The organism is Nocardia wallacei (genome assembly GCF_014466955.1).
GTDB lineage: Bacteria > Actinomycetota > Actinomycetes > Mycobacteriales > Mycobacteriaceae > Nocardia > Nocardia wallacei.
Window position 1 is genome coordinate 7,782,527 of record NZ_AP023396.1, and the last position, 49,902, is coordinate 7,832,428.

Below are 49,902 nucleotides of genomic sequence, written 5' to 3' on the forward strand. Positions count from 1 at the left end.
CTGGAGGGCATCGCCGACTACATCGCCGAGGTGGCCCGCAAGCAGGTGCAGCCGATCGTGGACGAGGTGATGTACCGGGAGAATCCGGAACTGTGGCGCGCGGTGCCGCGCTCGGCCCGGCAGATCCTCTACCAGCGGGTGGAGCGGGAGCTGCCGGCGCTGACCCGGCGCGGTTTCGATCGGCTGGGCGACAATGTCGATCAGCTCATCGACATCAAGAGCTTCGTGATCCGCTACCTGCAGACCAATCCGTTCATCCTCAAGGACCTGACCACCACGATCGCGGCGCCCGAACTGCGCTTCATGGTGCGCATCGGGCTGCTGGGCGCGCCGTTCGGCCTGTTGCTGGCGTTGTATCTGCAGGTGCACCACGACATTCCGGTGCTCGGCTGGCTCCCGGCGTGGCTGGTCATCCTGGCGGCGGCCGCGGCGATCGGCGTGGTCGTCAATGTCTTCGCGATCAAGATGGTGTTCGAGCCGGGCGATCCGCAGCCGCGCTACCGATATCTGTGGAAGCAGGCGCTGCTGGCCAAGCGGCAGCCGCAGGCCGCGGCCGACCTCGCCCACATCCTGGCCTATCAGGTGCTGACGCTGCCCAATCTGGCGAACGAACTGCTCGACGGGCCCAACGGCGACAAGACTCGTCAGCTCATCGAGCATCTGATCGCCGACGAGATCTACCGCCAGCTCGGCCCGACCACGTCGGTGGTGCGGGCGGCGTTCGGCCGCCGCCAGTTCGACAATCTGAAGGTCGGTGCGGCCGGTGCGGCGGTCGGCCTGGCGCCGAGCCTGGTGGAGGACGAGGCGTTCGCGCTCGAGCAGGCCGAGAAGATCGACGAGTTCGCCGCCCGCAAGCTGCAGGAACTCACGCCGGGGGAATTCATGGGGATGTTCTACGCGTCGGTGGAGCAGGATGCCTGGCTGCTGTATCTGCACGGCGCGCTGCTCGGTCTGGCGGTCGGCGGCGTGCACCTGGTGCTGTTCGGCTGGTGAGGCAATAACAAGCACGCGCGCTTGCATTTTTCGAGCCGCGTTGCGATGCTGAGTCGCGTGAACCTCGAGGCCCTGCTCGCCGATTTCGACGCCGAGTGCGCGGACCTCGACGCCTTGGTCGCGCCGCTGCCGCAGGCGCGGTGGGCCGACCCGACGCCCGCGCCCGGCTGGACCATCGCCCACCAGATCGCACATCTGACCTGGACCGACGAGGTCGCGACGATCTCGGCGACCGATGCCGACGCCTTCGCCGAGCTGGTCCGCGCCGCCGAGCCGAAGGCCCTCACCTTCGTCGACGAGGCCGCCGAGGAGGCCGCCGCGACACCGCCGCCGGCCCTGCTCGAGCGCTGGCGGCACGGCCGGGTCGCGCTCACCGCCGCGCTGCGGGCCGTGCCGGCCGGAACCAAACTGCCCTGGTTCGGACCGCCGATGAGCACGGCGTCGATGATCAGCGCCAGGCTCATGGAGACCTGGGCGCACGGTCAGGACGTGGCCGACGCGCTGGGTGTGCGCCGCACCGCGACCGCGCGGCTGCGCAATATCGCCCATATCGGCGTGCGCACCAGGAACTTCGCCTATCTCGTGCACGGGCGGAGCGCGCCCACCGGGGAATTCCGCGTCGATCTGGCCGGACCGGACGGGGAGATGTGGAGCTGGGGCCCGGCCGACGCCGCGCAGCGGGTTTCCGGGACCGCGCTGGACTTCTGCCTGCTGGTGACGCAACGCCGCCACCGCGACGATCTGACGCTGACGACGGTCGGGGCCGAGGCCGCCAAATGGCTGACCATCGCGCAGGCATTCGCGGGGCCCGCCGGAACCGGCCGTGCCGCAGGGCAATTCGCGTAAGACGGTCGCGGAGCGGTTGCGGCACGCTGGGAGCTGACGGGCGCCGGCTTTGGGTGCGCCGTGCCTGTGCCGACCGGACGCCATTGGCCGGAGGTAAAGAGTTGGCAGTCGAAGCAGGCGCTCCGCCAGCTAGATGACTGTTTACCCAGGCGTTCTCGACCGGAAACACTTGCCACACAAAGTAGTCGGATTTCTGCCGATATCGGGTTTTTGCCCTTCCTTGGCGGAGATTGCCGAGTCGACCGGCGGGAATGCCGTCTCGGCGGACGCAGGTGCGGCGATCGCGTTGTGATCTTGACCGCACCCGCCCGATGAGGTAGCGCGCGGCGCAGTAGCCTGGACACGCGTACGACTTTCAACGGTGTGGGTCGACGCCCGTAGTGGGGAACCAGGGGAACGGAAAGGACGCACCGTGATGTCGCAACACCCAGCGACGCAACGTCGCAGGCAACCGGCCCAGATCTTCCAGCACACCGCCATCGTCTTCGCCGGCATGGCCTCCATCGGATTGACCGTGGCCGCCGGAACCTACATCGTCAACCAGATCGCCGAGTCCACCCGGCCGCCCGCCGTGCCCGCCCGGAGCCCGCGGCCACGCCGCCCGCCGCAACACCGGAATCCGCTCCGGCCCGCGAATTCCCGCGTGGCACAGCCGTTTCCGGCCTCGTCGGACTGGTGGCCGAGAGCCGACCGCTCCCGGCGCCGCCGATCGCCCAGGCGCCCGCGCCGGAGGCGGATCGGGTGCTCGCGCGTACCGTGGCGCCCGCCGTGCCCGCGCAGGCGCCGGCGCGACGGCCCGGGATGGGCGGGCAGTTGCCGCTGCCCGGCGACACCTACGTCGGCGCGAATGTCGCCACCGGCCAACCGGATTCGGTCTCGATGACAGTGGACACGAATGTATTCACGGTCTTCGCCGACCGCCTCGGCAAACGCCCGGAGGGTGCCACGAACGAAATCACCCGGCTGCGTACCGATCTCGACACCAAGAGCGGTGAAGTGACGTTCGCCGTGTCGGATCCGCGGCTGGGCCAGCACGACCTGCGGTGGCAGCGGCACGCCCGTCCGGCCACCGTGCCGGAGAGTCCCGCGGAGACCGCCTGACGCACGCGCCGCCGCCCCGGCCCGGTCCTGTGTGAGACTGCTGGCGTGTACGACTACTGCGTGATCGGCGGCGGCATCGTCGGGGTGGCGACCGCGCACCGGATTCTCGAGCGGCGGCCGGGCGCGAGCCTGCTGCTGGTGGAGAAGGCCGCGGCGCTCGCCGCGCACCAGACCGGGCACAACAGCGGGGTGATCCATTCCGGGATCTATTACCAGCCGGACAGTCTCAAGGCGCGCTACTGCCGCCGGGGCGCCCGATGGACCAAGGAATTCGCCGCGGCGCACGGCATTTCGCACCGGGTGTGTGGAAAGTTGCTGGTGGCCACCGACGCCGCCGAACACGAGCGCATGCTGGCGCTGTACGAGCGGTCGGTCGCCAACGGCGTCGAAGTGGAACGGATCGACGCGGCCGAACTGGTCCGGCGGGAGCCGCACGTCACCGGGGTCGGCGCGCTGTTCGTACCCGGCACCGGCATCGTCGATTTCACCCGCGTGACCGAGGTGCTGGCCGAGCAGGTGCGCGCCGCGGGCGGCGAGATCGTGCTCGGCGCCGAGATCACCGCGATCGATGAGAACACCGACGCGGTAACGGTTTCCGGCCCGTCCGGCACCTGGCGGGCCCGGCGGCTGGTGGTGTGCGCGGGGCTACAGGCCGACCGCATGGCGCGACTGGCCGGACTGCGGATCGGCCTGCGGATCGTGCCGTTCCGCGGCGAGTACTACCAGCTGCCGCCGGAACGCTCGGACCTGGTACGCACGCTCGTCTATCCGATTCCGGACCCGGAGCTGCCGTTCCTCGGGGTGCACCTGAGCCCGACCGTCGACGGCGCGCTGACCGTGGGCCCGAACGCGGTGCTGGGGCTGGCCCGCGAGGGCTATCGCAAGGGCAGCGTCGATCTGCGGGATGTCCGAGAAGTGCTGGGCTACCGCGGTTTTCATCGCGTCGCGGCCGCCAATGTGCGCACCGGGCTGCGAGAACTGCGCAATTCGCTGTTCCGGCGCGGCTATCTGGCCCAGTGCCGCAAGTACTGCCCGGAACTGACGATCGCCGATCTGCTGCCGCGCGAAGCGGGCATTCGCGCCCAGGCGGTGCTGCCGGACGGCACACTGGCACACGACTTCCTGATCGAGCGCACCCCGCGCTCGGTACACGTGCTCAACGCGCCGTCGCCGGCGGCCACGTCGGCGCTGCCCATCGCCGATCACATCGCCGACCGATTGGACTGATTCCGCCCCGTTTGCCGATAACGCTCAATAAAGAGGAGTTCTGTAGTACTTTTGTCGCAGCCGTGGAACAGGGAGCAGCCTATGGGCCACATCAGGTACGCGAGCGATGTCGGTGCGCCGGTGGAGGTCGCGTTCACGTACACGGACAACCATGTGTGCGTGCCGGACTGGATGTTCGGTGTCGCGGCCTTCGAGCCGGTCGGCGAGACCGGCCACGGGCCCGGGGCGCTGTTCACCGCCACCGTCCGCCTGGGTGTGTGGCGTTCCGCGGTCGAGTGTGTGATCACCGAGTATCGCCACAACGCGGTCATCGGATACACGCTGCGCAGGCGCCGGCCGGGGAAGGTGGCGCCTGCGCTGGGCACCCTGACGCTGCGTTTCGATCCGCTCGGCTACGGACGCTCCGTACTGACCTCGGAGGCCGACTACCGTCCGGCCCGCGGCGTGCCCGGCCGCCTGGGCGCGCGGCTGATCGATGCCACGGTCCGTACGGCGGTGCGGCGCAGCGAATCGCAATTACGCAGGGAGATAGAGCAATTCCACGATACCGATCTTGTCGGTCGGATTGCGTAGGGTACCGGTCATGATCATCGTGAGCACGGACGGATCCTGCCTGCGCAATCCGGGCGGCGCCATCGGCTGGGCCTGGGTCGATCATCAGGGCACCACGGCCAGCGGCGGCGCGGCCAGTGGTACCAACCAGGTGGCCGAGCTACGTGCGGTACTGGAGGCGATAGTCGCGCACCCCGGCCCCGAGCCGCTGCTCATCGAGAGCGATTCGCTGTACGCGATCAAATGCGCGTCCGAATGGATCTCGGGCTGGCGGCTCAACGGCTGGCGCACCTCCACCGGTGGCGCGGTCAAGAATGTCGAGCTGGTGCGGCACATCGACCACCACATCGCTTCCCGGCCGGGCCCGGTGCGGTTTCGCTGGGTCCGCGGGCACGTCGGCAACTACTTCAACGAGCAGGCCGACAAGCTCGCGGGCGAGGCGGCGCGAGCGGCCGCGGCGACGCCGGACGCGGCCGAGTCCGGCATCTCCGACCTGCCCCCGCTGGTGCCTGCCGGGGCGGTCGCGGCGCCACCCGCTCCGGAACCGGTAGCCGAGCCGAAGCCGTCGGTCCCGGCGGAGTCGCTCACGCTGTTCTGATCCGGTCGCGGGAGCGGCGGCTCGGCCACGGCTGTCGCCACGATTCGCGTCGGCGAATAGCGAAGGGCCCCACCGAAACTCCCGGTGGGGCCCTTGCGATGACCGGTCTAGCCGCCCGGCTGCGGGGCGGGCGCGGGCTGCCCGCCGGTGCCCGGCGCCGGCTGGTCACCGCCCGGCGTAGGGACCGGGCCCATGTCGTTCATCATCGGCGACTGGAAGCTGGAGGCCAGCCACTTGTCGCCCTTCTTCTCCATCGTCGCCACCACACCGATGGTGATGTGCTGCGGCTGCGGGGAGGCCGCCTTGGACTGGTTCTGCGTGATCAGCATGATCACGGTGGCCTTGTCCTCGTCGCCGCTCTCCCACGCGCAGTGGATCTCGTCGATCCCCGAGCGCGCCTGCGCCTGGGTGGTGATGTCCTTCAGGGCGGAGGAGGCGGCCTCGAACTGGGTCGCCCAGTCGCCGGTGGACCGGTCCTTGACCCGCTTGACGTAGTCGTCGAAGTTCTTCGCGTCGTAGGTGCCGACCTGGCGGCCGAAATCGCAGGCGGCCGCGGTCGATTCGTCCCGCGCGTCCAGCTGTGCGCCCCGATCGCTCGCCTGCAACGCGAACACCACCACCGCGGTGATCGCGGCCACCAGCAGTACGCCCGCGGCGAAGGCCGCGACGATCGGCAGCCAGCTGGGTCGGCCACCGCCACCGGACGGCGCGGCCGCGGTGGCACCCGCGGCCCTCGGCTGGCTCAACTTGACCGTCGGCTCGTCCGCGGCGGCTGACTTGCTCGCCGCAGCCTTGTCCTCGGCGGGTTTGCTCGCCGCCTTGTCCGCGGCGGACGCGCTCGTTCCAGCCTTGTCCGCGGCGGACGCGCTCGTTCCAGCCTTGTCCGCGGCGGACGCGCTCGTTCCAGCCGTGCCCTCGGTGGACTCGCTCGCTCCAGCCGTGCCCTCGGTGGACTCGCTCGCTCCAGCCGTGCCCTCGGTCTTCGCACCGGCGTCGGAATCGAACTCGGCCGTCACGTCCGCGTCGGTGCTGTCTTGCGGCCGAGCAGCGTCGGCCGTCGCCTCGGCGTCGGTATTCGTGTCGTCCTTGGCAGCGTCTTCATCGGACATGAACTGATGCGTCACTTTCCCGGCGTGCTGGGCACACCGCGTAGCCGGATCGGCCCGAACACGTCCGGGCCGACGGATTCTGTCAGCGAGTATGCCCGCACCGGCGGTGTCGCCGCCGGGCCGGGTGCACTCACCGCACCGGGGGCAGGGTCCTCTCGTTCGGATCGGCACCCGCCGGCATCTGGGCGCCGTTGTTGGGCACATCGGGCCGCGGCGCGTTCGCCGAACCGCGGATCTGCTGGTCCGGCGGCGGGTTGGTGCAGTAGTTGTACTTCGGCAACGAGCCGTCCTGAATCACGTAGGGAGCGGTCGGCTTGTTGTTGTACTCGCAGAACGGGCGCGGCCAGATATCCAGAATGGTGTAGAACTCGTTGTCGTGCGCCGGGACGCCGATCGCCGACGCACCGGTGACCAGCGAGGGGAACAGCGCCCGCAGCGCCGGGACCCGCAGCTGTGCCGCCTTGGTGATGGCGGCGAAGTTGGTCGCCAGGCTGGTGATCGGGTCCGCGGTCTTGTCCAGCACCGCCCCCAGCTGCTGCATCTGCTCGGGCGCGGTGTCGAGCACCTTGCGCAATTCGTCGTTGGCGCCGTTGAACTGGTTGAACAACGTCTGCGAATTGGCGGTCAGGGTGCTCAGGTCCGGCTGCGCGTTGGACGTGGTGGACGCGATCGTGCGCAGGTTCGCCAGCAGGTTCGTGGTCTGCGGCAGCAGATTGTCCAGACCGGCGGTGACCAGGCTGAGCGCGTCGATCATGCTGCGCATCTGGTCGGGCCCGCCGGACAGGGCGACGTCCAGTTCGTTCAGGATCGCGGTGAAACGATCCGGGTCGATCTGGTCGAAGAACGCGCTGGCGTTGTCGAGCACCGACCACACCGGGGTCGGGGTGGTGACCTTCTCCGGGTCGTACTTGATCCTCGCGCCGTCGGCCAGGAACGGACCCTGGTCGGTCTCCGGGCGGAAGTCGATGTACTGCTCACCGGCGCCGGACAGGGCCTGCACCGCCACGCGGGTGTCGACCGGGATGCGGTAGCGGCTGTCGATCTCGGCCTCGGCGGAGATCGATCCGCCGTGGTCGGCCAGCTTGATGTCGTTCACCTTGCCGACGCGGTAGCCGCGCAGGGTCACGTCGTTGCCCGGCTGCAGTCCACCCGAGCGATCCAGCGCCACGGTGACCACGTAGGTCTGCCGCACCGGATTCACCCGCATCACGCTGATCAGCAGGTACGTCGCCCCCACCAGGAATACGAGGACCAGGCCCACGCTCGACAGCAGCAGTTTGTGCCGCTTCAGCCAGCTCACCGGTGGCCTCCCACTCGTCCCTGGACGATCTGCAATACCTGAATGAGGCTGCCCACCATGTCCTGTGCGTCGCGCAGGTCGTAGAACTTGCTGTGCGCCGGGTCGGTGATCAGGCCGATGTCGAGCTGGGTGAGGGTCGCGGCGACGGCGAGGACGTTGCCCTTGAACGACGCGTCCACCGCCGGGCGGATGTCGTGCATGGCGTCCAGCAGCGGACCGAAGTCGGTGCGGGTCTGCGCCAGCGCGCTCATCAGGTTGTGCACGTTGTCGAGCAGGCTCGACAGCTGCTCGGTGGAGGTGTTCGCGTAGTCGCCCAGCGCCGCGCTGGTGGTCGAGACCTTGGTCAGCAGGTCACCGATCTGCTTGTTGTTCTCGGCGATGGTGCCGATCATCGACGGCAGCGTGTCGGCGACCTGGCCCAGCTCGTTGTGCCGCGCCTCGATGGTGTCGGCCAGCGCGCCGAATCCGTTGAGGGTGGAGTCGATGCGCTCGCTGTTGCTGTGCAAGGTCGTTGTCACGCTGGTCATCTGGCGCAGCAGGTTGGCCAGCTGATCGGAACGTCCGCCGACCACCGAGTCCAGTTCCGAGGTGAGCTTGGTCAGCGCCGCGATCCCGCCGCCGTTGAACAGCATCGAGACCGACAGCAGCAGCTCCTCCACGGTGGCCCCGGCCGAGGTCTGCTCCAGGGTGAACGTGTCACCGTCGCGCAGCATCGCCGTGCCGGGTTCGGCCTTGGGCTTGGACACCGCGACGAAGACGTCACCGAGCGGGGTGGCCTGGCGCAGCTCGGCGGTCGACCCCTTGGGGAGCTCGATATCCTTGCGCAGCGTCAGGTCGACGACGGCCTGGAAGTTCTTGGTCTCGATGCGGGTGACCACCCCGACGTCCGAACCGCCGATCTTGACCTTGGCCTGGTCGGGCAGGTTCAGCGCGTTGGTGAACACCGCGTGCAGGGTGTAGGTGTCGCCCTGCAGGCCCGGCTTGGGCAGCGGCACCTTCTCCACCGTCAGGCCGCAGCCCGCCGTGGCCAGCACACCGACCGAGGCGGCCAGCGCCACCACCGCGTGTCGCGCCCGTCGGGACAGGTGAGGAATCATTTCGTCATTCCCATCAGTGCCGCGGTCAATCCGAGGTCGGGACCGAGATCTTCGACCTTCCCGGTCCGGCAGCCGTCCGCGCGCATCTGGATGCGCTCGCAGAACACGCTGATGATCTCGCCGGAGAGGGCGGTGCCGAGCACGCCGCGCAGCCGGATGAAACCGCGCTGGCGGTCCATCGTCCGGTCGATGTTCTGCAGCAGCAGCGGCGCGACGTCGACGACCTCGGTGACACCGGCGGCGTTGGCGCGCAGCTGATCGGTGACCGCGGTCAGCCCGGACAGGCTGGAGGCCAGCTGGTCCTGGTACTGGGTGAACGCGCCGCTGGTGTTGTTGAGGAAGTCGTTCATCTGGGTGAGCGTGGCCTGCAGGCCGGGGGACTGCTCGGCGAGCAGCGAGGTCATCTGGGTGACCTGGTTGCTGAAGTCGCGCACCGACTGATCGTTCTCCGCCAGCATGGTCGTCAGCTCGTTGAGCTTGACGATGATGCTCGCGACCGCGTCCTTGTTGTCGACGCCGACCTTCAACGCGCCGGACAGGGCGTTGAGGGTGTCGCGGATCTTCGAGCCCTGGCCGTTGACCATGTCGTAGAGCAGGGTGCCCGACAGCGGGCCCTCCGCCGCGCCCGGCGCGGGCTTGAGCGCGTCGGCGAACTGGTCGATGGTTTTGATCATCGTGTCCAGCTCGACCGGCGTGCGGGTCTGCTCGACGGTCAGGTGCGACTTGTCGGGCAGGGTCGGCCCGCCGGTGTAGCGCGGAGTGAGCTCGATGTGGCGGTCGGTGACGATGGACGGCGAAATCAGCGCGGCCGTCACGTCTTTCGGCAGTTTCACATCGCTGTTGACGACCATGTGGACCTCGACGAACTGCCCCTTGGGCACGATCTTGTCCACCTTGCCGACCTCGAGGCCGAGCACCGTGATCGGGTTGCCCTCGAACATGCCCGCGATATTGCGGAAGTCCGCGGTGATGTGCTGTGTCGTGCCGACCGCGTCCTGGACGTCGGTCGGCACGACCGAACAACTGCCGAGCGCCAGCGCCGCCACACCGAGCACCGCCACCTTCGCGGCCCGCATCACTGTCATCCCTGGCACCCCTCGTGAATTCGCGCGAAGCACAACCAGTTGTCCGGGAACAGCCACGGCAGGCCGACCTCGCCGTAGGGGCCGTTACCGAGCGCGTTGTTCAGCCCGCGGATGCCCACCGGCATGATCTGCAGCAAGCGGTCCAGGTTGTCCTTGTTCTTCTGCAGGCCCTCGGCCATGGTGTTCAGCTGTTCGATGGTCGGGCCGAGCTGATTGTCGTTCTCGGCGCCGATCTCCTGCAGCTGCTTGGTCAGCGACGCGATGTTGTCGAGCAGCTGGCGCAGCAGGGTCTGCCGTTCCATCACCCGGCTCGCGATCGCCTGGCCCTGGGTGATCACCAGCAGCACGCTGTTGCGGTTGTCGCCGAGGATCTTGGTGACCCGGTCGAGGTCCTTCAGCAGCTGGTCGACCTGGTCGCGGCGATCGTTGATGGTCTTGGCCAGCGCGCCGACGCTGTCGAGCGCCTGCGCGGTCAGGTGCGGCTGCCCGTTGATCTGGTCGCCGATCACCTGGAACGACTCGGCCAGTTTCTTGGTGTCGAGCGCCTCGAACTTCGGCGTGCCGATCTGCACCACGTCGGCCAGGTCGTAGGGAACCTGGGTGTTGTTCTTTGGGATTCGCTTGCCCTTCAGCCCGGAACCGTCGCCCGGATCCAGGTTGATGTAGCGCGCGCCGAGCAGCGTGGCCATCTTGATCGAGGCCTTGGCGTCGGGGCCCAGCTTCACGTCGTTGTTCACCTGCAGGGTGAGCAGCACGTGATCGCCCTCGAGTTCGGCGCCGGACACAGTGCCCACCGGCACGCCGGACACGTTGACCTTGTCGCCGACCCGCACACCGGCGGTCTGGGCGAACTCCGCCTTGATGTCCTGGGTGCCGACGCCGAGCTTGCGGTAACCGCTGGAGGCGATCAGCAGCACCACGATGAGTACCGCGCCGAGCACGCCCAGCCAGAAGTAGCGATTGCTGTTGAATCGGTTCTTGAGCTTGGTCATCATGGCCGGCACACCGCCGAGTGCGAGTGGCCGCCGATCTGGGTGAGCAGACCGCGGGGCAGCAGGATGTTGTAGAGCGAGACGTCCAGGCTGCAGATGTAGGCCGACGCGTAGGCGCCGTTCTGCGTGAACTTACCGAGATCGGCGAGGATGTTCGGCATGTCCACGGCGGCCTGGTCGAGCTTGGCGCCGTTGTCGATCAACAGGGTCAGCGCGTCGGTGGTGGAGCGCTGCGCCTGCGCCAGCTTCGGCTGGATCTGTCCGACCATGTTCACCAATCCCGTTGTGGCGTCGGCGATCTGCACCGTCGACTGCTGCAGGGACTGCCCCTGGTCGTACAGCCCGCCGATGAGCGCGCGGGTCTGGGTCACCAATGTCTCCAATTCGTCGCCCCGCTTGGCCAGGCCCTGCATGGTCGCCGACAGGTTCGTGATGACGTCGGCGAGGATGGCGTCGCGCCGCTGGAAGTCGCCCGCCAGCGCGGCCGCCTGGGTGAGGAAGGTGCTCAGCGACACCCCGTCACCCTGCAGGGCCTGGATGAACGTGGTGGACAGGTTGTTGACCTGCTCCGGCTGCAATACCTGGAACAGCGGCTGGAAACCGTTGAGCAGCCCGGAGATGTCGAAGGACGGCTCGGTCTGGTCCAGCGGGATCGAGCCCTTGTCCCGCAGCGGCGCGGCGTCGCCCTTGGTACCGGGGGCGAGCGCCACGTAGCGCTGCCCGATCAGGTTCTGGTACCGCACCAGGGCCTTGGTGTTGCCGAACAGCGTCTGGTCGTCCTGCACCACGAAGGTGACCTTGGCCCGGTGCTGACCGTCGAGCTCGATCTTCTCGACCTTGCCGACCCGCACCCCGGCCATCCGGACATCGTCGTTGACCCGCAGTCCGAGCACGTCGCTGAAGGTCGCGGAGTAGGTCTTGGTGGAGCCGGAGACGTTGCGCGCCAACGTGTTCCAGACCAGGACCGTCACCAGGACCGACACGATCGCGAAGATCCCGAAGCCGATCAGCGGTTTGCGAATGCTCATCGGGCTGCACCGCTTTCGGTGACTTGCAAGGTTCCACCCCTCAGGATCGAGCTCAACACGAAACGCCCAACGGCACCTACTACGTGGGCGAGAAGAACCGGAAGATGATCATGGACTCCTCCACCTACGGGGTCCCGACCACCGATCCGGAGGGCTACAAGCTCGAGGTCGAGTACGCCACCCGCCTGTCCAACAGCGGCATCTTCGTGCACTCGGCCCCGTGGTCGGTCCCGCAGCAGGGTGTGTCGGACACCAGCCACGGCTGCCTCAACGTCAGCCCGGCCGACGCCCAGTGGTTCTTCGAGAACGCGCAGAAGGGCGACCCGGTGATCGTGCAGAACTCCACCGGCACCTTCAGCGCCGGCGACGGCATGGGCGACTGGAACTGAACGCGCGCCGCTGACGCAGCCTCACCCGGCCCCGGACGGATTCCGTCCGGGGCCGTGGTCATTTCGCGCACCGACAGTTCCCTGGCCGGGCATCGGTAATTAACCGGGCGGTCGCCCGCGAACGTCACACTGCCGCAGTGCGGTCCCGGCCCGAACGAGTGCGTCCCTGGACCGACTACGCGCTGTTCGTGGTGCTCGTGGGGCCGAGCCTGATCTTGTTCGGCCTGTTCGGGTTCCGGCCGCTACTGGACACCATCCGCCTCTCGTTCACCGACCGGAACCTCGCCGAGCCGGTGGCGCACTACATCGGCGTCGAGAACTATCGGGAGTGGTGGGGGCGAGGCGATTCCTGGCAGATCCTCACCAACACCGTTGTTTTCGCGCTGGCGGCGGTCGGCGGCAGTCTGCTGCTGGGACTCGGCCTGGCGCTGCTGCTGAATCGGAAGCTGTTCGGGCGCAGTGTCGTTCGCTCGGTGGCCGTCGCGCCGGTGGTGATCTCCGGCGCCGCCGTCGGCGTGGCCTTCCAGTTCCTGTTCGATCCGACCTTCGGCCTGATCCAGGACGTGCTGCACCGCCTCGGAGTTTCGAATGTGCCGGATTTCTACCAGAATTCGCATTGGGCGCTGGGCATGGTGACGGCCACCCACGTCTGGAAAAACCTCGGCTACACCTTCGTCATCTACCTGGCGGCGCTGCGCGGTATACGGCGAGAGTTGCTGGAAGCGGCCGCGATCGACGGCGCGGGCCGGTGGGCGACGCTCACCCGGGTGCTGCTGCCGCAGTTGCGGCCGACCACGTTGTTCCTGTCGATCACCGTGCTGCTCAACTCGTTACAGGTCTTCGATCTCATCCACGTGCTGACCCGCGGCGGCCCGCTGGGCACCGGCACGACCACCCTCACCTATCAGGTGTACCTGGAATCGTTCCGCAATTCCCGCGCGGGGTACGGCGCCGTGGTGGCGACCGTGCTGTTCGTGGCGCTGCTGGTCGTGGCGCTGGTTCAGATTTGGGCCATGGACCGAGGTGAGCGATGAGCACGACCGCCGCACACCGCCGCACACAGCGCGCGGCCACGCTGCTCGGCTACGCCGCGATGGTGTGCGTGCTGATCATCGTGGGCGTGCCGCTGTCGCGGGTACTGATCACCTCGTTCGAGGCCCGGCCGGACATCTACACCCAACCGGCGGTGTGGTGGCCGCGCACCTGGCACCCCGGCAACTACACCGAGGCCACGACCGCGCAGCCGTTCCGGTCGTTCCTGCGCAATTCGCTGCTCGTCACCGCGATCGTCGTTGCGGTGAAGTTCGTGCTCGGTGTCGGCGGCGCCTACGGCCTGGTGTTCCTGCGCTTTCCGGGCAAGACCGCGATCTTCGCGCTGGTCGTCGCCGCGTTGCTGGTACCCGACGAGGTCACGGTCATCTCCAACTACACCCTGGTCGACCAGTGGGGCTGGCGAAACACCTTGCCGGGCGTCATCGTTCCGCTGTGCGGCGGCGCGTTCGGTATCTTCCTGCTGCGCAATCACTTCCGGTCGCTGCCCGCCGAGGTGATCGAGGCCGCCCGCATGGACGGCGCCGGCCGGTGGCAGTTGCTCACCCGGGTGGTGCTGCCGATGTCCGGGCCGACCATGGTGGCGTTCGCCGTGGTCACGTTCGTCACCGAGTGGAACGAGTACCTCTGGCCGCTGCTGATGGCCGACGACGCCCGCGCCGCCACGCTGCCGGTGGGACTGACCATGTTGCAGGAGACCGAGAACCCGTCCGTCACCGACTGGGGGCCGGTGACGGCCGGGACACTGCTCACGATGCTGCCGATGCTGCTGGTCTTCCTGCTCGGGCAGCGTCACCTGATCCGGGGTCTCACCAGATGCGTACCCGCTGCGCCGGATCCAGATACAGGGCGTCGCCCTCGGTGACCTCGAAGGCCTCGTGGAAGCCGTCCAGATTGCGGACCACGCCGTTGCAGCGGAACTCCGGCGGCGAATGCGGGTCGACGGCGAGGCGGCGGATCGCCTCCTCCTTGCGAGCCTTGGTGCGCCACACCTGCGCCCAGCCGAAGAACACCCGCTGCAGCCCGGTGAGACCGTCGACGATCGGCGGCTCGGCGCCGTCCAGCGCGATCTTGTAGGCCTGCAACGCGATCGACAGACCGCCCAGGTCCCCGATGTTCTCGCCGATGGTGAATTCGCCGTTGACCGTGTGATTGTCGGGCAGGTCGGCGGGGGAGAACCGGCTGTACTGGTCGATCAGCGCCTTGGTGCGCTTGCCGAATTCGGCGCGATCGGCGTCGGTCCACCAGTCGACCATGTTGCCGTCGCCGTCGTACTTGCTGCCCTGATCGTCGAAGCCGTGCCCGATCTCGTGACCGATCACCGCGCCGATCCCGCCGTAGTTGGCGGCGTCGTCGGCGTTCATGTCGAAGAACGGCGGTTGCAGGATCGCGGCGGGAAAGACGATCTCGTTCATCCCCGGGTTGTAGTAGGCGTTGACCGTCTGCGGCGTCATGAACCACTCGTCGCGATCGACCGGGCCGCCGAGCTTGTTCAGGTCGCGGTCGTGCTCGGCGGCGTAGCCGCGGCGGTAGTTGCCGACCAGATCGGCCGGGTCGATCCGCACGGCCGAGTAGTCGCGCCAGCGGTCCGGGTAGCCGATCTTGGGGGTGAACTTCTCCAGCTTCGCCAGCGCGGCCTTGCGGGTGTCGGGGCCCATCCACTCCAGCTGGGAGATATTGCGGCGGTAGGCCTCGATCAGATTGGCCACCAGCTCCCGCATGCGCTGCTTGGCCTCCGGCGGAAAGTGCTTCGCCACGTACAGCTTGCCGACCGCCTCGCCGAGCAGGTCCTGCACCAGCGACACGCCCCGCTTCCAGCGCTCGCGGTTCTCCTGCGCGCCGGTGAGGGTGCGGCCGTAGAAGTCGAAGTTCTCCGCGACCAGCTCCGCGGTCAGATACGGAGCCCGCGCGCGCAGCACCCGCCAGGTGGCCCACGCCTGCCAATCCGCGAGCGACTCCGCGGCCCACAACCGGGCGAAGGTGCGCGCGTAATCCGGTTGGCGCACCACGAGTTCGGCGAACAGCTCCGGACCGGGACGGTCCACGCCCGCGGCCGTCGCGGTGGCCCATGCGGCCCAGTCGAATTCGGGGTTCTCCGCGGTGAGCGCGTCGAAAGTGGTGAGGTTGTAACTCAATTCGGCGTCGCGGCGGCGCACCACGTCCCAGTGCCCGGCCGCGAGCTTGCGCTCCAGTTCGAAGACCCGCTGCGGATCGTGGTCGATCCCGGCGAGGGCGAACATGCGGCCGATGTGCTCGACGTAGCGCGTGCGGATCTCGGCGTAGTCGTCACCGCGGTAGTACGACTCGTCGGGCAGGCCGATGCCGGACTGGGTGGCATGGACGAGGTAGCGCTGCGAGTTCTTGTCGTCGGTGTCGACGTAGAACGCCAGCGCGCCGCCGACGCCGGTGCGCTGCAACCGGCCCAGCAGCGCCGCGAACGCGCTACGGTCGGTGACGTCGCGGATCTCGGCCAGCTCGTCGGCGATCGGGGCGAGACCGGCGGATTCCACGGCCGCCTCGTCCATGAAGCTGTTGTAGAGGTCGCCGATCTTGCGCTCGACGCTGCCCGGCGCGGCGTCGGAGGCGGCGGCATCCTGGATGATCGTCTGCACGTCGAGTTCCGCCTGGTCGTACAGCGTGCGGAAGGCGCCGTCGACCGCGCGATCGGCCGGGATCTCGTGGGTCTGCAGCCACTTGCCGTTGACGTGTGCGAACAGGTCGTCCTGCACCCGCACAGCGTCGTCGCGATAGGACAGATCGATTCCGGAGGGGGTCGTCACGTCGGCAGTCACGATCTCCAGTATGCCGATCCGCGCGACCGGACGCCCCTGCCGGCGACGGTCACACCGGCACCCGGTCGAACTCGCCCGCGCGGGCCCCGGCGACGAACGCGTCCCACTCGCCCGGCGTGTAAGTCAGCGCCAGGTCCGCGTGACTCACTGTGGTGGAACCGTCGGCGGCCGTGCGCGCGATCAGCCCCGCGGTCCGCGCGGTCCCGCCGATCACGGCGTCGAGGAAGGCCATCCATTCGCCCGCGGTGACGGTGATGACGGGCTCGTCCGCGGGGCGATGCGCCGGATCGCGCCGGAACTTGCTGTCCCGGATCAGCACCGCGTCGCCGTCGAACCGGACCTCCACGCACTGGTTGCCATTGTTGGTACGGCTCGAGGTGAACCAGCCGGTGGCCTCGGGCCGATACCTGGCGGTGGTTGGCATGGGCAGGATCTTACCCTCGCGCATGCTTTCTGATCAGCGCCAACGACTCAGTGCGACTGAGGGATTGGTCGAGCGCCCGGGCATAGGCGAACGCCAGGTCACGCACCTGGTCCGGATTCTCGACCGCGCCGCCGAACACCGCGCTCTCCGCCCACGCGAACGTCGGCAGCGTCGCACCGGCGAAGTCGAGCAGGTGGAAGCTGGAGCCGCCCAGCATCGCACCCGCCGGAGCGCTGAACGGGATCACCCGCACCTCCACGGTGTCGAGATCCTCCAGCAGCTCCAGCAGATATTCCAGCTGGCCGCGCAGCACCTCGGCCCCGCCGATCTGCTGCAGCAGCGTCGCCTCGCTCACCACCGCGGTCAGCCGTGCCCGATCCGGACCGCGCAGCCGTTGCTGCCTGCGCATCCGGACCGCCACCAACTGTTCCACCAGCACCGGCCGGATCATCACGTCCGCGCTGATCAGCGCCCGCGCGTAGGCCTCGGTCTGCAACAGGCCCGGCACCACGAGGCTGTCGTAGCTGCGGATGCTGTCCGCGCCGTACTCCATGCCGTAGTAGCGCTGCAACTCCGGGCCGAGCACAGCCGACGCCTTGGCCCACCAGCCGCGATCCTTGCTCGCCGTCAGCAGCGACAGCAGTTCGTCGCGGTCGCCGTCGCCCACTTCCAGCAGGTCCAGCACCGGGCCGATGGTGGTCAGGGTCAGGACGCGGCGGCCCTTCTCCACATGTGACCAGTTGGCCGGGGTGAAGCCGACCCGTTTGGCGAAGGTGGCCGAATCGAAGCCCCGTCGCTCGCGCAGCTCACGCAGGCGCAGCACCAATTCCCAGCGGGCGACCGTAGGCGACAGCGGAGCCATGGCAGGTGATGCTACGCCGCGGCGACCGACAATATGTGACTATTGTCATTTTAATTGCGTGGAGGTCCCGCCGGTCAACGGGTCGGCGCGGGCGTGACGCTCAGCTTGTTCTCCAGGTTGTCCCGGAAATCGTCCTCGCATTGCTGCACCTTGGACTGGTCGCCACCGGCGTCGCGGATGCAGTCCATGTAATCGCGACCGCCGTTGTCGACGAAGAAGCTGTAGCCGACGATCGCTTCGGCGACCGCACCGGCCAGGGCCAGCACACCCAGCACGATGCCCGCGACGGCCATGCCGAATCCGCCCGCCGTGCCGCGCCGCGCCTTGACCGCCGCGATGATGCCGAACAGCAGGGCGAACGGCCCGAGGATCACCGCGCCGAAGAAGATGAGCAACCCGAGCACCGCCAGAATGCCGAGCACGAGGGCCGTGATCGCCAGGCCCTTGCGCTGCGGCGATTCCTGCCAATACTGCTGCTGCCCCGGATAATTGCCCGGCGGCGGGGGATAGTCGCCGGATGGCGGCGGGGGATACTGGCCGGGCGGTGGGTACTGGCCGGGAGGCGGGTACTGCTCACCGGACGGCGGGTGCTCCGACATGGCTGTCCTCTCGTTCGCCCAGGCGCTGTGCCGGGTTCGGGCGCTGTGAAATGTTATTGGGCGCCGAGCCGCGCGTGCATCTCCCACACCAGGACTTCCGACGGCGAATTAGCCACGACACGCTGCCCGCCACTGCGGGTCATCCGCACCGCGTCGCCCTCGTAGAGAGTTCCGACGCCCTCCAGCTCGATCTCACCGCGAGCCACGAACAGGTGCAGGTAGGGGGCCTCCGGGACGAGCACCGGTGCGCCCTCGGCACCCGGCATGCGCGCGACATGCAGCGCGGCATGGCTGCTGTTGATCGCGATGGCGGTGCGGTCGCGGTAGCGCGGCAGCCCCGAGGCCACCGTGACCAGCCCGCCGCCGGCCAGTTCGGCGTCGATCTCCAACTGCTGATAGCCGGGGTTCAGGCCGGGCTCGTCGGGCACCACCCACATCTGCACGAAATGGACCGGCTCGGCATGCTCGGCGGTGCCGCCCGCGGCCGGCGCCAGCCGCCATGAATCGTTCTTCTCCGAATGCAGAATTCCGGTGCCCGCGCTCATGCGCTGCGCCAACCCCGGATAGATGATGCCGCTGTGCCCCAGCGAATCCTGGTGCACCAGATTTCCGCTCAATACCCAGGTGACGATCTCCATATCCCGATGAGGGTGGGTATCGAATCCGCTGCCCGGTGAAACAATGTCTTCGTTATTCACCAGCAACAGGCCGTGGTGGGTGTTTTCCGGGTCGTAATGCTCGCCGAAGGAGAAAGAGTGTTTCGAATCCAGCCACGCCACACGGGTTTTCATTCGGTCGCCGCCGCGGTGGACGTCGATGTGCGGTGTCGTGAGTGTGGACATCGTGGTCCTCCTCTCCGGCCGATCACCTTTCAGGGTAGGAGCACATTACGAACCAGTCCCTGAATTCCCAGTAAATTCTACCGTGCGGGCCCCGGGCCGCGAGCCCGGCGACGTCACGGCCCACCACGATAAGCTCCCCGGCGACGCGTCCTCCGATGGCAAATACGGGGCGCTCGGTATCGCCGCCGGATACGCACCGCGGCGCGCCGGTCGTGCGCGGCCGACCGTATCATGATGTGCCGCAACCGGAACCGGAGGTGATTCGCGAATGCGACGCGAGGTGTTCGCGGGCGTCGAGCGCGTACTCCGGCAGGGGTCCCGCGCGGCGGTCGTCGATCACTCCGCCGCCGTCATGACGGTCTGCCGCACTCCGAAACCGCTGGTGGTACGGCGTGTCGCCGGTGATCGCGGATGACCGACCACGTCACCTCCAGCCCGGACGGACCGCCCGCGCCGAATCCGCCGCACCGGTTCGCCGCGGTTCGCACGGCGCTGACCGCCGTCGCCCACAGCCCCGGCATGCTCCGGCTGGCACTGGTCCGTTTCGCCGGGCAGTTCGGTGACGGGATGTTCCAGGCGGCGCTGTCGGGCGCGATTCTGTTCAATCCGGAACGCGCCACCGATCCGCTGGCCATCGCGGCCGGGTTCACGGTGCTACTGCTGCCGTATTCGGTGATCGGACCCTATGCCGGGGCACTGCTGGATCGCTGGGACCGACGGCTGGTGCTGCTGGTGGCGAACCTGCTGCGCGGCGTACTGATCCTGGTGACGGCCGCCGGTCTGCTCGGCGGGATCACCGACACCCCCTTGCTGCTGCTGGCGCTGGCCGTGATCGGGATCAGCCGATTCGTGCTGGCCGGTGTGAGCGCCGCGCTGCCGCGCGTGCTGGCGCAGCAGTGGCTGGTGCCGATGAACTCGGTGCTGGCGACGGCGGCGTCGGGCTGTGCGGGCGCGGGCGCCGCGGCGGCCGTCGCGATCATCGGCGGCATCGGCGCGGGCGATGTCGGTTCCGCGGCGGCGGTGGCCGCGGCCGCCGCCGGATCGGTGCTCGGCGCGGGAGCCGCCTACGGATTCGGCCGCCGGGCGCTGGGTCCGGAACAGGAGGAGTCCACATCGCGTAGTTCGCTGCGCGCCGTGGCGACCGGGTTGCGCACCGGCGCGCGAGCGGTATGGGAGTCGCGCGAATGCACGACCGCGATGATCGGCATCGGGACGCATCGAATCGTGTTCGGCGCCAACACCCTGCTGATGGTGCTGGTCCTGCGCCGTACACCCGCCGAGGGCGTCTCGCTCAGCAGCGGACTGGTCGGATTCGGGGTGGCCATCGCCGCCGCGGCCTCCGGGATGCTCGTCGCCGCGGTGATCGCGCCGCTGCTGATCCCGCGCCTGGGTCGGCCGCGCACGGTCGCGGCGGGCCTGGCCGCGGCCGTGCTGGTGCAATTGCTCCTGGTCACGCCGATCACCGTCGCCACCGGCGCTGCCGAGCGGCACGCCCATCAGCTGCTGCTGGCCGGAGCCTTCCTGCTGGGCATGGCCGGGCAGACCATCAAGCTCACCGGCGACGCCACGCTGCAGATCGATATCGACGACGCCCGGCGCGGGCAGGTATTCGCCTTGCAGGACACGGTCTTCAACATCACCTTCGTGCTGGCCATCGCGGTGACCGCGGTGCTGATCCCCGACGACGGGCGGTCGCTGGGGGTGGTGCTGGCCGGAGCGGCGATCTACGCGCTGGGCATCGCCGCCGTAGCGATCAACACCAGGCGGCATACGCTCATTCGCTGACCGGGCGGATCTGCTCGTCCCAGACGCCGAGACCGGCGGGATCGGTGAAGTAGGCGTCGAGTACGCCGTCGTCGTCGAGGTCCAGCGCGGCGATGTCGGCGAGACCGTCACCGTCGTGATCCCACAGCGCGTCGTCGATCGCGCCGTCGCCGTCGAAATCGAGGGCGACGCCGTCGAACACGCCGGTGCCCGACAGGTCCAGATCCGCCGGGGACGACCAGGGGTGGCGAACGCCGTCGCCGGTGCCGAACACATACGCGATGTCGGTCATGACAATTCCGACGCATTCGAATCGATACGGGTTCCCCGCCGTGCCGTACTGCGTACGGGCAAATCGGTCGGTTAAATTGGACGGGCTGTGTTCGGCCCCAGCGACGACGGCGGCCGATTGTGCGATGTCACCGCAGCGCAGCCGGCACCGAGGAGAATTGATACCGCATGGGAAAAGGCACTGCGCCTGCGCTTTTCGGTGTCCTGCTGACCGCTGCCGGGCTGTCCGCCCCGGCCGCGGCGGCACCGGCGCCCTGGGCGCCACCGCCGGTGAACGCCTGCGGTGAAACGGGTTTCGACCCGCTGGCGCGCGAACCGGACCCCAACGCACCGCCACCGCCCCTGCTGCCGCCGCTACCGCCGACCATCGACATCCCGGTGCCGGTCCCGGAGATCGTGCCCGTACCCGTACCCGGACCGCAGCCGGACAACACCCGGATCGATCCGGCACCGCTGCCGCCGGACCCGTGCGGCAACCCGTGCCCCGACATTCGCGACAGTCCCAAGCCCGAACCCGAAAAGCCCAAGGAGCCCAACGGTTCCAAGCCGCAGACCGCGCCGGAGCTGGAGCCGGAACCCGAACCCGCGCCGACGCCCGTGCCGCCGACCGGTTCGGGATCGTCGGATTCGGGGGCCGGGTCGTCAGGGTCCGGGTCGTCGGGGTCCGGGTCGTCGGGGTCCGGATCGCCCTCGGCGCCGTTCAATCTGCCGCGCATCCAGATCAAGCCGGAACCGGAACCGATTCCGATCCCCGTGCCCGGCGGCGAGCCGCCCGCGCCGCAGACCCCGCCGCCGCCGGTCGTGCATCCGGCCGAGCCCGGTCCGGTCGCGCCGCCGGTGGCGCCGCGGCAGGTGGAGTCGACGAAGCTGGTGAACCAGGTGACCGGGCACGGCTCGGACAACCGCACCGATATGCGCTGGCAGGTCGACGGCACCGATCTGGGCATCATGTGGGAGACCAAGCCGGGTGAGGTGGCGGTGCTGTTCGGCGACACCTTCGGCAAAGGCTGGGCGCCGGGCGGGGCCGGTGGCGCGGACGCCGACTGGCGCAGCAACGTGATGGGCTACAGCACCGAGCGGGATCTGTCCAAGGGGCTGGTCATCGACACCATGGTGCAGGACAGCCGCTGTCACGCCGCCGAACTGCTGGACAGTCGCAAGATCAAGAACTACGAGACCACGGTCATCCCCACCTCCGGCTTCGCGCTGGGCAACCGCCAGTACATGAGCTACATGTCGGTCAACCACTGGGACCGGATCCCCGGCATGTGGTGGACCAACAACGGCGGGCTGGCCTACTCCGACGACAACGGCCGCACCTGGGTCAAGGACCAGTTCGCCAAGTGGGACAACATGTTCGGCCTGAATCGATTCCAGGTCACCACCATGGTCCCGCACGGCGACTACGTGTACATGTTCGGCACTCCCAACGGCCGCATCGGCGTGATCGGCCTGGCGCGGGTGCGCCGGGACGAGGTGCTCAACAAGTCGGCCTACCAGTACTGGGTGGACGGCACCTGGGCGCCGGCGGCCGAGAACTCCGCCACCCCGCTGCTGCCGGGTATCGCCGGGGAGATCTCGGTGCGCTACGACGAGTCCAGCCGCCAGTGGCAGATGGTGTACCTGGACCCGGCCCGGGGCTCGATCGTGCTGCGCACGGCGGCCGAACCGCAGGGGGCATGGACGGACGGCGTGCCGCTGGTGAGCACCGCCGACTATCCGAAGGCGTACGGCGGCTTCATTCACCCCTGGTCGTCGGGCCGGGATCTGTACTACACGATCTCGGCGTGGGACAGCTACAACGTGTATCTCATGCACACGACGCTGGACGAACCGCGCTGAGCCGTCCGGGCTTTCGGGCTCGGCCGAGTCAGCGCGGATAGACCTCGACCTCGGTGGCCTTCACGGCGAAGTACACCTCGAGGTCCGGCGCGAGGCGTAGTTCCGCGGCGGCGGCGGGCGTCAGGTCGGCCGCCGGGCCGGGGTTGCCGTCCGCGCGCTCCGCCGCCTGCACTCGAACGATGCCGCCGCGGTCGGCGAGTTCGGCGATGCGCACCCGAAAAACGTTGCGGGGGCTGCCCGTCGGCGGTTCCCGATGGACGGCGACAGCGGACGGGGAGAACACGGCGGCGGCCGCGACGCCGGGGGGCCACGTGTCGGCGCACCGGCCGTGCACGACATCCGCGCCGCATCGCACCGCCCGCATCGGGTGTGGTTCCTCGGCACCGCGGTCGGTGTCGATCGCGGTACCGATCATCAGGTTCACACCGGCGATGCGGGCGGCGAAGGCGCTGCGCGGGCGGGACAGCACCGCCGCGACCGGGCCCTGTTCCACGATCCGGCCCGCCTCCAGCACGGCGACCCGGTCGGCCAGTGTCAGCGCGTCGACGATGTCGTGGGTGACCAGAATCGTGCTGGGGGCGTGGGTGTCCGGGGTCTCCCGCAGCACGCGCCGCAACAGGGTGCGCACGGCCGGGGCGGCGGTCACATCGAGTGCGGCCATCGGTTCGTCGAGCAGCAGCACACGCGGTTCGACGGCCAGCGCCCGCGCCAGCGCCACTCGTTGCGCCTGTCCGCCGGAGAGTTCCCCGGGTCGCCGCGCGGCGAGCGCGGCGGCATCGACCGCGTCGAGCCACCGGCGTGCCACGGCCGCGGCCCGCGCGCGACCATCGCGGCTGCGCGGACCGAACGCCACATTCGCCGCCGCCGTCAGATGCGGGAACAGCAGGGGATCCTGTGCCAGCAGCGAGATCTCGCGCCGATGCGGCGGCACCGCCACACCGGACGCGACATCGGTCAACGTCCGCCCGGCCAGGCGGACCCACCCGCCGTCCGGCGCCACGAGGCCCGCCACGACCTCGAGCACGGTCGATTTGCCCGCGCCGTTGGGTCCCAGTACCGCGAGCACCTCCCCGGGCGCCACCGACAGCTCCACCTCCACGTCGCGCTCGACGACTCGGAACGAAACCTCCAGTCCCGCACCGTCGCCCGTGCTCATCGGCCCGCGATCGATCGCCGTGCCGAGGCAACGGACGAGCGCGTAGCCCCGGTCCGGTCGTGGATCTCGGCGGTTTGCGGTACCCGGATCCCTTCCGCGCGGCTCACTGTCGCCGACCCCGTCCGGAGCCGCCCCAGCGCCACAGCCCGCCCGCCCACTCGCGACCTTCGGGCACGCCGACGCGGCGATACGCCACCAGCACGATCAGCACGGCGATCAGGACCAGGAGCAGGGAAAGTGCCACGGCCGCATCGGGATCGGCCTCGCGTCGCAGGTAGATCTCCAGGGGCAGGGTGCGGGTGCGGCCCTGCAGGCTGCCCGCGAAGGTGAGCGTGGCACCGAATTCGCCCAGGGCGCGGGCGAAGGCGAGCACCGCGCCGGAGATCAGCGCGGGACGCAGCAGCGGCAGCGTGATCCGCCACCACACCGTCGTGGGCGCCGCGCCGAGCGTCGCCGCGATCCGTTCGTAGCGGTCACCGGCCGTGCGCATCGCTCCCTCGAGCGTGATCACCAGGAACGGCAGCGCCACGAAGGCCTGCGCCAGCACAACCGCGGTGGTGCTGAAGGCGATCCGGGCACCGGCCGCCTCCAGCTGCCTGCCCAGCATCCCGTATCGCCCGAACAGATACAGCAGCGCCAGACCACCGACCACCGGTGGTAATACCAAGGGCAGCAACACCATCGCCCGCAACACCGGCAGTACCCGCCACCGCACCCGGGCCAGCAAGACCGCCATCGGCACCCCGGCCACCACACACAGCGCCGTACTGGCCAGCGCCGTCCGCACACTCAGCCACAACGCGTCCCGCGAGGCGGGCGAGGACACCAGCCCGAAGAACCCCGACCAGTCGACCGCCCCCGCCAGAGCCACCAAAGGCGTTGCCACGAAAGCGAACCCGAGCAGCGCGGGCAGCAGCAGCCAGCGCGGCACCGCGGGCCCGGGACCACGCACCATCGCGCGCAGGCTCCGAACGGCACGCCCTCGCACCGGCTCCGTGCCCACCGTATTCCCGGCAACGGGCCGATCAGTCACCACACACCGCCGACACCCGACGGAAATCCTCCGCCCCACTCGACCACCCACCGTCGCACCGGGCCACCCCACCCAACGGGATCCCACGCAGACGATCGGCCAGCGGGGCTGCACCGCCGAAAAGAACGGCACACACGGCCACCACTCAGGGCAACACCGCCCGAAGGAACAGCACACACACGCTCACCACGCGGAGCAACACCGCCCAAGGGAACAGCACGCACACAGCCACCGCGCGGGACTACACCACCCGAAGGAACAGCACGCACACGGCCGCCACACAGGGCAACACCACCCAAGGGAACAGCATGCATACGGCCACCATGCAGGGCTACACCGCCCGAAGGAACAGCACGCACACGGCCGCCACGCAGGGCAACAACGCCCGAGGGAACAGCGCGCAGGCGGCCGCCGTGCGGAGTTGCACCGTGCCGTGTGACGTCCTGTGGCGCAAGCACGTGTTGCGGCCGGGCCATCCGGTCCCGGGTCATGGGTGAGGGCTCGTGGACTTGCCGGGTCACGGTGCTCCGAAACCTGCCTTCGAGAGGGCCGCGCGGCCCTGCGGACCGGTGACGAGTTCCTCGAATCGGTGGGCGAGTTCGGCGTGCTTCGAATCGGCGACCGCGGCAATGGGATACGAGTTCACCGCGCCCGCGGATTCGGGGAAGGGGATCCGCGCCACCTTCGCGCCCGCACCGGCGGCGTCGGTGACGTAGACCAGACCGGCGTCCGCCTCGCCGGAGGTGACCTTCGCGAGCACGTCGGTCACCGCCGATTCCTCACTCACCGGTGCGATCGACACCTGCGCCGCGGTGGTCACCTTCTTCGTCGCCGCACCGCACGGCACCTGCGGCGCGCACACCACCAGGCGAAGTCCCGGCCGGGCCAGATCCGCGAGGGACGCAACATGTTCCGGGTTGCCCGGCGGCGTGACGATGGTGAGCACGTTGGTGGCGAACACCTGGGGCTGCTCGGTGATCCGCCCGCTCCGCACGGCCTTGTCCATATTGGCGGTATCGGCGGAGGCGAACACGTCGGCGGGCGCGCCCTGGTCCAGCTGCGCCGCCAGATCCGACGAACCGGCGAAGGAGAAGGTCACCTTCGCGTCCGGGTGGGTGGCCTCGAACTCGGTGCCCAGCTCGGTGAAGACCTTGTTCAGCGAGGCCGCGGCGAACACCGTCACGGTGGTGGCGCCGGAATCGGACGAACCGCACCCGGCCAGTGCGACCGTCAGCGCCGCCGCGCCCAGCACGCCGACCCCGTCGCGCCATCCCCGTCGCGTCACGCGCGCTCGGCGGGTGTCTCGACGACGACCGTGGTCGCCTTCACGCTCGCCACCGCCACACTGCCCGGCTCCAGCCCGAGCGCCCGTACCGACTCGCTGCTCATCAGCGACACCACCGTGAACGGCCCGCATTGCATCTCCACCTGTGCCATCACCCCGTCGGCCACCACACGGGTGACCAAGCCGGGAAACCGATTGCGTGCCGAACTGGCACTGCCCACCCGCGCCCGCGGCGTCCGCGCGTGTTCGACCGCCAACGCCGCCAGCTCGGCGCCGTCGATGGTCAGCCGACCCGACTCGTCCTTGCGCGCGGTGAGCGCGCCGGTGTCGATCCACCGGCGGACGGTGTCGTCGCTGACGCCGAGCAGTTCGGCGGCATCACGGATACGCAGGCTGGGCACCTCAGCAGCATAGGTCCGAACAATCGGGCAAACAACGGCAGAACCTCCGAGTATGCGGATCTGAGAGCGGTTGTTTTCGGAGACGTCACCGACGACGGGATCGTGTTGTCACCCACGCCCAGTACTGTCGAAGCAATCATGGCCACCTATTTCGATCCCAAGACCTGGTCGCCGCTGCGTGCCGTGGATGTCGGCAGGCGCCTGCTCGACCCGGGTCTGCTGGATCAGGTCGCCGATCTGGGCGCCGGCACCGTCACCGCGCTGCTGCCGGACGTGCTGATGACGCTGCTCAGCGAGGGCATCCTGAGCCAGTTCGGCGGCCGGGAGGTCAACGCCACCCTGCTCGGCCACGAGATGACGGCCACGCTGGGCACGCTGAAGGCCCGTCGCCGCGGCGCCCACTTCCAGACCAAGACGGTGCTGACCGACCTGCGCTGGAACGGTCACCCGATCGAGGAGATGACCGTGATCGCGCACGGCGTCCGGCTGATTCCGGGCATCCCGACCAAGGTGCGCACCACCAATCTCGACGTCACCGGCACCGTGACCACCGCGGCGCTGGTCGGCTGGCTCAACGACGGGCGGCTGGACTGGCGGCTCGGGGTCGACGCGCGGACCGGCCTGTTCACGGCCCACCATCGGGAGCGGCGCATCCGGGCCCTGGTCGACGCGTCGATCGGGGAGAACCTGGTCACCATCGCGGTGCACCGGGCGAGCTGGTTCGGCATCCCCGTGCCCCGGCGATGGATCAGCATCGCGCCGGTGCCGCTGACCGACCTGCCGAAACACATCACCGTCGTGCGCGCCGACCGAGACGGCGACCGTGTGCGTTTCCGCATCGATATCCCCGAGATCACCGGCTCGTTCGATCTCGCGCAGATCCGTTCGGCCATCGTGGCGGGCACCACGCTGATCGTCTTCTAGGGCGCGCCCGCGTTCCACCATTCCAGCAGCGCCGCCTCGGCCTCGTCGCGCGACAGCGGCCCGCGGTCCAGCCGCAGCTCCTTCAGATACCGCCAGGCCCGGCCCACCTGCGGACCCGGTTCCAGACCGAGCAGTTCCATGATCGCGTTGCCGTCCAGATCGGGGCGGACGCGGTTCAGGTTCTCCTGCTGCTGCAGGTGCTCGATGCGTTTCTCCAGGTCGTCGTAGGTGGACTGGAGTTGCGCGGCGCGTCGCTTGTTGCGGGTGGTGCAGTCGGCGCGGACCAGCTTGTGCAGCCGCGGCAGCAGTTCACCGGCGTCGGTGACGTAGCGCCGCACCGCCGAATCGGTCCACTGGCCCTTGCCGTAGCCGTGGAAGCGCAGATGCAGGTAGACCAGCCGCGCCACGTCCTCGGTGAACTGCTTCGGATACTTCAGCGCCCGCATCCGCTTACGCACCATCTTGGCGCCCACCACCTCGTGGTGGTGGAAGCTCACGCCGCCGCCGGGCTCGTTGCGTTTGGTCGGCGGCTTGCCGATGTCGTGCAGTAGTGCCGCCCAGCGCAGCACCAGGTCCGGGTCGCCCTCCTCCTGATCGATGGCCTGCCGCAGCACGGTCAGCGAGTGCTGGTAGACGTCCTTGTGCTGGTGATGCTCGTCGATCTCGAGCCGCATGGCCGGCACCTCCGGCAGCACGCGCTCGGCCAGCCCCGTCTCGCACATCACGTCGATTCCCTCGAGCGGGTGTTCGGCGCCGATCAGCTTGTCCAGCTCGGTGCGCACCCGCTCGGCGGTGATGCGATCGATCTCGTCGGCCATCACGGCGATCGCCTCCCGCACCCGGGGCGCGAGTTCGAAGCCGAGCTGCGCCACGAAACGCGCGGCGCGCAGCATCCGCAGCGGATCGTCGTTGAACGAATCCTCCGGCGCCGCAGGCGTATCCAGCACCCCCGCCAGCAGCGCGTCCATACCGTCGAGCGGGTCGACGAATTCCAGCTCGCCCGCCGCGCCGATGCGCACGGCCATCGCGTTCACGGTGAAGTCGCGCCGAACCAGATCACCCGCGAGCGTGTCCCCGAAGGTCACCTCCGGATTGCGCGAGACCCGGTCGTAGCTGTCACTGCGAAACGTGGTGATCTCCAGCTGCCACCCCGCTTTCGACGCACTGACGGTCCCGAACGCCAAACCGCCCGTGTCCCAGAGATTGTCGGCCCACCCCCGCACGATCTCCTGCACGGTCTCCGGCCGAGCATCGGTGGTGAAGTCCAGATCGGTCCCCAGCCGTCCCAGCACCGCATCCCGAACACTGCCCCCCACAAGGTACAACTGATGCCCCCGCGCCCCGAACATCTCGCCCAGCGGAGTAAGCACATCCGACAGCCGCCCCACCGTGATCGCCGCCGCCGCCAGCAAACGAGTACGACGATCCACTTTCGGATCAGACACTGTTGCATCCTCGGATGTCGGCGAAACCACGAAAACGCAGCTTAGTTGGTCCCACCCGAGACACCTGAACTGCGCCCGTGCCCCACATATAACGGCTTCGCGGCCCGACAGGCACCCGAAACGATCGGCACCGCACGACCTCCCCGAAACCCGACTTCCCGCACGCCGACCCGCAAGGTTTGCGGCGCCACAGGGCGCCGCAAACCCCGCGACGCCGAAGGCGGCCCAATTAGACACAGCTAGACTGACGCAGTGTCTCCGGCCGATCGCGCGAACAGTCGACGTCGCCAGCCCCGGCGCCGTGGTTCGGCCGGTAATGCGGCGGACCCCCGCAGGGGCAAACCACGCCTGCGCACGGTCCGGGAAACCTCCGCGGGCGGGTTGGTCGTCGACGGCCTGGACGGGCCGGGCGAGCAGCGCTGCGCGGCCCTGATCGGGCGCACCGACCGCCGGGGTCGGTTACTGTGGTCGCTGCCGAAGGGACATATCGAGGAGGGGGAGACCGCCGAGCAGACGGCCGTGCGCGAGGTCCAGGAGGAGACCGGCATCAACGGAGTGGTCGTCGCCGAGCTGGGCAGTATCGACTACTGGTTCGTCACCGACGGCCGCCGGGTACACAAGACCGTGCATCACTATCTGATGAGGTCGGTGGGCGGCGAGCTGTCCGATGCCGACGTCGAGGTCACCAAGGTGGCGTGGGTGCCGTTGAGCGAGCTCGACACCCGGCTCGCCTACGCCGACGAGCGCCGGCTGGCGGAGGTCGCGAACCGCCTGATCGACCGGATGGAGAACGGCAGACAATGACGCGTGCGGGCAACCATCGACGCCGCTGGGTGCCGATGCTCATCGCGCTGGCGCTGGGGGTGCTCGCCGCACCGTCGACCGGCCCGGCGGGGGCGCAGCCGTCGGACAGCGGCGGTTCGGCGACCGCGACGCCGAAGTTCGTCAAGCTGACCCTCGATTCGGTGGCGCCGAATACCGTGACCACGAGCAGTGATTCGGTGTTGACGGTGACCGGTACGGTCACCAATATCGGCGACCGCGTCGTCGACGACGTGAGTGTGCGCATCCAGCGCGCGGGCGCCATCACCGCGCCCAGCGGCCTGCGTTCGACGTTGCGGCTGGATCAGGTCAACTACGACCTCGTGGGCCCGTTCCAGGATGTCACCGAGCGGCTGAGTCCGGGCCAGCGCAAACAGTTCACCCTGCGGGTCGGGGTGCGCGAGGGCACGCACGGCAGCAGCGGCGCGCCCATCACCTCCTCGCTGGATATCACCGATCCCGGGGTGTATCCACTGTTGTTGAACGTCAACGGCGAACCCGCCTACGGCAATCAGGCCCGGCTCGACGACGCCCGCTTCCTGCTGCCGGTGGTGGGACTGCCGCCGACCTCGGCGGATTCGAAAGAGGATGGGGCACAGGCGGTTCCAGCGACGACCGACGCGCCGGTGGCGACCACCATGGTGTGGCCGCTGGCCGATCGGCCGCGGCGGGTCGGCGGCATCCCCGGCTCGGTCGACGGCAAGGATCTGCTGACCGACGACGAACTGGCCGGTGAGCTGGCGCCCGGCGGGCGGCTGGATCAGTTGCTGTCCGCGCTGGAGTCGACCCTGCGCCCCGATTCGGCGCGCGACCCGGCGCGGTCGGGCCCGAGCCTGACCGGCGCGATCTGTCTGGCCATCGATCCCGATCTGCTGCTGACGGTGTCGGACATGATCGACGGCTACCGGGTGCTGGCGAGCCCGTCGGACCCGGACGGCCCGACGCGCGACGGCGCGGGTTCCGGCGCCGCCCAGTCCTGGTTGGATCGGCTGCGCACGCTGGCGCCGTCGATGTGCACGGTCGCGCTGCCGTTCGCGCAGGTCGATATCGATGCGCTGGCCGCGGTGCACGATCCCGAGCTGACCGCCCGCGCGATCGACGCGCCCGCCGACATCGTGGATTCGCTGCTGTCGGTGAAATCGGTGCGCGGGGTGAGCCTGCCGGCCTCGGGCAGTCTCGACGCCGACGGCGCGACCCTGCTCGCCGGGCACGGTTATCACACCGCCGTACTCGCGGACAATGCCGTGGCACCGGCCGGATCCCTCGACACCGCGACCGGCTCCGGGCTGTCGCGCTCGGACAGCATCCGGGTTCGCAGCACCGCGTCGGTGACCGCCGAGACCGATGTGCCCAGCCCGGAAGTCGTTCGCCTGCCGGGCATTACCGCACCCGCGAACGGCCCGGCCGCGCCGCAGGCCGAAGGCGGTTTGCGGGCAGCCACATTCGACACCTGGTCGGCCACGGCGCTGGCCGCGGTCGGCTCCAACCCGCCGACGCAGCCGTTCACCCCCGACGGGGTGCGCTATGAGGTGACCAACGATTCGCGGGCGGCCCGGCTGCAGGACGCGCTCGGCGCGGTGTCGTGGGCGGCCCTGAACCCGCAGGCCGAGCGGCCGCGGTCGGTGCTGTTCATGCCGCCGCAGCAGTGGGGTGCGGGCCGCGACGAGGCGACCGCCCTGCTCGGACAGCTCGATCTGCTGTTCCGCAGCGGGCTCGCGACGTCGCGCCCGTTCCAGGAAATGCTGGCGCTGCCGCCGGATCCGCAGCCGTACGAGGTGGACTACCGATCCGGGGTCGCCGAGGCCGCGGTGCCCGACCAGTTCGTCGCGCCGATCCAGGAGCAGGCGCGGCGCATCACCGATCTGATGGGCGCGCTGGTCGAGGTGCCGCAGCAGGAGCCGACGCCGCGCACATTCGTCACGCCGCTACGCAACGACCTGGTGCGGGCGCTGACCGTGTCGGACCGGACGGCCACCGGCACCCAGGCCGACACCGCCGCGCAGCGCCGCGTCGACCAGGTCACCCGCACGATGGACAATCTCTATCGGTCGGTCACGGTGCTGCCGCCGGGCGGCGTGTACACGCTGGCCTCCGAGCAGAGTCCGCTGTTGCTGGTGGCGCGCAACGAACTTCCGGTGGCGATCCGGATCCGATTCCGGATCGGCGCGCCGGCGGAGACGAACATCACCGACATCGGCGAGCAGCAATTGCCGGCGGAGGGGACGCGGTCGTTCCAGATCCCCACGCAGGTGAGCGACAGCCGTAACCTGGTGATCCCGATCTCCATCAGCACACCGGACGGCATCCCGCTCGGCAACGCCACGTCGGTCTCGGTGCGGTCCAACGCATACGGTCAGGCGTTGGCGATAATTACCGCATGTGCCGGTGCGCTGCTGTTCCTGCTGGCCGGTCGCCGACTGTGGCGGCGGTTCCGGGGACAGCCCGATCCGGCCGACGAGGGGTTGGACCCGGGGAAGCGGCGCAGACTCAACCGATACCTGCGCGCGCGGAAGCGGGTGCTGCAGCGACAGGAGGGACCATGAGCGACGCCGGCTCGGACTACCCGAGCACCGCCGCACCCGTCCGGCCGCTACCCGCGCGGGTCCCGTCGACCCTGGGGGCGCGGTGAGTGAGTACGACAACCGCCCTCGCGCAACCGGTTCCGCCGACGACGACCCGCCGCCCCGGCGCACACCAGCGGCCCCGTGGGAGCGCGGCCGCCCGCGCCCCGCGCCACCGGCCGACGGCCCACCGGCCGATCCGCGGCGTTCGGGCTCGCGCCCGGTCCCGCGCCGCCCAGGCCCGCTGAGCGGCCCCGTCCCCCCCGTACCGCCGGGCCAGAACCCACAGCTTCCGCCGCCCAGCGGACCCCTACACCGAGTCCCGCCCAGCGACCCGGCCCGCCGAATCCCCCCGGGCACCCCCGCACGCCCGGCACCACCCAACAGCCGCACGCCACCAGCCGGTCCCGCACGCCGAACACCACCCCCCGACGCCCGCCCCGCGCCGCAACAACCACCACTCGACAGCCGCCCGGCCACCCAACGACCAACTCCCGACAACAGGTCGGCCCCGCAACAACCGACACCCGAGGGGTGGCCAGCCGCACAGCAACCACCGCCCGACGGCTGGGCAGCCTCGCAACAACCCACACCCGACGGCTGGTCGGCCACGCAACAACCACCGCCCGACGGCTGGGTAGCCACGCAACAACCCACACCCGACGGCTGGTCGACCACACGACAACCGACACCTGACAGCTGGTCGGCCACGCAACAGCCGACACCTGACAGCTGGGCAGCCTCGCAACAACCGACACCCGACAGCTTGTCGGCCACACAGCGACCGACACCTGACAGCTGGGCAGCCACGCAACCACCCACACCCGACAGCTGGCCGGGCTCGCAACAACCGGCATCCGACGGGCGGGCCACCGCGCCGCGGCCGGGGCAGCCGTCGGGGCGCACTGTGCCGCCGGGCTCGGGGCGACCCGCGCCGTCGTCCGGTCGGCGGCCGCAACCGGACGACCCGATCGACGGGCCCACCCGCAAGATCCCGCGGCGGGACCTACCGGCCGACGCCGGGCACGCCGACGACCGATACCCCGAGGCGGATCCGCGGCAACGCGAGGCCCGGCGTCCGGACACCCGATACCCCGGCGGCGAGCAGGCCGACGTCCAGCACCGCGCTGCCGATCCGCGACGCCGCGACACTCGGCCTGCGGACGCCCGGCGCCCGGACCCGCGGCATCCTGACGCGCGGCCGGTCCGGCGCTCGTCCGTGCCCGACCACGACGCCCGGGCCGCCCGCTCGGCCCCACCGCGCACCGCGCCGCAGCCGGTCGCAACGCGGGAGAGTTCCAACAGCCGGCTGGTCCGCGACTCCGGTTCCATCGCGATCGCCACGTTGATCAGCCGGATCACCGGTTTCGGCAAGCAATTGCTGCTGGTGACCGTGCTCGGCCCGGCGATCGCCAGTGCCTTCGCCTCGGCGAGCCTGATGCCGAACATGATCGCCGAACTGGTCCTCGGCGCCGTGCTCACCGCGATCGTGGTGCCGACCCTGGTGCGCGCGGAACAGGAGGACGCAGACGGCGGCGCGGCCTTCGTCCGCCGCCTGGTCACCGCCGCGGCCACGATCCTGCTGTTCGCGACGGTGCTCGCGGTGGCGGCCGCGCCGATTCTGGCCACGCACGTATTCGTCTCGTCGGACGGCAAGGTGAACACCACGCTCACCACGGCGCTGACCTATCTACTGCTGCCCGCGATCCTGTTCTACGGGCTGTCGGCCCTGCTGACGGCCGTGCTCAACACTCGCGGGGCGTTCAAGCCGGGCGCTTGGGCGCCGGTCATGAACAACGTCGTCGTGCTGGTGGTGCTGGCGCTCTACGCGCTGTCCCCGGGCGAGATCACCCTCGACCCGGTCCGGATGAGCGATCCGAAGCTGCTGCTGCTGGGCGTCGGCGTGACGCTCGGCGTCATCACGCAGGCGGCGAGCCTGCTGCCCGCCATCCGCCGCAACAACATCGACCTGCGCCCGCTGTGGGGCCTCGACGACCGGCTCAAGCAGTTCGGCGCGATGGCCACGGCGATCATCCTCTACGTGCTGATCAGCCAGATCGGCATGATCATCGCCAACAACATCTCCTCACACGCCGACGCCGCCGGCCCGACGATCTACCAGAACGCCTGGCTGCTGCTGCAGTTGCCCTACGGCGTCCTCGGCGTCACCCTGCTCACCGCGATCATGCCGCGGCTGAGCCGCAATGCCGCCGCCGACGACACTCCGGCCGTGGTGGACGACCTGTCCGTGGCGACCCGCCTGACCATGATCGCCCTGATCCCGGTCGTCACCTTCCTGACCATGGCCGGTCCGCAGGTCGGCGAGGCGCTGTTCGGTTACGCGCGTTTCGCCGAGGACGCCGAACGGCTCGGCCAGGCGGTCAGCTGGTCGGCGTTCACGCTCATCCCGTACGCGCTGGTGCTCATTCATCTGCGGGTGTTCTACGCCCGCGAGCAGGTGTGGACGCCGACCTGGATCGTCCTCGGCATCACCACGGTCAAGGTGCTGTTCTCGGCGCTGGCTCCGATGATCGCGAGTTCGGCCGAGCAGGTCGTGATCGTGCTGGGCGTCGCCACCGGTCTCGGGTACGCCGTCGGCGCCGTGATCGGCGGGTACCTGCTGCATCAGAGCCTGGGCGATCTGCGCATGGCCAATGTCGGCCGCACCGTGACCCGCGTGGTGCTGGCCTCGGTGGCCGGCGCCGCGGTGGCGCTGATCATCGACCAGGTGATCGGCCTGTCGAACCTGCATCACGGCATCGGCGCGCTGTTCCGCGTGGTCGTGGACGCCATCGTCATGTTCGGCATCGCCTTCGGGCTGATGCGCCTGGCGGGCATCCCCGAGATCGTGGCCATCACCGTGGCGATCTCGCGGCGCCTGGGTCTCACGCCGCCCGCTCCGGACCTCGGTCTGGACGAGGGCGATGCGGATATGCACGACACCACGGTGCTGCCGCGGCCCGACTTCGACGCGCCCTACTACTACCGGTACGACCCCTACATGGACAGCCAGCAGACCATGGTTCTCCCTGTTATCCGACCGGGGGCCGTTGACCGCACCGGCGGGAGTGAGTTCCCGTACCCTGTTCCGCAGAGAAACGCAAACGCCGGTACCGGCACCCGCGGGGCCGGCGATGCCGGTACCCGTGCGGAGCCGGATGCCGGTCGAGTCGGCGACGTCCCCGGTGCGACGCCGGCTTATCGAACTTCGACACACCAGGGCGAAGGAGGCACGAGGGTGAGCGACGACGCGGCGGGCGGCGTCCCGGCCGCCGACCCTGCCGACCCGGCAGGCGCAGTGCGCACCGACGATGTCCCGCCCGGGCAGGCCCCGGCCGGTCGCGCTGCGGACCCCGGCGACGCCGAACGAGCCGCGGCCCAGTCGGCCGATGCCGAGTCGGAGGTCGGCGGCGAGCAGCCGCCGCCGCGCGACCCGGCCTACGACACCGGCATGATGGCCCCGGTCGGTTCTCCCGAGATGCCGCCGATGCGGGTCGAGCCGCCGTCGCGGCGTGCGCAGCGCGGTCCGAAACTGATGCCGGGCGCCTCGGTGGCCGGTGGCCGCTACCGCCTGCTCGCCGACCACGGCGGGGCCCGCGGACTGCGGTTCTGGCAGGCGCTGGATGTGAAGCTGGACCGCGAGGTCGCCCTGACCTTCGTCGACGCCGATCAGAAGGCGTCGGACAACTCCGGTCACGACGGCCCCCAGGCGATCCTGTCCCGCACGCTGCGTCTGGGACGGATCAACTCGCCGGGTCTGGCGCGCGTGCTCGACGTGGTCCGCGGCAGTTCCGGCGGCATCGTCGTGGCCGAGTGGACGCCCGGCCGGTCGCTGCGCGAGATGGCCGAGACGCGGCCGTCGCCGATCGGCGCCGCGCGCTCTATCCGCGCCCTGGCCGCCGCGGCCGAACTCGCCCACCGCGGCGGCGGTTCGCTGTCCATCGATCATCCCGACCGGGTCCGGATCAGCGCCTCGGGCGACGCCGTGCTCGCCTTCCCGGGCACGCTGTCCGATGCCGACGCCCAGTCCGACGTGCGTGGACTCGGCGCGATGCTGTACGCGCTGATCACGGCGCGCTGGCCGATCCGCTCCGGCGGCGTCAGTGGCGCGGCGGCCTCGGTCGGCGGTTTGCGGCTGGCCGATTTCGGGGCCGACGGCACCCCCGTGGAGCCGCGGCAGATCCGCCCCGAGACCCCGTTCGAGATCTCTGCGGTCGCGGTGCGCTCGCTGGAGTCGAACAAGGGCGTGCGCACGGCGGCCACCGTCCAGCACGTGCTGGAGCAGGCCTCGGTGGTGGACCAGAAGACCGATTTCATCCCGGTGCTGCGGCTGGGTCAGCGGGCCACGAGCGCGCCGGACGAGTCGCTGGCCGATCCGGAACTGCTCGCCGCGGAGAAGGAACGGTCGCAGCGGATGATGTGGATCCTGGTCGGCCTCGGCGTCCTCGCGGCGCTGGTGGTCGGCGTCATCATCTGGTGGCTGCTGAGCATCTTCGCGCCCGGCGACGCCGAGGCGCCGCTCAACGAGCAGCGCAAACTCGGGCTCACCACAGCCAGTGTGGCGCCGGTGAATCCGAGTGCGGGCGCGTCGGAGACACCGGCGGCGCCCGGCGGCGCCGTCACGGTGCGGCCCACCGCGGCGACGGTGTTCTCCCCCGAGGGCACGCCGGACAGCCCGGCGACCGCCGGGTCGGTGCTGGACGGTAACCCGACCACTGTCTGGCACACCGACCAGTACTTCCAGCAGTTCCCCGCCCTGAAGAAGGGCATCGGGGTCATGACCACCCTCGGCAGCCCCAGCAAGCTGAACCGGGTGATCATCGATTCGCCCAGCCCGGGCACGGTGGTGGAGGTCCGCACCTCGCCGACCGCCACCCCCACGCTCGACCAGACGCAGCTGATCGGCCAGGCCACCCTGGCCGACGGCGCCACCGAGATCCCGCTGCGCGCCGACCAGTCCGCCCGGTACGTGCTGGTCTGGATCACCTCCCTGGCCAACTCCGGCGGCCAGTTCCAGACCTCGATCGCCGACATCCGGTTCGAGGCGGCCCCCTGACGACCGCCGTCGTCGCGTTTCCCGCTCTGCTTGCTGCTCATCTGAGACAGCCGATATGATTCACACCGCGCTCTCAGCAGGGAGCTTCCCGGGATCTGGTTCCTCGGTCCTGGACGACGCGGAATTTGTGGTGATGCCTCGCCCTCTGGCGCGGTGCCGCAGTGAGTCGGCAAGGGCATCGTGAGCGCCGATCCGAGGGGTTTGTGTTGTCGTTTGAAGCGGTCGAGCGCTCCAGCGGGGGGATGTCCGAGTCATCTGCCGTCCGGCGCCGGTCGTTCGATCTCGACGAGGCCACCGATCGCGAGTTGCTCGCCGCGCACGTCGACGGCGACCGCGATGCCTTCCGGGTGCTGTTCCGCCGTCATTACAACCACCTCTGGCAGCTCGCCCTGCGCACCTGCCGCACCTCCGAGGACGCGGCCGACTGCCTGCAGGACGCCCTGCTGTCGGCCCACCGCAACGCCGCCCGCTTCCGCGGTGACGCGGAGGTCCGCAGCTGGCTGCACCGCATCGTCGTCAACGCCTGCCTGGATCGCATGCGCCGCAACAAGGCTCGCTACAGCGTGTCGCTGTCGGAGGAGGGGATGCCCGAGCCCGCGGTCGAGCGCGACGACATGGCGCACCGCGAGATCTCCATGGTGGTCGACGCCGCACTGTTCCGATTGCCCGACGACCAGCGCGCCGCACTTGTCGCGATAGACATGGAAGGGTATACCGTGGCGGAAGCCGCGCAGTTGCTGGGCGTCGCCGAGGGCACCATCAAGAGCCGGTGTTCCCGTGGTCGCAAGCGGCTGCAGCAAGAGTTGGAATTCCTGCAGGATCCGGGGAACCGGACGTAGTCGAGATGCGTCATTACTAGAGACGAACGAAAACCCTTTACCCGGCCGCAGCAGGCCCGACCCGGAGAGGCGATGGACGACAAGGGCGAAGCCGACCGGCGACGCCGGCCCGGGTCGCGAGTCGGTGAGGACGAGACAGGAGGCACGATGGCAGCCCGCCCGGCGCCGCAGCCCCCTTTCTCGACCGACCTGCTGGCCGACCTCCATGCCGACAATGTCTCCCCGGAGCTGTCCGAGCAATTGTGGCCGCAGGTCCGCGAGGATCCGGAGTCGCTGCGCTTCCTGCGCTCCCTCGACGACGTCACCGCGGAATTACAAGCGCTGGGCCAGGATTCGCGCATCCTGCACGAGATGCCACCCGAGGTCACCGCCCGCCTGGACCGATTGCTGGACGATCTCTCCCGCGGCGAGCACCCCGGCGAGTCCGCACCCGCGGAGCAACTGGCCACCGTGCATCCGCTGCCCCCGCGCCGAATATCGGCCGAGTCCACCGACCCGCCGTCCACGCGCCCCATGCCGGCGCTGTCCGCCGAAGCGGCCGCAGCCCAGGACGAGCCCGCCGCGGAGCCGATCCGGCTCGACACGCCCCGTTCCCGGCGCTGGCAGTGGCTCACCGCGGTGGCCGCCGCCGTGGCTGTCCTGGCCGGCACCCTGATCGCGATCGATGCCGTCCGCGGCCCCGGCCAGGCGCCGAAGGCGTTGCCCACCGAACAGACCGCGGTCCCGCTCGACGACGACCTGCCCACCGCCACACTGGTGAGCGCCATCGGCCGCAACGATGTCACGGGCCCGCTGGCCGCCCCGGGCGCGATGGCGGGCTGCATCGCCGCCGCCGGATACGAACGGCCGGTGCTGGGCTCGATGAATGTCACCTTCCGCGGCGCTCCGGCGGTAGTGATCATCCTCACCGGCCCGCAGCCGCCCGAGATCACCGCGCTGGTCGTCGGAACGGGTTGCGGCCCAGGTGATGCGCAGCTGCTCGACCAGCGCGACATCGGCTGAGCCGGGCCGGGGAACAACAGCGTTTAGGCTGTTGTTGACCCACAAGCCTGCTGACATACTCCTCGGAAGGGCCCCATGAACACCCCTGTTCGCGATCTGATCATCGTCGGCTCCGGCCCCGCCGGCTACACCGCCGCGGTCTACGCGGCCCGGGCCGAACTCGAACCGCTGCTGTTCGAGGGCACCCAGTTCGGCGGCGCCCTGATGACGACCACCGAGGTGGAGAACTTCCCCGGCTTCCGCGCCGGCATCATGGGCCCCGACCTGATGGAGGAGATGCGCGAACAGGCCAAGCGCTTCGGCGCCGACATCCGCACCGAGGACGTCGACGCGATCGACCTGTCCGGCCCGATCAAGTCCGTCACCGTCGGCGGCGAGACCTACCAGGGCTACGCGATCATCCTCGCCATGGGTTCGGCCGCCCGCTACCTGAACGTGCCGGGGGAGCAGGAGCTGCTCGGCCGCGGCGTGAGCGCCTGCGCCACCTGCGACGGCTTCTTCTTCAAGGGCCAGGACATCGTCGTCGTCGGTGGCGGCGATTCGGCCATGGAGGAGGCGACGTTCCTCACCAAGTTCGCCGCCAGCGTCACCATCGTGCACCGCCGCGAGGAGTTCCGCGCCTCGCGCATCATGCTCGATCGCGCCAAGTCGAACGAGAAGATCCGCTTCGTCACCAATGCCGAGGTCACCCGGGTGCACGGCGAGAACAGCGTGACCGGCCTCACCCTGCGCGACACCAGGACCGGCGAGACCTCCGAGCTGGCCGCGACCGGTCTGTTCGTCGCCATCGGCCACGACCCGCGCAGCGAACTGGTGCGCGGTCAGGTCGACCTGGACGGCGAGGGCTACGTGCTGGTGCAGGACCCCACCACGGCCACCTCCGTCGACGGCGTATTCGCCGCGGGCGACCTGGTCGACCACACCTACCGCCAGGCCATCACCGCCGCCGGTACCGGCTGCCGGGCGGCCATCGACGCCGAGCGCTGGCTCGCCGAGAAGGGCGACATCACCTCCAACACCCTGGACCACGCCGGTCAGCCGGTCGAGGTCGCCGCCAACTGATCAATCTCGTCGTAGAGTTCGAGGAGTTTCACCATGTCCGACACCGCCACCAAGACCGTCACCGACGCCACGTTCCAGCAGGACGTGCTGGGCAGCGACAAGCCGGTTCTCGTCGATTTCTGGGCGGCCTGGTGCGGTCCCTGCAAGATGGTCGCTCCCGTGCTGGAGGAGATCGCCGCCTCCCACGGCGACAAGCTCACCATCGCCAAGGTGGACGCCGACGCCAACCCGCAGACCGCGAAGGACTACGGCATCCTGTCGCTGCCCACGCTGGTCCTGTTCTCCGGCGGACAGGAGACCAAGCGGATCGTCGGCGCCAAGGGCAAGGCCGCGCTGCTGCGCGAACTCGAGGGCGTCATCTGACGACCCCCCTTCGGGACTCGGCGTCGGCGCTGTAGTATTTCGGCGCTGACAACAGCTTTCGGTAGTTGCACAGGGCTACCGTCTCCGGGCCCGGACGCGATGTCGGGGGTTAGGATCTCTGCACTCGGAGGATTGCTGAAATTCGGTCCGGGTCTGAGACAATCGAGCGACGCTCCGGTCGTGCGAGGGTGTGAGCCGTCGCATGAGTGGGTACCCGGATTGGCGGAAGGAAAGGGCTCTCACGCATGCACCGACTTCGTCACGGCGATAGTGGACCAGCCGTCGCTGAGGTTCGGAGCACTCTGGCAAGTCTCGGATTCCTGCACATCCGCCCCCACGGGACCGACCGGTCCGACGGAAACGGCGCGTACTGGAAGGATTCCGACGCCACCTTCGATCACGATCTCGATTCCGCGGTGCGTGCCTTCCAGCAGCACCGCGGACTCTTGGTGGACGGCGTCGTCGGCCCGGCCACCTACCGGGCGCTGAAGGAAGCCTCCTACCGTCTCGGCGCCCGCACGCTGATCTACCAGCTGTCGGCGCCGCTGTACGGCGACGACGTGGCCACCCTGCAGCGTCGCCTGCAGGATCTCGGCTTCTATGTGCACCGGGTGGACGGCTATTTCGGCCCGCACACCCACGACGGTCTCACCGCCTTCCAGCGCGAGATCGGCCTGTCCGCCGACGGCATCTGTGGTCCGGATACGCTGCGCTCGCTGGATCTGCTCGGCGCCCGCGTCACCGGCGGCAATCCGCACCGCATCGCGGAGGAGGAGGTCGTGCACCGGGCGGGCCCGCAGCTGACCGGCAAACGGATCGTCATCGACCCCGGAATGGGCGGCCCCGACAAGGGTTTCGCCGTCCCCACCGAATTCGGCGACGTCTACGAGTCGGAGATCCTGTGGGATCTGGCCAGCCGCCTGGAGGGCCGGATGGCGGCCACCGGCATGGAGACCTTCCTGTCCCGGCCGTGGGGCGCCAACCCCTCCGACGCCGAACGTGCCGAAACCTCCAACACTTTCGACGCCGATCTGATGATCTCGTTGCGCTGCGCGCACAATCCCAGCCCGCTCGCCAACGGCATCGCCAGCTTTCACTTCGGCAATTCGCACGGCTCGGTGTCGATGATCGGGCAGGTGCTGGCCGGATTCATCCAGCGCGAGATCGTGGCCCGAACCTCGCTGCAGGACTGCCGGACACACCCGCGCACCTGGGACCTGCTGCGGCTGACCAAAATGCCGACCGTCCAGGTCGACATCGGCTACCTCACCAACGAGTACGACGCCTCGGTGCTGACCAATCCGCGCATGCGCGACGTGATCGCCGAAGCCATCCTGATCTCGGTCAAGCGGCTGTACCTGCTGGGGCAGGACGATCAGCCCACCGGCACATACACTTTCGCCGAGCTGCTGGCCGAGGAGCTGGCCGCGGCCGACCGGATGTAGCGCCGAACGCGGCTCGTCTCAGGGGCAGCCCACCCGCGACTTCGACTCCACCGACGCGGCCGCCAGCAGTTGATCCAGCGCTCGCTCCACGTCTTCCTTCCAGAAGTGGTCGCTGTCGAGTTCCAGGCGCAGCCGCGGGAAACGATGATGCGGCGCCACCACGGTGAATCCGACATCCTCCAGGAAGTCGGCGTCGATCATGCAACTCTCGGGGGAGCAGCCCGAATTCGATCGCTGCCGCGGCGAGGTCGGCACGCCCTGTGCCGGATTGTCGATCCGTTCCAGCAGGAACATCGACCGGACCGACCGCGTGGACATCGCGGTAGCCGAAGGGTCCTGGCGGATACCGAACGCCTCGATGGCCCGTACGCCGCGCCGCACCAGATCGTCGACCACCGCCTGGATCAACCGGGTGGCAATGTCGTTGTGCTGGTAGGGCGGTTCGGACCGCAGCGTGGTCAGCAGCACGGCGTCCGGGCTGACCGGCGATGTCGGGAACAATGTCGCCCGAGGTACCGCGCTCGGCGGCGAGTACAGCGCGCAACCGGCGGGCTGGTCGTCGACCAGCGCGATCTGACCACACGAGCCCCATTCGAGCAGCACGGTCGACAGCCAGGCCTCCTTCTCGAAGACCGGGTCGCTGAATTCGCGAGAGTCCGCCGCCACGGCGGGATCGATCTCCCAGAACACGCACCGCCGGGCGTGTGCGGGCAGCTTGTCGAGTCCGCCGAGGGTAAGTGCGGTAACGCTGGTCGACACCGCTCTACTCAGCCTCCAGCTTTCCGATTCATCCACATTCACGCCGCATCAATATCTACTCGCCAGCAAGAATAAGCGATCAAAGCGAACCGCCTCATTTCCGATAGCTGTGCTGTCATCAGGATCGCAGCGCGGCGCCCCCGAGGGCGCCGTCACAGTGACGTTTTGCCGTCAGGGCCAGGTATCTCCGCTGATTTCGCGGTTTTCGGCCGTGACGCCGGTCGTCCTAGCCCTGCTGCTCCATCATCTTCACGATGCGTTCCAGATCGGCGAGATCGCCGAACTCGACGACGATCTTGCCCTTCTTCTTGCCCATGCTCACCGTGACACGGGTGTCGAAGGAGTCGGCGAGCCGCTCGGCCAGCCGCTCCAGACCCGGCATCTGCACGGGTTTGCGGTCGGCGGGGCGCCGCTCCTTCTCCTCATCGGGATACCGGTTGGCGAGGGTGACCGCCTCCTCGGTGGCCCGGACCGAGAGCCCTTCGGCGACAATCCGTTCCGCCAGTTTCTCCTGCGCCTCCGCGCCGGACTCCAGCCCGAGTAAGGCGCGGGCATGCCCGGCGGACAGCACGCCCGCCGCGACCCGCCGCTGCACCGGGATCGGTAGCTTCAGCAGGCGGATCATATTCGTGACGACCGGCCGGGATCGGCCGATCCGGTTCGCCAGTTCCTCGTGGGTGACGCCGAACTCTTCCAGCAGCTGCTGATACGCGGCCGCCTCCTCGAGCGGATTCAGCTGCACCCGATGGATGTTCTCCAGCAGGGCGTCGCGCAGCATGGCGTCGTCGGTGGTCTCGCGGACGATGGCCGGAATGGTCTCCAGCTTCGCCTCCTGGCACGCGCGCCAGCGGCGCTCGCCCATGACGATCTGATAGCGCGGGGTAGGGGAGGACTCCAGCTGGCGCACCACGATCGGCTGCATGAGGCCGAATTCGCGCACCGAATGGATCAATTCGTCCAGCGCGTCTTCCTCGAAGACCTGGCGCGGCTGCTTGGGGTTGGGCTCGATCTGGTCCGGCGGGATCTCCCGGTAGACCGCTCCGGCATCGGATCCGCCGGCCGGGTCGGGAACCCGGTGCAGATACGCCGAGGCCGGATGCGGACCGATCGGATCCAGGCCGATGACGGCATTCGCGGCGGCACTTCCGAGCCCCTGGACGTCGGTCGGCCCGGTCGGGATGAGCGCGGCCAGCCCGCGCCCCAGTCCACCCTTCTTCGCCTGACTCATCGGCTTACCGACCCCTTTCCTCGTTCACTCCACCAGCTGTGCCCACCACAGCGCTCCGGGCGGCCATCTCCCGCCCGGCATCCAGATAGCTCATCGCACCACGGGAACCCGGATCGTAATCCAGCACCGTCATGCCGTAGCCGGGCGCCTCGGAAACCTTGACGCTGCGCGGAATCACCGACCGCAGCACCACATCGCCGAAGTGCCCCCGCACCTCCTCGGCGACCTGATCGGCCAGCTTGGTCCGCCCGTCGTACATCGTGAGGACGACGGTCGACACATGCAGTTCCGGATTCAGATGCGCCTGCACCAGACTGATATTGCGAATCAGCTGACCCACGCCCTCCAGGGCGTAGTACTCGCATTGGATAGGGATCAGCACCTCTTTGGCGGCCACGAGCGCGTTCACGGTCAGCAGGCCGAGCGACGGCGGGCAGTCGATCATCACGTAGTCGATGTCGTAGCCGGCCAGGTTCGCCTCCTGGATCGCGGCCTTCAGCCGACCCTCGCGGGCCACCATGGACACCAGCTCGATTTCGGCGCCGGCCAGATCGATGGTGGCCGGAATGCACAGCAGTCGTTCGTTGTGCGGGCTGCGCTGAATCGCCTGCTGCACAGTCGCCTCGCCGATCAGCAACTCGTAGCTGGACGGGACACCGGAGTGATGTTCGACGCCCATCGCGGTGCTGGCATTGCCCTGCGGGTCGAGATCGATGACCAGAACGGTCATCCCCTGTAGCGCAAGCGCGGCAGCAAGATTCACGGCGGTCGTGGTCTTGCCGACACCACCTTTCTGGTTCGCGATGGTGATGATGCGTTGTTCGCGCGGCTTGGGGATGGTCATCGAACCAGGATGCAGTACTTGGCTGGCACGCTGCGCCTCAGCGGCTATGGGCGTGTCGGCGGAAATGCTTCCGAACGGAGCCTGGTCCAGATCGAAGCCAGTTCCGTCCAGCATTCCGGGCACCCGCGACGTTGTTTCCCGTGAAACATTCGCTGGACCGTTCGACATACAGGCTCCTAACCCCGAGAACTTCAGACACGTGCCCAAGCAGCGTCGATGCCGCGTCGGCTCGAGCAAACGAAGCGCGGCACAGCGGAATCGAGACCGATGCCCATCCCGGCGAGCCTGTCGGGCATCGCGAATCTGCACTCGCGCTCGATGACACCTAGCTTGCCAGCACCGGACCCAATACGGAAGTTGAACCGCTGCGATCACACCACGACACGCGAAGTTTCTTCCCCGGAAGGCGTTTCGCGCACCCACACCCCGCCCGGGAGGGGCCTGGAGATCGAAAGGGTTGCTCCCCAAGTCCGTACACATCGGAGGACGGTGGCGCATTCGAGGTGTCGATGACGGTCCTGCGGCAGGGGAGGGGATCCTTGTTTCACATGAAACACGAACCAGCGCGGGAGCGGCGGCTCGCATACTTCACATGAAACAAGGCGGCCGGGGCGAAACAGGAAGCGCCGAGCCGTCTTCCAGCCCCGGCCGATGACGATGAGTTCGCCCGCCTATGTTTCATGTGAAACATAGGCACGGGGCGGAGCGAAATTTCGCGGCTCGTTCCACCGGGCCTGACATCCGCAAGTTTCATGTGAAACAACGGCAGAAGAGGCTCGGGACGAGTCGGCGCAGAGACCCCTGCACGCAACCGCTGCGCGATGATTCACGTGAAACAAGACCCGAAGGGCCAACCTTCACCGACGACGCTTCGCCTGATTACGTTCGGCCCTGCGCTCGGCTCGGGGGAGGCGCTCGACGCTCAGCACGACCGTCGGCGGATCGACGATCCCCACCCCACACTCGAGCACCTGAGCATGGCCGCCACCCGCGCGAGCCAGATCGTCGCGATCGCGGTCGAGTTCCTCCGCGGCACTCGACCCCTTGAGCGCGAGCATGCGACCGCGGTCGTGCACCAGCGGCAGCGACCACTTGGCGAGCTTGGCGAGCGGAGCGACCGCACGCGAGGTGACGACATCCGCCCCGCCGGCCACCTTCCGCACATCGGGCTGTTCGGCCCGGCCGCGCACGACCGTCACCTCCAGTCCCGCCGACTCGATGAACTCGGCAAGAAAGATGGTCCGGCGCAGCAGCGGCTCGACCAAGGTGATCCGGAGATCGGGCCGCGCGATCGCGAGCGGGATTCCGGGCAGGCCCGCGCCACTGCCGATGTCGACGACCGCCGCGGAGGCGGGGATGAGCTCACCGAGCACGGCACAGTTGAGAATGTGTCGATCCCATAGCCGCGGCACCTCGCGGGGGCCGATCAGCCCGCGCTCCACACCGGCGGTCGCCAACGCGGCACAGTAGCGCCGAGCCAGCGGCAGTCGATCCCCGAAGACCCGCTCCGCCGCGGCGGGCGGTTCCGGCTCCGCGACCGCGCCCGGGGGAGGGGAGTACTCCGGGTCGGTCACACCGTTTCCTCGTTCCACGTGAAACATCCTTCCGGATCCGGCGCCGGACGGAGAATCCGACCCCGCACAAGGGTAGGGCCCCCGGTTCCGCGAACCGGGGGCCCTCCACATTCCCATTGCCACACTAGGACGGCAGCACGACCACGTGCCGGTTCGGCTCGACGCCCTCACTCTCGCTGGCGACGCCGTCGATCTCCGCCACCGCGTCGTGCACGATCTTGCGCTCGAACGGCGTCATGGCCGCCAGTGACTCGGGCTTGCCCGACTCCAGCACCCGCTGCGCCGCGGCGGTGCCGAGCGAACTCAGCTCCTCCCGGCGCTGCGCCCGCCAACCGGCGACGTCCAGCATGAGCCGGCTGCGCACACCGGTCGCCTGCTGCACCGCCAGGCGAGTCAGCTCCTGCAGCGCGTCCAGCACCTCACCGCGGCGCCCCACCAACTTGGACAGATCGCGGCCCCCGTCGATGCTCACCACCGCACGGTCGCCCTCGACGTCCAGGTCGATATCGCCGTCGAAGTCGAGGACGTCCAGCAGTTGCTCGAGGTAGTCGCCGGCGATCTCGCCCTCCTCGATGAGCGCTTCCTCGGCGTCGCTCACGCCCTCCGCCGCCTCGTCCGCGACGGGCTCCGACTCGTCGGTTGCCGGCTCGTCCGCGATCGTGCTGTGTGCACTGAGGGCCACGGTGGCGTCCCCTCCGTCGGTTTCAACAGTCATGTGTGTCGTTTCCTTCAATCTGCGTCATCCGTCGTGTCCGGCGGTCACCCGCCGGGAAGCTGTGGCAGGCGACGCGCTAACGACGTCGCTTCTGATTCGGGCGGCCGCGGTTTCCGGATCGCTTCCGATTGCCTTGTCCGCCTTGCTTGGACGAAGCTGTGGCCTTCCCCGGCTTGGTCGCGCCGGAACCGTTGCGCGTCGCGGGCGGCGTCGCGGATTCGCCCTCGGCCGCGGGCACGTCGGTCGCCGCGTCCGCCGCGGCGGTGGGCTGCCTCTTCTTCGGCTTGGCGCCCGGCTTCGGTGCGTTGGCGGTCTGGCGCTCCTTGGCCTCCTGCTTCTTCTGCTCCTCTTCCTTCTCCATCCGGCCGAAGACGAGGTGCTGCTGTCCGTAGGTCCAGATGTTGTTGGCGACCCAGTAGAGCAGGATGGCGATGGGCAGGAACGGGCCACCGACGATCACACCGAGCGGGAACACCCACAGCGCCAGCTTGTTCATGATCGCGGCCTGGGGGTTGGCCGCGGCCTCCGCGCTCTGCCGCGCGACGGACGCCCGCGCGTTGAAATGGGTCGCCAGGCCCGCGATGATCATCAGCGGCACCGCGACATACACCATGTTCGCGACGTGCGGGATACCGCCGTAGTCGGCGAACGCCTCCAACTGCGCCTTGGGCGAGGTGATCGCCGCGGAGATGGGTGCACCGAAGATGCGGGCCCGCAGGAACGACTGCACATCGTCGGCGTTGAAGACGTAGTTCGCCGTGTGCGCGTTGTCGTAGGCGGACATGTTCCCGCCGCCGCCGAAGCCACCGATACTGCCGCCGGTCCGGTTGAACGACCGCAACACGTGGTACAGACCGATGAAGACCGGCACCTGCGCCAGCACCGGCAAGCAGCCCATCAAGGGATTGAAGCCGTGCTCCTTCTGGAGCTTCTGCATCTCGAGCGCCATCTTCTGGCGGTCGTTCTTGTACTTCTTCTGCAGCTCCTTGATCTGGGGCTGCAGCTCCTGCATCTGCTTGGTGGTGCGGACCTGCTTGACGAACGGCTTGTAGAGCACCAGACGCAGGGTGAACACCAGGAACACCACCGCCAGCGCCCAGGCGAGGCCATTGTCCTTGCCTAGGGCGAACCCGAAGATGCGGTGCCAGAACCACAAGATCCAGGACACCGGATAGTAGATGAAATCGAGCACGGCTCTATGCACTCCCGTCGGTCGTGTCGCCGGTCACCGAGGGCGGCGACCCCTTACAAGTCTCCTGTGCGGCCGGCTCATCGGCGGCTGCCCCGTTCCGTTTCCGCTCCGGAACGGGGTCCCACCCACCAGGGTGCCAGGGCGCACATTTGACCAATCGCACGGCCGTCAATCCGAGGCCGACGAACAGGCCCCGGGTGCGCAACGCCGTCACCGCGTACTCGCTGCAGGTGGGAGTGAATCGGCACACCGGCATGCGGGTGGGGGAGACGTAGGTCCGGTACAGCTCGATGACGAAGATCAGCGCATCGGACGGCAGCCGGGCGAGGCGCCTCATGACGGCCCGCCCGAGAGCTTGCGCAGTGCCGCTCGCAGCTGCTGATCGAGTTCGGCCGAGGAGGCCGCCGCGGCGCCGGGCAGGGCGCGGATCACGATGTCCGTGTCCGCGGGCAGCTCGGCGATCAGCGGGGCGCAGATATGACGCAGGCGGCGGGCCACGCGGTGACGTACCACCGCGGTGCCCACCGCCTTACTGACGATCAATCCGAAGCGCGGACCGCCACGGCGAACCGCCGGGCCGGGTGGATCACCCTCCGCAGCAGTCCAATCCGTGGTCGATACCACAGCGTGCACGACCAGATCACGTCTCCCGATTCGTCGGCCACGCCGCACCGTCCGGGAGAAATCGGCACGATGATGCAGCCGATACGGCTCAGGCAACACCCGAGTGTCCGAGCGTGTATCGGATGAGGTGGTACGGCGAACCGAACGGCGAACGGGACATGACGCCGAGGCCGGTGCCGATGAATCAGGCCGTGAGCTGGGCGCGGCCCTTGCGACGACGCGCCGTCACGATCGCGCGGCCCGCACGGGTCCGCATCCGGAGGCGGAAGCCGTGGACCCGCGCACGACGACGGTTGTTCGGCTGGAACGTCCGCTTGCCCTTGGCCACGGTCAACACTCCTCGAGTTGGTGGGCGCCCCTCGGCGCCCGAAGCTTGTCGGTGAAACTCTTGTCGCGATGAGTGACCAGGTCCTCATCGGCGCAATACCCATCGCGGCCCGGGCAGCACGCAGCTGCCACCGCGTCAATGGGTGACTGTACGAGAGTACTGACCGGCTCCGGCCGGGTCAAACCGGGGTCCGTCACCGCGGCCGGGCTACTGACCTCGGCCGATAGGTCGCCGCACCCGGCCGCCGACCGGTGCGGCAACGCCCTGGCGGTGACGAAGGACACGGCCGCGAACGGGCCTTGTCGCCGTCGCGACACACCCACTACGATACGTAGCCAGAAGGTAGCTATAGAAGCGCTGGTCCAAGCGCTGACCGGGGGGACACGGCAGCGCAGCTCACATCCCTGTGGTTCTCCACATCTGTGGATAATTGTGTGGAAATACCCCTGGAGTGGCATATT

46 protein-coding genes and 1 pseudogene (1 of these 47 running past the window's edge) are annotated in these 49,902 nt (G+C 69.1%); 21 read left to right on the forward strand and 26 right to left on the reverse strand.

The window, feature by feature from the left end:
• The 6 genes from NWFMUON74_RS34970 to NWFMUON74_RS34995 all read left to right on the forward strand — a co-directional run.
• A protein-coding gene (locus NWFMUON74_RS34970) for a DUF445 domain-containing protein (protein ID WP_187685943.1) crosses the window boundary here: on the forward strand, positions 1–993 show its 3' portion. Its footprint begins 363 nt before the window's first position; 993 of the gene's 1,356 nt are visible here — the last part of the coding sequence; its start codon lies beyond the left edge, outside the window; the stop codon is at positions 991–993.
• Positions 994–1,050: 57 nt separating this feature from the next.
• Entirely contained in the window at positions 1,051–1,839 is a 789-nt protein-coding gene (locus NWFMUON74_RS34975; RefSeq protein WP_232110755.1) for a TIGR03084 family metal-binding protein, read from the forward strand.
• 675 nt (positions 1,840–2,514) lie between these two features.
• Entirely contained in the window at positions 2,515–2,940 is a 426-nt protein-coding gene (locus NWFMUON74_RS34980; protein ID WP_187685945.1) for a hypothetical protein, read from the forward strand.
• Positions 2,941–2,985: 45 nt separating this feature from the next.
• Positions 2,986–4,167, forward strand: a complete 1,182-nt coding sequence (gene lhgO, locus NWFMUON74_RS34985) for an L-2-hydroxyglutarate oxidase (RefSeq protein WP_187685946.1) — start codon at positions 2,986–2,988, stop codon at positions 4,165–4,167.
• Between the two features lie 81 nt (positions 4,168–4,248).
• Positions 4,249–4,740 carry an SRPBCC family protein gene (locus NWFMUON74_RS34990; protein ID WP_187685947.1) on the forward strand — a complete coding sequence of 164 codons (492 nt, stop codon included), beginning with the start codon at positions 4,249–4,251 and terminating at the stop codon, positions 4,738–4,740.
• Between the two features lie 10 nt (positions 4,741–4,750).
• On the forward strand, positions 4,751–5,317 hold the full coding sequence (locus tag NWFMUON74_RS34995) for a ribonuclease H family protein (protein ID WP_187685948.1): 567 nt from the start codon (positions 4,751–4,753) through the stop codon (positions 5,315–5,317).
• A gap of 107 nt (positions 5,318–5,424) precedes the next feature.
• Here the strand turns inward: NWFMUON74_RS34995 and NWFMUON74_RS35000 are convergent, their stop codons facing one another.
• The 6 genes from NWFMUON74_RS35000 to NWFMUON74_RS35025 all read right to left on the reverse strand — a co-directional run bounded on the left by NWFMUON74_RS35000 (position 5,425) and on the right by NWFMUON74_RS35025 (position 11,928).
• The gene (locus NWFMUON74_RS35000; protein WP_187685949.1) at positions 5,425–6,426 is read right to left on the reverse strand and encodes a hypothetical protein; all 1,002 of its coding nucleotides are present in this window, start codon (positions 6,424–6,426) and stop codon (positions 5,425–5,427) included.
• Between the two features lie 130 nt (positions 6,427–6,556).
• Positions 6,557–7,726 carry an MlaD family protein gene (locus tag NWFMUON74_RS35005; protein WP_342212948.1) on the reverse strand — a complete coding sequence of 390 codons (1,170 nt, stop codon included), beginning with the start codon at positions 7,724–7,726 and terminating at the stop codon, positions 6,557–6,559.
• Positions 7,723–8,823, reverse strand: coding sequence for an MCE family protein (locus NWFMUON74_RS35010; protein ID WP_187685950.1), 1,101 nt, complete (start codon positions 8,821–8,823; stop codon positions 7,723–7,725). Before NWFMUON74_RS35010 ends, NWFMUON74_RS35005 begins: the two co-directional genes overlap by 4 nt.
• Positions 8,820–9,908 carry an MCE family protein gene (locus tag NWFMUON74_RS35015; RefSeq protein WP_187685951.1) on the reverse strand — a complete coding sequence of 363 codons (1,089 nt, stop codon included), beginning with the start codon at positions 9,906–9,908 and terminating at the stop codon, positions 8,820–8,822. The genes NWFMUON74_RS35010 and NWFMUON74_RS35015 overlap by 4 nt, the downstream gene beginning before the upstream one ends.
• Positions 9,905–10,900 (reverse strand): MCE family protein, encoded by a 996-nt coding sequence (locus NWFMUON74_RS35020; protein WP_187689612.1) that lies wholly within the window; start codon positions 10,898–10,900, stop codon positions 9,905–9,907. The genes NWFMUON74_RS35015 and NWFMUON74_RS35020 overlap by 4 nt, the downstream gene beginning before the upstream one ends.
• Entirely contained in the window at positions 10,900–11,928 is a 1,029-nt protein-coding gene (locus tag NWFMUON74_RS35025) for an MCE family protein (protein ID WP_187685952.1), read from the reverse strand. The genes NWFMUON74_RS35020 and NWFMUON74_RS35025 overlap by 1 nt, the downstream gene beginning before the upstream one ends.
• Positions 11,929–11,981: 53 nt before the next feature.
• On the opposite strand from NWFMUON74_RS35025, the pseudogene NWFMUON74_RS35030 reads away from it, so the two are divergent.
• From NWFMUON74_RS35030 to NWFMUON74_RS35040, 3 genes and pseudogenes are all read left to right on the forward strand, one after another.
• Positions 11,982–12,317: pseudogene (locus NWFMUON74_RS35030) on the forward strand (L,D-transpeptidase); the annotation flags it as partial.
• 137 nt (positions 12,318–12,454) lie between these two features.
• The gene (locus tag NWFMUON74_RS35035; protein ID WP_187685953.1) at positions 12,455–13,351 is read left to right on the forward strand and encodes a carbohydrate ABC transporter permease; all 897 of its coding nucleotides are present in this window, start codon (positions 12,455–12,457) and stop codon (positions 13,349–13,351) included.
• Entirely contained in the window at positions 13,348–14,232 is an 885-nt protein-coding gene (locus tag NWFMUON74_RS35040; protein ID WP_187685954.1) for a carbohydrate ABC transporter permease, read from the forward strand. The genes NWFMUON74_RS35035 and NWFMUON74_RS35040 overlap by 4 nt, the downstream gene beginning before the upstream one ends.
• On the opposite strand, the gene NWFMUON74_RS35045 is transcribed toward NWFMUON74_RS35040, so the two are convergent.
• From NWFMUON74_RS35045 to NWFMUON74_RS35065, 5 genes are all read right to left on the reverse strand, one after another.
• Entirely contained in the window at positions 14,177–16,147 is a 1,971-nt protein-coding gene (locus tag NWFMUON74_RS35045) for a M13 family metallopeptidase (RefSeq protein ID WP_187689613.1), read from the reverse strand. The genes NWFMUON74_RS35040 and NWFMUON74_RS35045 overlap by 56 nt on opposite strands.
• Before the next feature lie 61 nt (positions 16,148–16,208).
• Complete coding sequence (locus NWFMUON74_RS35050) at positions 16,209–16,583, reverse strand: DUF397 domain-containing protein (protein ID WP_187685955.1); 375 nt, start codon at positions 16,581–16,583, stop codon at positions 16,209–16,211.
• Positions 16,584–16,593: 10 nt separating this feature from the next.
• Positions 16,594–17,445, reverse strand: a complete 852-nt coding sequence (locus NWFMUON74_RS35055; protein WP_187685956.1) for a DUF5753 domain-containing protein — start codon at positions 17,443–17,445, stop codon at positions 16,594–16,596.
• A 74-nt stretch (positions 17,446–17,519) separates the two neighbouring features.
• The gene (locus NWFMUON74_RS35060) at positions 17,520–18,044 is read right to left on the reverse strand and encodes a DUF4190 domain-containing protein (protein ID WP_187685957.1); all 525 of its coding nucleotides are present in this window, start codon (positions 18,042–18,044) and stop codon (positions 17,520–17,522) included.
• 53 nt (positions 18,045–18,097) lie between these two features.
• Positions 18,098–18,886: a pirin family protein gene (locus NWFMUON74_RS35065; protein WP_187685958.1), complete on the reverse strand. Its 789-nt coding sequence runs from the start codon at positions 18,884–18,886 to the stop codon at positions 18,098–18,100.
• A 268-nt stretch (positions 18,887–19,154) separates the two neighbouring features.
• On the opposite strand from NWFMUON74_RS35065, the gene NWFMUON74_RS35070 reads away from it, so the two are divergent.
• A complete protein-coding gene (locus NWFMUON74_RS35070; RefSeq protein WP_187685959.1) occupies positions 19,155–19,301 on the forward strand; it encodes a hypothetical protein in 147 nt (48 codons plus the stop codon).
• A gap of 104 nt (positions 19,302–19,405) precedes the next feature.
• Entirely contained in the window at positions 19,406–20,671 is a 1,266-nt protein-coding gene (locus NWFMUON74_RS35075; protein WP_232111271.1) for an MFS transporter, read from the forward strand.
• Here the strand turns inward: NWFMUON74_RS35075 and NWFMUON74_RS35080 are convergent.
• Positions 20,661–20,942, reverse strand: coding sequence for a hypothetical protein (locus NWFMUON74_RS35080; protein WP_187685960.1), 282 nt, complete (start codon positions 20,940–20,942; stop codon positions 20,661–20,663). The genes NWFMUON74_RS35075 and NWFMUON74_RS35080 overlap by 11 nt on opposite strands.
• A gap of 167 nt (positions 20,943–21,109) precedes the next feature.
• On the opposite strand from NWFMUON74_RS35080, the gene NWFMUON74_RS35085 reads away from it, so the two are divergent.
• Entirely contained in the window at positions 21,110–22,783 is a 1,674-nt protein-coding gene (locus NWFMUON74_RS35085; RefSeq protein ID WP_187685961.1) for a glycoside hydrolase family 183 protein, read from the forward strand.
• 28 nt (positions 22,784–22,811) lie between these two features.
• On the opposite strand, the gene NWFMUON74_RS35090 is transcribed toward NWFMUON74_RS35085, so the two are convergent.
• The 4 genes from NWFMUON74_RS35090 to NWFMUON74_RS35105 form a co-directional block, all read right to left on the reverse strand.
• The gene (locus NWFMUON74_RS35090; RefSeq protein ID WP_187685962.1) at positions 22,812–23,939 is read right to left on the reverse strand and encodes a sulfate/molybdate ABC transporter ATP-binding protein; all 1,128 of its coding nucleotides are present in this window, start codon (positions 23,937–23,939) and stop codon (positions 22,812–22,814) included.
• A gap of 103 nt (positions 23,940–24,042) precedes the next feature.
• Positions 24,043–24,894: an ABC transporter permease gene (locus NWFMUON74_RS35095; RefSeq protein WP_187685963.1), complete on the reverse strand. Its 852-nt coding sequence runs from the start codon at positions 24,892–24,894 to the stop codon at positions 24,043–24,045.
• 595 nt (positions 24,895–25,489) lie between these two features.
• Positions 25,490–26,257: a molybdate ABC transporter substrate-binding protein gene (gene modA / locus NWFMUON74_RS35100; protein WP_187685964.1), complete on the reverse strand. Its 768-nt coding sequence runs from the start codon at positions 26,255–26,257 to the stop codon at positions 25,490–25,492.
• On the reverse strand, positions 26,254–26,658 hold the full coding sequence (locus NWFMUON74_RS35105; RefSeq protein ID WP_187685965.1) for a TOBE domain-containing protein: 405 nt from the start codon (positions 26,656–26,658) through the stop codon (positions 26,254–26,256). Before NWFMUON74_RS35105 ends, modA begins: the two co-directional genes overlap by 4 nt.
• Positions 26,659–26,796: 138 nt before the next feature.
• Here NWFMUON74_RS35105 and NWFMUON74_RS35110 point away from each other — a divergent pair, with 138 nt between their 5' ends.
• Positions 26,797–27,582 (forward strand): hypothetical protein, encoded by a 786-nt coding sequence (locus tag NWFMUON74_RS35110; protein ID WP_187685966.1) that lies wholly within the window; start codon positions 26,797–26,799, stop codon positions 27,580–27,582.
• On the opposite strand, the gene NWFMUON74_RS35115 is transcribed toward NWFMUON74_RS35110, so the two are convergent.
• Positions 27,579–29,027, reverse strand: coding sequence for a CCA tRNA nucleotidyltransferase (locus NWFMUON74_RS35115; protein ID WP_187685967.1), 1,449 nt, complete (start codon positions 29,025–29,027; stop codon positions 27,579–27,581). The two genes, NWFMUON74_RS35110 and NWFMUON74_RS35115, sit on opposite strands and share 4 nt — an antisense overlap.
• 252 nt (positions 29,028–29,279) lie before the next feature.
• Here NWFMUON74_RS35115 and NWFMUON74_RS35120 point away from each other — a divergent pair, with 252 nt between their 5' ends.
• The 8 genes from NWFMUON74_RS35120 (at position 29,280) to NWFMUON74_RS35155 (ending at position 42,177) form a co-directional block, all read left to right on the forward strand.
• Positions 29,280–29,831 (forward strand): NUDIX hydrolase, encoded by a 552-nt coding sequence (locus NWFMUON74_RS35120; RefSeq protein ID WP_187685968.1) that lies wholly within the window; start codon positions 29,280–29,282, stop codon positions 29,829–29,831.
• Positions 29,828–32,392, forward strand: coding sequence for a DUF6049 family protein (locus NWFMUON74_RS35125; RefSeq protein WP_187685969.1), 2,565 nt, complete (start codon positions 29,828–29,830; stop codon positions 32,390–32,392). Before NWFMUON74_RS35120 ends, NWFMUON74_RS35125 begins: the two co-directional genes overlap by 4 nt.
• Positions 32,393–33,629: 1,237 nt before the next feature.
• The gene (locus tag NWFMUON74_RS35130) at positions 33,630–37,466 is read left to right on the forward strand and encodes a murein biosynthesis integral membrane protein MurJ (RefSeq protein ID WP_425343096.1); all 3,837 of its coding nucleotides are present in this window, start codon (positions 33,630–33,632) and stop codon (positions 37,464–37,466) included.
• A gap of 242 nt (positions 37,467–37,708) precedes the next feature.
• Positions 37,709–38,305, forward strand: coding sequence for an RNA polymerase sigma factor SigM (gene sigM, locus NWFMUON74_RS35135; RefSeq protein ID WP_187685971.1), 597 nt, complete (start codon positions 37,709–37,711; stop codon positions 38,303–38,305).
• 147 nt (positions 38,306–38,452) lie between these two features.
• A complete protein-coding gene (locus NWFMUON74_RS35140; RefSeq protein WP_187685972.1) occupies positions 38,453–39,307 on the forward strand; it encodes a hypothetical protein in 855 nt (284 codons plus the stop codon).
• 75 nt (positions 39,308–39,382) lie between these two features.
• On the forward strand, positions 39,383–40,369 hold the full coding sequence (gene trxB / locus NWFMUON74_RS35145) for a thioredoxin-disulfide reductase (protein WP_187685973.1): 987 nt from the start codon (positions 39,383–39,385) through the stop codon (positions 40,367–40,369).
• A gap of 33 nt (positions 40,370–40,402) precedes the next feature.
• Positions 40,403–40,732, forward strand: a complete 330-nt coding sequence (gene trxA, locus NWFMUON74_RS35150) for a thioredoxin (RefSeq protein ID WP_187685974.1) — start codon at positions 40,403–40,405, stop codon at positions 40,730–40,732.
• A 245-nt stretch (positions 40,733–40,977) separates the two neighbouring features.
• Positions 40,978–42,177: an N-acetylmuramoyl-L-alanine amidase gene (locus NWFMUON74_RS35155; protein WP_187685975.1), complete on the forward strand. Its 1,200-nt coding sequence runs from the start codon at positions 40,978–40,980 to the stop codon at positions 42,175–42,177.
• Positions 42,178–42,195: 18 nt separating this feature from the next.
• Here the strand turns inward: NWFMUON74_RS35155 and NWFMUON74_RS35160 are convergent, their stop codons facing one another.
• From NWFMUON74_RS35160 to rpmH, 9 genes are all read right to left on the reverse strand, one after another.
• Positions 42,196–42,936, reverse strand: a complete 741-nt coding sequence (locus tag NWFMUON74_RS35160; RefSeq protein ID WP_187685976.1) for a GNAT family N-acetyltransferase — start codon at positions 42,934–42,936, stop codon at positions 42,196–42,198.
• A 226-nt stretch (positions 42,937–43,162) separates the two neighbouring features.
• Complete coding sequence (locus NWFMUON74_RS35165; protein WP_187685977.1) at positions 43,163–44,164, reverse strand: ParB/RepB/Spo0J family partition protein; 1,002 nt, start codon at positions 44,162–44,164, stop codon at positions 43,163–43,165.
• Positions 44,165–44,168: 4 nt separating this feature from the next.
• Positions 44,169–45,176 (reverse strand): ParA family protein, encoded by a 1,008-nt coding sequence (locus NWFMUON74_RS35170; RefSeq protein WP_269475371.1) that lies wholly within the window; start codon positions 45,174–45,176, stop codon positions 44,169–44,171.
• A 689-nt stretch (positions 45,177–45,865) separates the two neighbouring features.
• Positions 45,866–46,609, reverse strand: coding sequence for a 16S rRNA (guanine(527)-N(7))-methyltransferase RsmG (gene rsmG / locus NWFMUON74_RS35175; RefSeq protein WP_187685978.1), 744 nt, complete (start codon positions 46,607–46,609; stop codon positions 45,866–45,868).
• Positions 46,610–46,706: 97 nt separating this feature from the next.
• Positions 46,707–47,297 carry a Jag family protein gene (locus tag NWFMUON74_RS35180; RefSeq protein WP_232110756.1) on the reverse strand — a complete coding sequence of 197 codons (591 nt, stop codon included), beginning with the start codon at positions 47,295–47,297 and terminating at the stop codon, positions 46,707–46,709.
• A gap of 76 nt (positions 47,298–47,373) precedes the next feature.
• On the reverse strand, positions 47,374–48,489 hold the full coding sequence (gene yidC / locus NWFMUON74_RS35185) for a membrane protein insertase YidC (RefSeq protein ID WP_187685979.1): 1,116 nt from the start codon (positions 48,487–48,489) through the stop codon (positions 47,374–47,376).
• Between the two features lie 4 nt (positions 48,490–48,493).
• Entirely contained in the window at positions 48,494–48,826 is a 333-nt protein-coding gene (gene yidD / locus NWFMUON74_RS35190) for a membrane protein insertion efficiency factor YidD (RefSeq protein WP_187685980.1), read from the reverse strand.
• On the reverse strand, positions 48,823–49,212 hold the full coding sequence (gene rnpA / locus NWFMUON74_RS35195; protein ID WP_187685981.1) for a ribonuclease P protein component: 390 nt from the start codon (positions 49,210–49,212) through the stop codon (positions 48,823–48,825). Before rnpA ends, yidD begins: the two co-directional genes overlap by 4 nt.
• Positions 49,213–49,297: 85 nt before the next feature.
• Positions 49,298–49,441 (reverse strand): 50S ribosomal protein L34, encoded by a 144-nt coding sequence (gene rpmH, locus NWFMUON74_RS35200; protein ID WP_187685982.1) that lies wholly within the window; start codon positions 49,439–49,441, stop codon positions 49,298–49,300.
• Positions 49,442–49,902: the final 461 nt, after the last annotated feature.

Coding starts and splice junctions, on each gene's coding strand:
- NWFMUON74_RS35155 (WP_187685975.1), top strand. CDS start 40,978: ATGCACCGACTTCGTCACGGCGATAGTGGACCAGCCGTCGCTGAGGTT.
- NWFMUON74_RS35065 (WP_187685958.1), bottom strand. CDS start 18,886: ATGTCCACACTCACGACACCGCACATCGACGTCCACCGCGGCGGCGAC.
- NWFMUON74_RS35085 (WP_187685961.1), top strand. CDS start 21,110: ATGGGAAAAGGCACTGCGCCTGCGCTTTTCGGTGTCCTGCTGACCGCT.
- NWFMUON74_RS34995 (WP_187685948.1), top strand. CDS start 4,751: ATGATCATCGTGAGCACGGACGGATCCTGCCTGCGCAATCCGGGCGGC.
- NWFMUON74_RS35010 (WP_187685950.1), bottom strand. CDS start 8,823: ATGATTCCTCACCTGTCCCGACGGGCGCGACACGCGGTGGTGGCGCTG.
- NWFMUON74_RS35040 (WP_187685954.1), top strand. CDS start 13,348: ATGAGCACGACCGCCGCACACCGCCGCACACAGCGCGCGGCCACGCTG.
- NWFMUON74_RS34990 (WP_187685947.1), top strand. CDS start 4,249: ATGGGCCACATCAGGTACGCGAGCGATGTCGGTGCGCCGGTGGAGGTC.
- trxB (WP_187685973.1), top strand. CDS start 39,383: ATGAACACCCCTGTTCGCGATCTGATCATCGTCGGCTCCGGCCCCGCC.
- NWFMUON74_RS35020 (WP_187689612.1), bottom strand. CDS start 10,900: ATGACCAAGCTCAAGAACCGATTCAACAGCAATCGCTACTTCTGGCTG.
- NWFMUON74_RS35170 (WP_269475371.1), bottom strand. CDS start 45,176: ATGTCGAACGGTCCAGCGAATGTTTCACGGGAAACAACGTCGCGGGTG.
- NWFMUON74_RS35070 (WP_187685959.1), top strand. CDS start 19,155: ATGCGACGCGAGGTGTTCGCGGGCGTCGAGCGCGTACTCCGGCAGGGG.
- NWFMUON74_RS35090 (WP_187685962.1), bottom strand. CDS start 23,939: ATGAGCACGGGCGACGGTGCGGGACTGGAGGTTTCGTTCCGAGTCGTC.
- NWFMUON74_RS35080 (WP_187685960.1), bottom strand. CDS start 20,942: ATGACCGACATCGCGTATGTGTTCGGCACCGGCGACGGCGTTCGCCAC.
- NWFMUON74_RS35125 (WP_187685969.1), top strand. CDS start 29,828: ATGACGCGTGCGGGCAACCATCGACGCCGCTGGGTGCCGATGCTCATC.
- NWFMUON74_RS35000 (WP_187685949.1), bottom strand. CDS start 6,426: ATGTCCGATGAAGACGCTGCCAAGGACGACACGAATACCGACGCCGAG.
- NWFMUON74_RS35110 (WP_187685966.1), top strand. CDS start 26,797: ATGGCCACCTATTTCGATCCCAAGACCTGGTCGCCGCTGCGTGCCGTG.
- NWFMUON74_RS35060 (WP_187685957.1), bottom strand. CDS start 18,044: ATGTCGGAGCACCCGCCGTCCGGTGAGCAGTACCCGCCTCCCGGCCAG.
- NWFMUON74_RS35165 (WP_187685977.1), bottom strand. CDS start 44,164: ATGAGTCAGGCGAAGAAGGGTGGACTGGGGCGCGGGCTGGCCGCGCTC.
- NWFMUON74_RS35025 (WP_187685952.1), bottom strand. CDS start 11,928: ATGAGCATTCGCAAACCGCTGATCGGCTTCGGGATCTTCGCGATCGTG.
- sigM (WP_187685971.1), top strand. CDS start 37,709: ATGTCCGAGTCATCTGCCGTCCGGCGCCGGTCGTTCGATCTCGACGAG.
- NWFMUON74_RS35055 (WP_187685956.1), bottom strand. CDS start 17,445: ATGGCTCCGCTGTCGCCTACGGTCGCCCGCTGGGAATTGGTGCTGCGC.
- NWFMUON74_RS35075 (WP_232111271.1), top strand. CDS start 19,406: ATGCTCCGGCTGGCACTGGTCCGTTTCGCCGGGCAGTTCGGTGACGGG.
- NWFMUON74_RS35180 (WP_232110756.1), bottom strand. CDS start 47,297: ATGACTGTTGAAACCGACGGAGGGGACGCCACCGTGGCCCTCAGTGCA.
- rsmG (WP_187685978.1), bottom strand. CDS start 46,609: ATGTTTCACGTGGAACGAGGAAACGGTGTGACCGACCCGGAGTACTCC.
- yidD (WP_187685980.1), bottom strand. CDS start 48,826: ATGAGGCGCCTCGCCCGGCTGCCGTCCGATGCGCTGATCTTCGTCATC.
- NWFMUON74_RS35140 (WP_187685972.1), top strand. CDS start 38,453: ATGGCAGCCCGCCCGGCGCCGCAGCCCCCTTTCTCGACCGACCTGCTG.
- NWFMUON74_RS35095 (WP_187685963.1), bottom strand. CDS start 24,894: ATGGTGCGTGGTCCCGGGCCCGCGGTGCCGCGCTGGCTGCTGCTGCCC.
- trxA (WP_187685974.1), top strand. CDS start 40,403: ATGTCCGACACCGCCACCAAGACCGTCACCGACGCCACGTTCCAGCAG.
- NWFMUON74_RS35015 (WP_187685951.1), bottom strand. CDS start 9,908: ATGACAGTGATGCGGGCCGCGAAGGTGGCGGTGCTCGGTGTGGCGGCG.
- NWFMUON74_RS35050 (WP_187685955.1), bottom strand. CDS start 16,583: ATGCCAACCACCGCCAGGTATCGGCCCGAGGCCACCGGCTGGTTCACC.